The 57,671-nt window shown below is 72.0% G+C and carries 51 protein-coding genes, 2 pseudogenes and 1 riboswitch (2 of these 54 only partly in view); of the genes and pseudogenes, 6 read left to right on the top strand and 47 right to left on the bottom strand.

The window, feature by feature from the left end; genetic code table 11:
- The 7 genes and pseudogenes from mraY to mraZ form a co-directional block, all read right to left on the bottom strand.
- Positions 1 to 789: the 5' portion of a phospho-N-acetylmuramoyl-pentapeptide-transferase gene (gene mraY / locus BLS95_RS10210; RefSeq protein WP_090930671.1), read on the bottom strand. The gene continues 267 nt to the left of window position 1, outside the view; the window shows 789 of its 1,056 coding nt (coding positions 1-789); the start codon lies at positions 787 to 789; the stop codon falls past the left edge of the window.
- Positions 790 to 1,487: 698 nt separating this feature from the next.
- Positions 1,488 to 2,702: pseudogene (locus BLS95_RS10205) on the bottom strand (UDP-N-acetylmuramoyl-tripeptide--D-alanyl-D-alanine ligase); the annotation flags it as partial.
- A complete protein-coding gene (locus tag BLS95_RS10200) occupies positions 2,702 to 4,231 on the bottom strand; it encodes a UDP-N-acetylmuramoyl-L-alanyl-D-glutamate--2,6-diaminopimelate ligase (RefSeq protein WP_090930670.1) in 1,530 nt (509 codons plus the stop codon). The gene BLS95_RS10200 and the pseudogene BLS95_RS10205, both read right to left, overlap by 1 nt.
- Positions 4,232 to 4,271: 40 nt before the next feature.
- Positions 4,272 to 6,002, bottom strand: a complete 1,731-nt coding sequence (locus BLS95_RS10195; RefSeq protein WP_483869875.1) for a peptidoglycan D,D-transpeptidase FtsI family protein — start codon at positions 6,000 to 6,002, stop codon at positions 4,272 to 4,274.
- A 911-nt stretch (positions 6,003 to 6,913) separates the two neighbouring features.
- The gene (locus tag BLS95_RS10190; protein WP_143043650.1) at positions 6,914 to 7,630 is read right to left on the bottom strand and encodes a hypothetical protein; all 717 of its coding nucleotides are present in this window, start codon (positions 7,628 to 7,630) and stop codon (positions 6,914 to 6,916) included.
- Entirely contained in the window at positions 7,620 to 8,600 is a 981-nt protein-coding gene (rsmH, locus tag BLS95_RS10185; RefSeq protein ID WP_090931005.1) for a 16S rRNA (cytosine(1402)-N(4))-methyltransferase RsmH, read from the bottom strand. Before rsmH ends, BLS95_RS10190 begins: the two co-directional genes overlap by 11 nt.
- Before the next feature lie 216 nt (positions 8,601 to 8,816).
- Positions 8,817 to 9,248, bottom strand: coding sequence for a division/cell wall cluster transcriptional repressor MraZ (gene mraZ / locus BLS95_RS10180; RefSeq protein WP_090930667.1), 432 nt, complete (start codon positions 9,246 to 9,248; stop codon positions 8,817 to 8,819).
- A gap of 397 nt (positions 9,249 to 9,645) precedes the next feature.
- Between mraZ and BLS95_RS10175 the strand changes: the two genes are divergently transcribed.
- The 3 genes from BLS95_RS10175 to BLS95_RS10165 are packed head-to-tail and all read left to right on the top strand — an operon-like array spanning position 9,646 to position 14,409.
- Entirely contained in the window at positions 9,646 to 10,695 is a 1,050-nt protein-coding gene (locus BLS95_RS10175; RefSeq protein ID WP_425434712.1) for an AAA family ATPase, read from the top strand.
- 43 nt (positions 10,696 to 10,738) lie between these two features.
- A complete protein-coding gene (locus BLS95_RS10170) occupies positions 10,739 to 11,989 on the top strand; it encodes a DUF58 domain-containing protein (RefSeq protein WP_245764963.1) in 1,251 nt (416 codons plus the stop codon).
- Positions 11,986 to 14,409, top strand: coding sequence for a transglutaminase TgpA family protein (locus BLS95_RS10165; protein WP_090930664.1), 2,424 nt, complete (start codon positions 11,986 to 11,988; stop codon positions 14,407 to 14,409). The genes BLS95_RS10170 and BLS95_RS10165 overlap by 4 nt, the downstream gene beginning before the upstream one ends.
- A 100-nt stretch (positions 14,410 to 14,509) precedes the next feature.
- On the opposite strand, the gene BLS95_RS10160 is transcribed toward BLS95_RS10165, so the two are convergent.
- From BLS95_RS10160 to BLS95_RS10125, 9 genes and pseudogenes are all read right to left on the bottom strand, one after another.
- Positions 14,510 to 14,914 carry a DUF3040 domain-containing protein gene (locus tag BLS95_RS10160; protein WP_090931004.1) on the bottom strand — a complete coding sequence of 135 codons (405 nt, stop codon included), beginning with the start codon at positions 14,912 to 14,914 and terminating at the stop codon, positions 14,510 to 14,512.
- 228 nt (positions 14,915 to 15,142) lie between these two features.
- Positions 15,143 to 16,384: a DNA polymerase IV gene (dinB, locus tag BLS95_RS10155; protein WP_090930663.1), complete on the bottom strand. Its 1,242-nt coding sequence runs from the start codon at positions 16,382 to 16,384 to the stop codon at positions 15,143 to 15,145.
- 54 nt (positions 16,385 to 16,438) lie between these two features.
- A complete protein-coding gene (locus BLS95_RS10150) occupies positions 16,439 to 17,191 on the bottom strand; it encodes a methyltransferase domain-containing protein (RefSeq protein WP_245764962.1) in 753 nt (250 codons plus the stop codon).
- A 226-nt stretch (positions 17,192 to 17,417) separates the two neighbouring features.
- On the bottom strand, positions 17,418 to 17,774 hold the full coding sequence (locus BLS95_RS10145) for an MmcQ/YjbR family DNA-binding protein (RefSeq protein ID WP_090930661.1): 357 nt from the start codon (positions 17,772 to 17,774) through the stop codon (positions 17,418 to 17,420).
- Between the two features lie 223 nt (positions 17,775 to 17,997).
- On the bottom strand, positions 17,998 to 18,408 hold the full coding sequence (gene nusB, locus BLS95_RS10140; RefSeq protein ID WP_090930660.1) for a transcription antitermination factor NusB: 411 nt from the start codon (positions 18,406 to 18,408) through the stop codon (positions 17,998 to 18,000).
- A 1-nt stretch (position 18,409) separates the two neighbouring features.
- Complete coding sequence (gene efp / locus BLS95_RS10135) at positions 18,410 to 18,970, bottom strand: elongation factor P (protein WP_090930659.1); 561 nt, start codon at positions 18,968 to 18,970, stop codon at positions 18,410 to 18,412.
- Between the two features lie 147 nt (positions 18,971 to 19,117).
- Positions 19,118 to 19,162 (bottom strand): annotated as a pseudogene (locus BLS95_RS59510) (hypothetical protein); the annotation flags it as partial.
- Between the two features lie 88 nt (positions 19,163 to 19,250).
- A complete protein-coding gene (locus tag BLS95_RS10130; protein WP_090930658.1) occupies positions 19,251 to 20,942 on the bottom strand; it encodes a serine/threonine-protein kinase in 1,692 nt (563 codons plus the stop codon).
- 96 nt (positions 20,943 to 21,038) lie between these two features.
- Positions 21,039 to 22,079: an LLM class F420-dependent oxidoreductase gene (locus tag BLS95_RS10125; RefSeq protein WP_090930657.1), complete on the bottom strand. Its 1,041-nt coding sequence runs from the start codon at positions 22,077 to 22,079 to the stop codon at positions 21,039 to 21,041.
- 93 nt (positions 22,080 to 22,172) lie between these two features.
- Here BLS95_RS10125 and BLS95_RS10120 point away from each other — a divergent pair, with 93 nt between their 5' ends.
- Complete coding sequence (locus tag BLS95_RS10120) at positions 22,173 to 23,060, top strand: endonuclease/exonuclease/phosphatase family protein (RefSeq protein WP_090930656.1); 888 nt, start codon at positions 22,173 to 22,175, stop codon at positions 23,058 to 23,060.
- Here BLS95_RS10120 and BLS95_RS10115 read toward each other — a convergent pair.
- The 4 genes from BLS95_RS10115 to BLS95_RS10100 are packed head-to-tail and all read right to left on the bottom strand — an operon-like array spanning position 23,049 to position 26,715.
- A complete protein-coding gene (locus tag BLS95_RS10115; protein ID WP_090930655.1) occupies positions 23,049 to 23,612 on the bottom strand; it encodes a nucleotidyltransferase family protein in 564 nt (187 codons plus the stop codon). The two genes, BLS95_RS10120 and BLS95_RS10115, sit on opposite strands and share 12 nt — an antisense overlap.
- Complete coding sequence (locus BLS95_RS10110) at positions 23,609 to 24,700, bottom strand: XdhC family protein (RefSeq protein WP_090930654.1); 1,092 nt, start codon at positions 24,698 to 24,700, stop codon at positions 23,609 to 23,611. The genes BLS95_RS10115 and BLS95_RS10110 overlap by 4 nt, the downstream gene beginning before the upstream one ends.
- A complete protein-coding gene (locus BLS95_RS10105; RefSeq protein ID WP_090930653.1) occupies positions 24,693 to 25,832 on the bottom strand; it encodes a vWA domain-containing protein in 1,140 nt (379 codons plus the stop codon). Before BLS95_RS10105 ends, BLS95_RS10110 begins: the two co-directional genes overlap by 8 nt.
- Positions 25,825 to 26,715 (bottom strand): AAA family ATPase, encoded by an 891-nt coding sequence (locus BLS95_RS10100; protein WP_425434711.1) that lies wholly within the window; start codon positions 26,713 to 26,715, stop codon positions 25,825 to 25,827. Before BLS95_RS10100 ends, BLS95_RS10105 begins: the two co-directional genes overlap by 8 nt.
- A 100-nt stretch (positions 26,716 to 26,815) precedes the next feature.
- Between BLS95_RS10100 and BLS95_RS10095 the strand changes: the two genes are divergently transcribed.
- Both BLS95_RS10095 and BLS95_RS10090 read left to right on the top strand, forming a co-directional pair.
- A complete protein-coding gene (locus BLS95_RS10095) occupies positions 26,816 to 27,733 on the top strand; it encodes a hypothetical protein (protein WP_090930651.1) in 918 nt (305 codons plus the stop codon).
- Between the two features lie 48 nt (positions 27,734 to 27,781).
- On the top strand, positions 27,782 to 28,078 hold the full coding sequence (locus tag BLS95_RS10090; RefSeq protein WP_090930650.1) for a hypothetical protein: 297 nt from the start codon (positions 27,782 to 27,784) through the stop codon (positions 28,076 to 28,078).
- Positions 28,079 to 28,095: 17 nt separating this feature from the next.
- Here the strand turns inward: BLS95_RS10090 and BLS95_RS10085 are convergent, their stop codons facing one another.
- From BLS95_RS10085 to BLS95_RS09945, 27 genes are all read right to left on the bottom strand, one after another.
- Positions 28,096 to 28,551, bottom strand: coding sequence for a PH domain-containing protein (locus BLS95_RS10085; protein WP_090930649.1), 456 nt, complete (start codon positions 28,549 to 28,551; stop codon positions 28,096 to 28,098).
- Between the two features lie 19 nt (positions 28,552 to 28,570).
- Positions 28,571 to 29,038 (bottom strand): 6,7-dimethyl-8-ribityllumazine synthase, encoded by a 468-nt coding sequence (gene ribH, locus BLS95_RS10080; protein WP_090930648.1) that lies wholly within the window; start codon positions 29,036 to 29,038, stop codon positions 28,571 to 28,573.
- Between the two features lie 58 nt (positions 29,039 to 29,096).
- Positions 29,097 to 30,314 (bottom strand): bifunctional 3,4-dihydroxy-2-butanone-4-phosphate synthase/GTP cyclohydrolase II, encoded by a 1,218-nt coding sequence (locus BLS95_RS10075; RefSeq protein WP_090930647.1) that lies wholly within the window; start codon positions 30,312 to 30,314, stop codon positions 29,097 to 29,099.
- On the bottom strand, positions 30,311 to 30,970 hold the full coding sequence (locus BLS95_RS10070) for a nicotinamide mononucleotide transporter family protein (RefSeq protein ID WP_090930646.1): 660 nt from the start codon (positions 30,968 to 30,970) through the stop codon (positions 30,311 to 30,313). The genes BLS95_RS10075 and BLS95_RS10070 overlap by 4 nt, the downstream gene beginning before the upstream one ends.
- On the bottom strand, positions 30,967 to 31,557 hold the full coding sequence (locus BLS95_RS10065) for a riboflavin synthase (RefSeq protein WP_090930645.1): 591 nt from the start codon (positions 31,555 to 31,557) through the stop codon (positions 30,967 to 30,969). Before BLS95_RS10065 ends, BLS95_RS10070 begins: the two co-directional genes overlap by 4 nt.
- Positions 31,538 to 32,890 (bottom strand): bifunctional diaminohydroxyphosphoribosylaminopyrimidine deaminase/5-amino-6-(5-phosphoribosylamino)uracil reductase RibD, encoded by a 1,353-nt coding sequence (gene ribD / locus BLS95_RS10060; RefSeq protein ID WP_245764961.1) that lies wholly within the window; start codon positions 32,888 to 32,890, stop codon positions 31,538 to 31,540. Before ribD ends, BLS95_RS10065 begins: the two co-directional genes overlap by 20 nt.
- Positions 32,891 to 32,995: 105 nt before the next feature.
- A riboswitch (FMN riboswitch) is annotated at positions 32,996 to 33,126 on the bottom strand.
- Between the two features lie 79 nt (positions 33,127 to 33,205).
- Positions 33,206 to 34,015, bottom strand: coding sequence for an oxygenase MpaB family protein (locus tag BLS95_RS10055; protein WP_090930644.1), 810 nt, complete (start codon positions 34,013 to 34,015; stop codon positions 33,206 to 33,208).
- Between the two features lie 30 nt (positions 34,016 to 34,045).
- Positions 34,046 to 34,708: a ribulose-phosphate 3-epimerase gene (rpe, locus tag BLS95_RS10050; protein WP_090930643.1), complete on the bottom strand. Its 663-nt coding sequence runs from the start codon at positions 34,706 to 34,708 to the stop codon at positions 34,046 to 34,048.
- Positions 34,709 to 35,047: 339 nt separating this feature from the next.
- The gene (locus tag BLS95_RS10045) at positions 35,048 to 36,496 is read right to left on the bottom strand and encodes an RsmB/NOP family class I SAM-dependent RNA methyltransferase (protein ID WP_090930642.1); all 1,449 of its coding nucleotides are present in this window, start codon (positions 36,494 to 36,496) and stop codon (positions 35,048 to 35,050) included.
- A 91-nt stretch (positions 36,497 to 36,587) separates the two neighbouring features.
- Positions 36,588 to 37,523, bottom strand: coding sequence for a methionyl-tRNA formyltransferase (fmt, locus tag BLS95_RS10040; RefSeq protein ID WP_090930641.1), 936 nt, complete (start codon positions 37,521 to 37,523; stop codon positions 36,588 to 36,590).
- 4 nt (positions 37,524 to 37,527) lie between these two features.
- A complete protein-coding gene (gene def, locus BLS95_RS10035; protein WP_090930640.1) occupies positions 37,528 to 38,076 on the bottom strand; it encodes a peptide deformylase in 549 nt (182 codons plus the stop codon).
- Between the two features lie 28 nt (positions 38,077 to 38,104).
- Positions 38,105 to 39,439, bottom strand: coding sequence for a hypothetical protein (locus BLS95_RS10030; protein ID WP_090930639.1), 1,335 nt, complete (start codon positions 39,437 to 39,439; stop codon positions 38,105 to 38,107).
- 37 nt (positions 39,440 to 39,476) lie between these two features.
- Positions 39,477 to 40,949 (bottom strand): hypothetical protein, encoded by a 1,473-nt coding sequence (locus BLS95_RS10025; protein WP_090930638.1) that lies wholly within the window; start codon positions 40,947 to 40,949, stop codon positions 39,477 to 39,479.
- A gap of 49 nt (positions 40,950 to 40,998) precedes the next feature.
- Entirely contained in the window at positions 40,999 to 43,092 is a 2,094-nt protein-coding gene (locus BLS95_RS10020) for a primosomal protein N' (protein ID WP_090930637.1), read from the bottom strand.
- A 648-nt stretch (positions 43,093 to 43,740) separates the two neighbouring features.
- A complete protein-coding gene (gene metK / locus BLS95_RS10015; protein ID WP_090930636.1) occupies positions 43,741 to 44,928 on the bottom strand; it encodes a methionine adenosyltransferase in 1,188 nt (395 codons plus the stop codon).
- Between the two features lie 129 nt (positions 44,929 to 45,057).
- The gene (locus BLS95_RS10010; RefSeq protein WP_176993112.1) at positions 45,058 to 45,420 is read right to left on the bottom strand and encodes a hypothetical protein; all 363 of its coding nucleotides are present in this window, start codon (positions 45,418 to 45,420) and stop codon (positions 45,058 to 45,060) included.
- 148 nt (positions 45,421 to 45,568) lie between these two features.
- Positions 45,569 to 46,930, bottom strand: coding sequence for a bifunctional phosphopantothenoylcysteine decarboxylase/phosphopantothenate--cysteine ligase CoaBC (coaBC, locus tag BLS95_RS10000; protein WP_245764960.1), 1,362 nt, complete (start codon positions 46,928 to 46,930; stop codon positions 45,569 to 45,571).
- A gap of 8 nt (positions 46,931 to 46,938) precedes the next feature.
- On the bottom strand, positions 46,939 to 47,208 hold the full coding sequence (gene rpoZ / locus BLS95_RS09995; RefSeq protein WP_090930634.1) for a DNA-directed RNA polymerase subunit omega: 270 nt from the start codon (positions 47,206 to 47,208) through the stop codon (positions 46,939 to 46,941).
- A 5-nt stretch (positions 47,209 to 47,213) separates the two neighbouring features.
- Positions 47,214 to 47,816, bottom strand: coding sequence for a guanylate kinase (gmk, locus tag BLS95_RS09990; protein WP_218135680.1), 603 nt, complete (start codon positions 47,814 to 47,816; stop codon positions 47,214 to 47,216).
- Between the two features lie 106 nt (positions 47,817 to 47,922).
- A complete protein-coding gene (gene mihF / locus BLS95_RS09985) occupies positions 47,923 to 48,246 on the bottom strand; it encodes an integration host factor, actinobacterial type (RefSeq protein ID WP_020541698.1) in 324 nt (107 codons plus the stop codon).
- A 675-nt stretch (positions 48,247 to 48,921) separates the two neighbouring features.
- Complete coding sequence (pyrF, locus tag BLS95_RS09975; protein WP_090930631.1) at positions 48,922 to 49,620, bottom strand: orotidine-5'-phosphate decarboxylase; 699 nt, start codon at positions 49,618 to 49,620, stop codon at positions 48,922 to 48,924.
- A gap of 67 nt (positions 49,621 to 49,687) precedes the next feature.
- On the bottom strand, positions 49,688 to 50,665 hold the full coding sequence (locus BLS95_RS09970) for a dihydroorotate dehydrogenase (RefSeq protein ID WP_090931002.1): 978 nt from the start codon (positions 50,663 to 50,665) through the stop codon (positions 49,688 to 49,690).
- Entirely contained in the window at positions 50,655 to 51,506 is an 852-nt protein-coding gene (locus tag BLS95_RS09965) for a dihydroorotate dehydrogenase electron transfer subunit (RefSeq protein WP_176993111.1), read from the bottom strand. The genes BLS95_RS09970 and BLS95_RS09965 overlap by 11 nt, the downstream gene beginning before the upstream one ends.
- A gap of 38 nt (positions 51,507 to 51,544) precedes the next feature.
- Complete coding sequence (gene carB, locus BLS95_RS09960; protein ID WP_090930629.1) at positions 51,545 to 54,832, bottom strand: carbamoyl-phosphate synthase large subunit; 3,288 nt, start codon at positions 54,830 to 54,832, stop codon at positions 51,545 to 51,547.
- A complete protein-coding gene (gene carA, locus BLS95_RS09955) occupies positions 54,819 to 55,925 on the bottom strand; it encodes a glutamine-hydrolyzing carbamoyl-phosphate synthase small subunit (RefSeq protein ID WP_090930628.1) in 1,107 nt (368 codons plus the stop codon). Before carA ends, carB begins: the two co-directional genes overlap by 14 nt.
- Positions 55,922 to 57,226: a dihydroorotase gene (locus BLS95_RS09950; protein WP_090930627.1), complete on the bottom strand. Its 1,305-nt coding sequence runs from the start codon at positions 57,224 to 57,226 to the stop codon at positions 55,922 to 55,924. The genes carA and BLS95_RS09950 overlap by 4 nt, the downstream gene beginning before the upstream one ends.
- Positions 57,227 to 57,293: 67 nt before the next feature.
- A protein-coding gene (locus tag BLS95_RS09945) for an aspartate carbamoyltransferase catalytic subunit (protein WP_090930626.1) crosses the window boundary here: on the bottom strand, positions 57,294 to 57,671 show its 3' portion. Its footprint extends 540 nt past the window's final position; 378 of the gene's 918 nt are visible here — the last part of the coding sequence; the start codon falls outside the window, past its right edge — the gene reads right to left on this strand; its stop codon occupies positions 57,294 to 57,296.

Here is a 57,671-nt window from a genome sequence, read left to right as displayed (position 1 = left end):
CACGCCGCCCAGGGCCAGCGAGCCGGTGTCGCCCATGAAGATCCGGGCGGGCGGGGCGTTCCACCACAGGAACCCGATCAGCGCCCCGAGCACGGCGGCGGCCACCACCGCCAGGTCGAGCGGATCTCGCACCCAGTAGCAGTTGGGGCCGAGCTGGTCGATGCAGTTGTTGCGGAGCTGCCAGTTGCCGATCAGCACGTACGCGGCCAGCACCACGCCGGTCGCGCCGCTGGCCAGGCCGTCGAGGCCGTCGGTGAGGTTCACCGCGTTGGAGAACCCGACGATCATGAACAGCACCCAGATGGTGAACCCGACGATGCCGATCGACGGGCCGATGTCCCGCAGGAACGACACCCGGGTCTCGGCGGGGGTGATGCCGTAGACGTTCGGCGAGCGGGTCACCAGGAAGGCGAACACCGCGCCGACGATGAGCTGGCCGAGTGCCTTGGCGCCGCTGCGCAGGCCCAGGCTGCGCTGCTTGTAGATCTTGATGAAGTCGTCGAGGAAGCCGACCGCGCCGAGCCCGGTCATCAGGAACAGCACCAGCATGCCCGACACCGTCGGGGGGTCGAGGAGTGCCAGGTGGGAGGCCCCGTAGGCGAGCAGCGAGGCCAGCACGAACACGATGCCGCCCATGGTGGGGGTGCCCCGCTTGCCATGGTGGCCGGACGGGCCCTCCTCACGGATCTCCTGGCCGTAACCGCGCCGCGAGAGCAGCCGGATCGCCAGTGGGGTGCCCAGCATCGAGAGGATCAGGCCCACCGCACCGGCGATGATGATGTTGGTCACTGGGGGGCACCTCCGAGCACCAGCTCGGCCGTCCGCTCAAGCCCCATGGCCCGCGGCCCCTTCACGAGCACGGCGTCGCCGGGCCGCAGCCATTGAGCGAGCTCGGCCGCCGCGGCCTCGGCGTCGGGCACGTGCACGATCCGCATTCCCTGCGGAGGATACGCGGTCAGCACCCCGTGCGGGCCGACCACCGGTCCGCTCTGCGCGGGCACGCCCACGGGAGCAGCCTGCCCGGGTGCCTGCCACGCCTGGGGCGGGCCGCCGACGTCCGGCCCCTGCCATCCGGCCGGCCCGGCCGGGTGCTGGCCGGAGGCGTACGGTCCGGCGCCATACGGCGCCTGAGGGCCGGGACCCTGGGGACCGGCACCCTGGGGACCGGCGGCATGGGGACCCACACCCTGGGGACCCGCGCCCTGGGGACCGGGCGCGTGGATGCCCGGAGCGTGAGGACCGGGCACCGGGGCGCCGGGAGCGTGAGGACCGGGCGCCGGGGCGCCGGGAGCGTGAGGACCGCTCGCCTGGGGGCCTGAAGCCTGGGGGCCTGGATTGTGCGGGCCGGGCGCCTGGAAGGCCGGGGCCTGAGGGCCGGGCGCCGACGGGCCGTGAACGGGCGGGGCGCCGGCCGTGACGCCCTCGGCGGCGCCGTGAGCGGTCGGCTGGACCGACGATTGGGCCGACGACTGGGCGGCCGTGCGGGCGCCCTCCAGCACCGGCGACGCGTCCGGCCCCGCCACGATCAGCCCGGCCAGCCCCGCGCCGCCCGCCAGCCGTCCCAGCTCGGCGTTGAGCTCGGGCCCGTCCTCCCCCAGCTCCCGCAGCGCCGCGATGACGGCGAAGCGCCGCCGGCCCTTGCCGACGACCGCGAACGCCTCGAAGGCCGCCCGCATCGAGTCCGGATTGGCGTTGTAGGCGTCGTTGACGACCGTCACCCCGTCGGCCCGGTCCTGCACCTCCATCCGCCACCGGCTGCGCGGCGTCGCCTCCGACAGCTCCGCGGCGATGGTGGCCACCGGCAGCCCGAGCTCGTATCCGGCCGCGGCGGCGGCGAGCGCGTTCTCGACCGCGTGCTCCCCGTACAGCTTGAGCGACACGTGCGCGTCTCCCGAGGGGGTGCGCAGCGTGAAGGAGGCGCGCCCGCGCGCGTCCACCACGACGTCCACGGCCCGGATCGCCGCGGACTCCGCCCGCCCGAAGTAGGTGACCCGCGCGTCGGTGCGCGCGGCCATCGCCCGCACCAGGGGATCGTCGGCGTTGAGCACCGCCACGCCGGTCCGCGGCAGCGCCTCCACCAGCTCGCCCTTGGCCTTGGCGATCGCCTCCTTGCCGCCGAACACGCCCAGGTGCGCGGTGCCGACGTTGAGCACCACGCCGATCTGCGGCGGCGCGATGCGGGCGAGGTCCTTGATGTGGCCGGCGCTGCGGGCGGCCAGCTCCAGCACCATGAACCGGGTGTCGGCGTCGGCCCGCAGCACGGTCAGCGGGTGGCCGAGCTCGTTGTTGAAGCTGCCGACGGGCGCGATGGTCGGCCCCACCCGCGCGGTGATCCTGGCCAGCAGGTCCTTGGTGGTGGTCTTGCCGGCCGACCCTGTCACGCCGATCACGGTGACCCGGGGCAGCGCGCCGATCTGCGCGGAGGCCAGCGCGGCCAGCGCGGCGGCGGCGTCGGGGACGATCACCGCCGGCCCCTCGACCGGCCGGGTGGCCAGCACGGCGACGGCTCCTGCCCGGATGGCCTGGGCGGCGTAGTCGTGACCGTCGACCCGCGCGCCCCGGAAGGCGACGAACAGGGATCCCGGCTCCACAAGCCGCGAGTCGATCACGACGGGCCCGCGTACCACCGCGCGGGGATCGGCCATGCCCGACAGGGCGCCCGAGGTTATCTCGGCGATCCTGGCCAGAGGCAACGGGATCATTAGTGCTTCCTGCTTTCCTTGCGTGCGTCGATCGCTTCGGCGACCACTTCGCGGTCGTCGAAGGGGATCACCTCGCCTGAAACGTACTGGCCCTGCTCGTGACCCTTGCCGGCCACGACGATCATGTCGCCGTGCCCGGCCCTGGCGACTGCCAGGCCGATGGCGGCCGCTCGATCGGGCTCAATGATCACATGAGCGCGGTCATGCTGCGGAACGCGAAGCGCTCCTTCCATCATCGCCGCGAGGATGGCCAGCGGATCCTCCGAACGAGGATTGTCGCTCGTGAAAATGGCCACATCTGCCAGCCTCGCAGCGCATTCGCCCATGATGGGCCTCTTGCCGCTGTCGCGGTCGCCGCCGCAGCCGAGCACGATCGTCAGGGTGCCCGCGGTGACGGCCCGCAGCGAGCGCAGCACCGACTCGACCGCGCCGGGCTTGTGGGAGTAGTCCACGACCGCCTGGAACTCGTCGTCGGCGCCCGTGATGCGCTGCATGCGCCCGGGGACCCCGGTGAGGGAGCCCACGCCGTGCACGGCGGTCTGCAGCGGCACCCCGGACTCCACGAGGGTGACGACGGCGCCGAGCGCGTTGGCGACGTTGAACGGGCCCGGCAGCGAGATCTGCACGTCCGCCTCGACCCCGCCGGGGCCGACGACCCGGAACGCGCTCCCGTCGGCGCCCAGCCTGACGTCCAGCGCCCGCCACTGCGCCTCGGGGTCGCCGAGCGCGGAGAACGTGGTCATCGGCACCTTGGCCAGGCCCAGCAGCTCGCGGCCGTAGCGGTCGTCGATGTTGGTCACGCCGACGCGGCTAAGCTCCGGCTGGAACAGCCGCGCCTTGGTCGCGAAGTAGTCCTCGAAGTCCTTGTGGAAGTCGAGGTGGTCTTGGGAGAGGTTGGTGAACAGGGCGACGTCGTAGAAGACGCCGTCGACCCTGCCAAGGGCGAGCGCGTGGCTGGAGACCTCCATGACGGCCGCGCTCACGCCCACCTCGCGCATGAGGGCGAACAGGCCGTGCAACTCCGGGGCCTCCGGCGTGGTGAGCCTGGGCTCGAAGCGCAGGTCGCCCGCGTGGATCTCGACGCCGCCCACCAGGCCCGCCGAGTGCCCGGCGGCACGCAGGCCGGCCTCGATCATGAACGTGGAGGTGGACTTGCCGCTGGTGCCGGTGACGCCGAGGATCTGGATGTCGTGGGCGGGCTGCCCGTACACCCAGGAGGCGATCTGCCCGAGCAGGGCGCGCGGGTCGGGCACGATCAGCACCGGCAGTCCGGTCGCGACGGCCTCGTCGCGGCCTTCCCGGTCGGTGAGGACTGCCACGGCACCGCTCGCCATCGCCTCAGCGGAGTAGGCGGCGCCGTGGGCCCGGCTGCCGGGCAGGGCGACGTAGAGATCTCCCCGCTGGACGTCGCGGGAGTTGATGGCGACGCCGCTGATGGCGGCGTGGGGCGACCGAGAGGTGCCGGAATCGGCGTCGAGCATGGTCGCGAGCCCGGTCAGCGGACGGGGCGGACTGCTCGTGGGGCGCATAGACGACGGGGGACGCACGGCGAGAGCGTACCTTCCCTGGTCACTGTCCCGCGCGCATCCGCACCGGCGGCGCGACGGAGCCTGTGGGAGGAATCTTCTTGCTCTTGATGGCGAACGTCATCACATCCTTGAACACGGGGGCCGCGAGCTGCCCGCCGAAGTGGCCGTTCCGCGGGTTCTGCAGGACCGACAGCACCACCAGCCGGGGCTTGTCGGCGGGCGCGAACCCCACGAAGGACGCAGTGTAGCCCTCGTAGCGGCCCAGTTTGGCATCGTAGCGGTTGGCCGTGCCGGTCTTGCCCGCCACCCGGTAACCGTCGATGGCGGCGGCCTGGCCGGTGCCCTCGGCTCCCACCGCGCTTTCCAGCATGGTCGTGATCTCCTTGGCCGTCGTCGTGCTCACCACCCTGGTCTGCTTACCGGCGGGAGCGGGAACGAACCTGCCCGAGCCGTCCGTGGTGCCCGCGATGATCTGCGGCTCGATCTTGACACCGCCGTTGGCGATGGTCTGGTAGACGCTGGCCATCTGCAGCGCGGTCACCGACACGCCCTGCCCGTAGGAGACGGTGCAGCTCTGGCTGCCCGACCAGTTCTTGTAGTTGGGCAGCAGGCCCGCCTCGGCGCCCGGCACGCCGCCGCCCGGCTTGGAGCCGAACCCGAACGCCTTCAGCATCTCGTACAGCCGCTCGCTGCCGATCTTGCGCGCCGCCATGATCGTGCCGACGTTGCTGGACTGGGCCATGGCCTGGCGGAACGTCATGGTCTCCGCCTTGTGCGCGTGGGCGTCCCGCAGCACCCGGTCGGCGCACCTGATGTTGTCGGGCACCTGGAACACCGTGTCGGGGGTCACCTCCCGCGCCTCCAGGGCGGCGGCCGCGGTGATGACCTTGTTCGTGCTGCCGGGCTCGAAGACGTCGGCCGCCGCCTTGTTGACGTAGGCGGTCGCGGGGGCCTTGCGCCAGTTGTTCAGGTCGAGTTCGGGGCCGTTGGCCATGGCGATGATCTGGGCGGTCTGCACGTCCATGACGATCACCGTGCCGCTGTCGGCGCCCGACTTCCGTACCTGCTCGGTGACCGACTTCTGGGCGGCCCACTGGATGTCGCGGTCGATGGTCAGCCGGATGTCCTGGCCGTTGACCGGGGCGGTGCGCTGGCTGCTGGTCATGGGGATGCGCTGGCCGTCGCGGCCCGTCTCGACGCGTTGCTCGCCGTCGTGGCCGGCCAGCAGTTTGTTCTTGGCCTGTTCGATGCCGCCCAGGCCGTCGCCGTCGTCGCCGACGAACCCGATGAGGGTGCCCGCCAGGTCGCCCGCCGGGTAGAGCCTGCGGTAGGTCTTCTTGGCCGACAGCGCGGGCACGCGGGCCTGGAGCAGGCGGGTGGCCACGACGGGATCGACGTCCCTGGCCAGGAGCTGGTAGCGGGTGTCCGTCCTGGCCAGTTTCGCGGCGATCTCCTGCTCGCTCTTGCCGAGCTGGGCGGCCAGGATCGCGGCCGCCTTGGCGCGTACGGGGGGCGGCACCTTGGTCGGGTCGACCGACACCTCGCGGGCCTCGACGGTCACGGCCAGCTCGTGGCCCTTGGCGTCGGTGATCGAGCCGCGCTTGGCGGGGATCTCCTCGGTGTGCTGGCGCTGGTCGGCGGCCGCGGCCTCGTAGACCTTGGAGTCGAGGCCCTGCATCTGGATCAGCCGCCCGGCGAAGATCGACAGGATGAACGTCATGCCGATCAGGCCGATGTTGATCCGCCGGCGCGGGCTGCCCAGCCGCAGCACCAGCGGCGGGCGTGGCGGCGCGGGCGGGCGGCGCGGCCCCCTCGGCGGCGGCCCGTCACCGCCCCGTCCCTTGGGCGGCCCGTCCCCGCCGCGGCTCCTGCTCGTCGGCCCGGCGCCGGCCCGGGCCCCGGCCGACGGCCCCTCACCGTCGCGGCCCCGGGGGGGCGGTGCGTCTCCGCGGCGTGCCCCCACCCGCTCACCGCCGCCTGCCGTGCCCGGCCGGGAACCGCCGGCCTGCGGACGCCGCAACGGTCCGTCCTGCCGGCCGTCCCGGCGCCGCGGGTCGTCGGCCCGGGACCGTTCCTCGTCACGGTGTGGCCGCCCGCCGCGCGCCGTCGGGCCGGGCCCCTCGGCCCGGCCGCCCTGGCCGCGCGATCGCTCGTCGCGTCCCCTGGCTCCGTCGTCACGCCCCTGGGCGGCGGAGCGCCCCCGGGGACGGTCACCGTCGTCGCGGGGACGCCTGCGGCCGCCGTCGCCGCCGTCCCCGGGCATACGGGAACGGAACCCCTCATCCCTGGACGACCGCCCACGAGACCCGTCGTCCCCGGACGACCGCCTGCGAGATCCCTCGTCTCCGGACGACCGCCCACGCGAGCCCTCGTCGCGGGAGCGGTCGGGGTCGTCCTGGCGGGGGCGGCCGCGACCGGCGGGGTCCTGCGGCGGGCGGCCGCGGAAGGCCTCGTCACGGCCGAACGGCAGATCGAGGGGGTCGTCGTCGGGGCGCTTGCGCGGCGGGTCGTCCGGCGAGGCCGGGCGGCCCGCCCCCTCTGAACGGGCAGAGCCCCCTTGGCGCCCTGCCCGTCCCGGGCCGCCGGGACCTCCCGGCGTACGACGAGCGGCGCCTGGCCCTCCTTGAGAGCCGGCGCCGCCAGCGCCGCGGCCGGGTCCCTGCCCCCTGCCGCCTGAGTCCCTCACCGTTCCGTGTCCACCCGGCTGGCCTGGTCTCCTGCGCTGCTCCAGCCGTTGACCTTGTCCCAGTCGGGATGCTGGCCCTGCTTCTCCGCCAGCTCGGCGAGGATGCCGGGCTGCGTGTTGCGCTGGTATTGCTGCTCGATCTGCTCGTTCTCCTGGCGGGCCACCGCGATCTCCTCGCGCAGGCTCGCGTCGGTGATGGCGTCCTGGGCCAGCATGGTGTTGAGCAGCAGCAGGCTCACCAGGCCGCCGCAGAGCAGGCCCACGACGAGCAGCACGAACGGCGCCCGCTGCCGTCGCGCCGGCAGCCGCCGCGGCACCGGGCGCGAGGCCCCGGCCTCGGCGCGGGACCGATCACCGGCGTTGGCGACCCGCTTGCCGTCGGTACGCGGCCGCTCGGCGACGGACCGCCGGCCACCGAGCCCGGCCCGCCCGCGCTCCGCCACCGGCCGCTTGGCGTCTACACCGGCCTGCCCACGCTCCGCGGCGAACTGCCCGCCGTCGGCCTCGGCCCGCCCGCGCTCGCCCGCGGGCCGCTTGCCACCGGCCTCCAGGCGTGCGCGTTCGGCCGCCGACCACTTGCTCTCGGCGTCGGGGCGGGTGTCAGGACGGGGACGCGGCTTGGACTGATGCGACGCCCCGGACCGACGCGTGCCCGTCTTGGGCACGGCACGGCGGACGGGCGCACCCCGGCCGGTCTCCTGCTCAGTCGTCAACACGGATCCTCTCTGCCGCCCGTAGCCGGGCCGAGGCCGCCCGCGGGTTGCGGGCGAGCTCTTCTTCGCTCGGGAGCTCTGCTCCCCTCGTCAGAAGGCGGAACCTGGGCTGGTGAGCCTCCAGTGGAACGGGCAGCCCGGGCGGGCTGGTGTCCCTGGTTCGCGCCGTGAGGGCCTGCTTGGTGAGCCGGTCCTCCAGTGAGTGGTAGGAGAGCACGACGACTCGCCCACCCAGCGCCAGCGCGTCGAGCGCCGCCGGAAGCGCCACCTCAAGGGCGGACAGCTCCGCGTTCACCTCGATGCGCAACGCCTGGAAAGTCCTCTTGGCGGGATTACCGCCGGTGCGCCGCGTCGCGGCGGGAATCGCCTCGCGCACGATCTCCGCGAGTCGCTTAGTCGAGGTTATTGCCTCTTTGGCCCGTTCTTTGATGATCAGGCTCGCGACACGCGGGGCGAATCGTTCCTCGCCGTATTCGCGCAGGATGCGGGTCAGCTCCGCCGCGGAATAGGTGTTGACCACCTTCTCCGCCGTCAGCTCCTGCTCGGTGTCCATCCGCATGTCGAGCGGCGCGTCATAAGAGTAGGCGAAACCCCGCTCCGCCTCGTCGAGCTGGGGTGAGGACACCCCGAGATCGAACAGCACTCCGTCGACCGTGGTGCGCCCCGCGCGGGCGAGCACGTCGGCCAGGTCGGCGGAGGAGGCGTGGACCAGGGTGATCCTGTCCGCATAGGGGCTCAGCCTGCGGGCGGAGAACTCGATCGCGAAGGGGTCGCGGTCGATCCCGATCAGGTGCAGTGAAGGGTGGGCGGCGAGCAGGGCCTCCGAGTGGCCGCCGAGGCCGAGGTTGGCGTCGACGACGACCGGCTCTCCCCCCGCCTGCGACGGGCGGGTCAACGCCGGGCCGAGCAGCTCCAGAACGCGCTCAAGCAGCACCGGAACGTGACCGCCCGGGCCTGTGGTGTCGTCCATCTCCAACCCCCCTCTCGCGTCTGCTCGCGGTTGACGCGTATCGATCGATCACCGGCCATTCCGGTCCCCATCCCGGTGCCGCCCGGCCAGGTCCCCATCCGCACCCTCTTCGTGGACGCCTGCCATCTGACACCGGGGAAGGTGCATCAGCTGGCAGACAGTGGTTGCGGGTGGAGACCTCGCCGAACGACATCACCGACGGATCGACCGTGGTCACTACAAGATCCCTGGCAGCACCTCCTCCGACAGATCGGCGAACGCCTGCTCCTGCGCGCTGAGATAGGTGTCCCAAGCCTGCGCGTCCCAGATCTCCAGTCGGGTGTTGGCCCCGATGACGACGCAGTCACGTTCCAGACCCGCGTATTGACGCAGGCTCTGCGGGATCGTGATGCGTCCTTGCTTGTCCGGTTTCTCGTCGGACGCGCTGGCGAAGAAGACGCGGCTGTAGTCACGCACCGCCTTGGCGGTGACCGGGGCGGTGCTGAGAGCCTCGGTAATGCGCTGGAACTCCTCCACGGGAAAGACGTAGAGGCATCGCTCCTGGCCTTTGGTGATCACAAGACCCTCCGCCAGCTCCTCACGGTACTTAGCCGGCAGGAACAGCCGTCCCTTGTCGTCCAGACGCGGTTGATGGGTGCCGAGGAACATCGGCCCCACCTCCCGTGCCTCGTGAAGCGCTCAGCGCTGGTGCACCGGGCTCTCCACTGCGCACCACCATACTCCACTTCTCCCCACCGTCAACTGATTCGAACCGTCTTCATCATCGGTTTCCGTTGCGTTACCGCAGGTCAGAGCGATGGAGCGGGGTGGAGGGGGGTGACGGCCCGGTCAACCCTCATGGGCGTGTCGAGGGTTCAAAACGCCGTGGAAATAGGGGCTCCGGCGCTTCGCCAACCTCCCGGTGGAGGAAAGTGGTGCGCTCCGCGTGGTCGGTGTGTCACAAGATTCGCACCGCTATGCGACTAGAACCGGAACATCAGCGGGGTTCCCTGAATATCCACAAATGTCGCTCTCGAACCCGCAGCGTCGTAGGGTCGTACAGACAATGGAAAAGGAATGGCATGGCTCCCGCAATGGCATCGTCCGGGACAGCCGTCGCACTTCTCATGGAGGCCTGGTGGCAGTAACCCATGACGTCCCTCCCCAGCTCGATGAGCTGGTCTCCACCGCTCACCGGATCCGGCAGGCCATCGAGTCGGTGATCGAGGGGAAGAGTGACGCCGTCCGCCTCACGCTGACCGTTCTGCTGGCCGAGGGGCATCTGCTGATCGAGGACGTGCCCGGAGTCGGCAAGACGATGCTGGCCAAGGCACTCGCAAGATCCATCGACTGTCCCGTCCGCCGGGTGCAGTTCACCCCCGACCTGCTGCCCAGTGACATCACCGGGGTGAGCGCGTACAACCAGCAGACCCGAGAGTTCGAGTTCAAGCCGGGCCCGGTGTTCGCGAACATCGTGGTGGGCGACGAGATCAACCGTGCCTCTCCCAAGACGCAGTCCGCGCTGCTGGAGTGCATGGAGGAGCAGCAGGTGACCGTGGACGGGGTCACCTACCCGCTCGACACGCCCTTCATGGTGATCGCCACCCAGAACCCGATCGAGATGGAGGGCACCTACCCCCTGCCCGAGGCGCAGCGCGACCGCTTCACCGCCCGGGTCGCGATGGGCTATCCCGAGCCGACGGCCGAGCTGGAGATGCTCGACGTGCACGGCGGCACCTCGCCGCTGGACAAGCTGGAGCCGGTGGCCACCACGGCCGAGGTACAGGCGCTGATCGCCGCCGTACGCGGCGTCTACGTCTCGCAGCCGGTCAAGAAGTACGCCATCGATCTGGTGGTCGCCACCCGCCACTCCCCCGACCTGCGGCTGGGCGCCTCCCCCCGGTCCACGCTGCAACTGGTACGGGCGGCCAGGGCGCACGCCGCGCTGGCGGGCCGCGACTACGTCATCCCCGACGACCTGCAGGACCTGGCCGTCCCCGTCCTCGCGCACCGGCTGCTGCCCAGCGTCGAGGCCCAGGGGCAGCGCCGCCTGCCCGAGCAGGTGGTGACCGAACTGCTCAGGCGCGTGCCGGTGCCGGAGACGCGGGGCCGCTGATGGATCCGCGGCGCGGCGAGAGTGAAACACAGTGAGAGCCGGAATGCGGGCGCTGACCTCCAGAGGCAGGTCGTTCCTGGCCTCCGGGATCGCGGCGCTGGTGATGGCCGTCATCCTGGGAGAGAACGACCTGTTCAGGATCGGGGTGCTGGTGACGGCGCTGCCGCTGCTGGCCGCGATGGTGGTGGCGCGCACCCGCTACCGGCTGAGCTGCGCCAGGCGCCTCGACCCGCCCAGGGCCGAGGTGGGCGGCGAGGCCACCGTGACCCTGCGGCTGGAGAACATCACCAGGCTGCCGACCGGCCTGCTGCTCATCGAGGACACGGTCCCGTACGCGCTGGGCGTGCGGCCCAGGTTCGTCCTGGACCGGATCGAGTCGCGGGGCGTGCGGGAGATCGACTACCGGGTGCGCTCGGACCTGCGCGGCCGTTACACGATCGGCCCGCTGTCGATCCGCATCGCCGACCCGTTCGGGCTGGTCGAGCTGACCCGCTCGTTCACGATCAGCGACACGCTGGTGGTGACGCCGCACGTGGCGGCGCTGCCCCACGTACGGCTGTCGGGCGAGTGGACGGGCGGCGGCGACAGCCGTACGAGGAGTGTGGCGGCGGCCGGCGACGACGACGTGGCACCACGTGAATACCGGCAGGGCGACGACCTGCGGCGGGTGCACTGGCGTTCGACGGCCCGCCGCGGCGAGCTGATGGTGCGCCGCGAGGAGCAGCAGTGGCAGAGCCGCGGCGCGCTCCTGCTGGACACCCGCAGGCACGCCCACCGCGGCGAGGGCCCGCGCTCCTCCTTCGAGGTGGCGGTCTCCGCCGCGGCCTCGATCGGCGTGCACCTCGCCCACGAGGGTCTCGGCCTGCGGCTGGTGACCGACCAGGGCGCCGAGCACCTGACGGACACGGGCCTGAGCTGGTCGCTGCTCGACACCCTGGCCATGGTCCGGCACAGCCCCGCCCGCTCGCTGGAGATGGGCGTCTCGGCCCTGCGCCAGGGCGGCGGCGACGGGCTGATCGTGGCCGTGCTCGGCTCGCTCGATCCGGAGGAGGCACGCGAACTGGCCAGGCTCAGGCACAGCGGCATCACCGGAGTGGCGGTCCTGCTCGACGTGAGCACCTGGGAGGACGGCGACCGGCAGGCCGCCGAGGACCACGAGGCCGTGCAGACCGTCCTGGCCGGGTACGGCTGGCGCATCGTCCGGCTGCCCGCGGGCACCTCGATCGCCTCCGTCTGGCAGGACGCCGCCAACCGCGGCCGGTACGTGCTCAATCCGACGGGAGGAGCGGCATGAGGTTGACCTTCGCCTCGGGGGCGGCCGCGTTCGCCGCGGCGTTCATGCTCTCCCCCCTCTTCGATGGCGGCACCTGGTTCTGGACGTCGCTCGGCGCGGTGCTCGCCGTGGTGGCCGCGGGCCTGCTGTCCAGCCGCCTGGCGTTACCCGCGTGGGCGGCGCCGCTGCTCTCCGTGGCCGCGGCGTGGATCTACCTGACCGCGGCCTTCGCCTCCGACAAGGCGTGGGCGCTGCTGGTGCCGACGAAGGAGTCGGTGGCGGAGCTGGCCCGGCTGCTCGGCGTCGGCTGGGACGACATCCAGCGCTTCGCCGCTCCGGTGCCGACGACCGAGGGCATCACGCTGCTGACCGCCGGCGGCGTGGCGCTCATCGCCATCGCCGTGGACGTGCTGGCCGCGCGGCTGCGGCGGGCGGCGCTGGCCGGGCTGCCACTGCTGGCGCTGGCCACGGTGCCGGCCACGATCCTGTCCGACCCGATCAGCTGGCCCGCGTTCATCGTCGCCGCGCTCGGGTTCGTCGGCCTGCTGATCGCCGACGGGCGCGAGCGGGTGGGCCGCTGGGGCCGGGCGGTGCTGGTGCGGCGCACCACCCGCGCGGCCACTCCCCAGTCCGGCTCGCGCACTCCCGCCGACACGAGCGGGCTGCGGCTGTCGGGCAAGCGCATCGGGTTCGCCGCGATCGTGCTGGCCGTGCTGGTGCCGGCCCTGCTGCCGACGATGGAGCCGGTGTCGTTCTTCACGTTCGGCGTGGGCGGCAGCGGCTCGGGCCGGGGCAACTCGATCAGCATCCCCAACCCGATCGCGAACCTGAAGGGCCAGCTCGAACTGCCCGAGCCGCGGGAGGTCCTCACCTACACCAACAACGACGACCAGGCGCGGTATCTGCGGATCTACGCGCTCGACGCGTTCGACGGCAACCAGTTCGGCATGACGGAGCCGAAGGGGTCGCCGGCGAACCGGACGGAGAACGGCCCGCTGCCGCCGCCGATCGGGCTGGGCCGGGACCCGAAGATCAACAACGTGGTCACGAACGTCCACATCAGCGACCAGATCGCGCGCCTGTCGTTCCTGCCGCTGCCCTACCCGGCCCGGCAGATCCAGGTGGACGGCGACTGGCGGGCGGACGTCGACACGCTGATGGTCTTCTCCACCCGCGACGAGGCCGCGGGCCTGGAGTACGAGGTGCAGACGAGCGAGCCGGCGCCGGACGCGGACCTGCTGGACAAACTCGACACCCTCCAGCCTGCCGTGGACCCCCGCTATCTGGACCTGCCGCGGAACCTGCCCGAGGACATCCGGGACCTGGCCTTCAGGGAGACCAACGACGGCACGACCAAATACCAGAAGGCGGTGCTGCTGCAGAAGTTCTTCACGGGTGGCTCCTTCACCTACGACCTGCGCACGCAGGGGCACAGCAACTCCGCGCTGAGAGACTTCCTGCTGTATGACCGGGTGGGCTACTGCGAGCAGTTCGCCGCGTCGATGGCGGTGCTGGCCAGGCTGGTGGGCATTCCGTCGCGGGTGGCGATCGGCTACACCGGCGGCACGAAGGTCGGCGACCACTGGACGGTCGGCACGAACGACTCCCACTCCTGGCCCGAGCTGTACTTCGAGGGCGTGGGCTGGCTGCCGTTCGAGCCCACGCCGTCGGGGACGATGGGGCAGGGCAGCGCGCGGGTGCCTCCGTACTCGCTGCCCAGGCCGGAGCCCACGGGCACGTCGGCGACGCCGACGCCGGGGGCGAGCAGTTCCGCCGCCGACGAGTCGGCCGACCCGGGGGCCCGGCAGAACCCCCGCGCGCTGGACCGCGAGGGCCTGATCCCGACCGGCACGGTGCCGGTGGACGAGTCGATGCCGCTGATCGGCAAGATCGGCATCGGTGCGGGAGCTCTCGTGCTGCTGCTGCTGATCCCGGCCGGCGTGCGGCTGATCACCAGGAACCGGCGCGTACGCGCGCTCGGCTGGAAGGTGACGGAACCCGCCGACGAGCTGACGGCGAGAATGGTGTCGGACAGGGTCAACTCGTCGGTCGCGGCCGCCTGGGCGGAACTGGACGACGCACTGTACGACTACGGCATGGCCCGCCAGCCCAGCGAGACCCCGCGGGCACTGGCGCGACGGCTGACCCAGCAGTACGAGTTCGACTCCGACTCGGCGGCGGCCATCGCGGCCATCGCCTCGGCGGTGGAGCGGGCGCTGTTCGCCAGGAATCCCGGGCCTGTGGGACCCATGAGCAAGGACCTGCGCAAGGTGCGGCAGGCTCTGGCGGCCACGGTCTCGCGGGGCAGGCGGCTGCGCGCGGTGTTGCTGCCGCCCTCGACGCTGCGGCGGCTGCGGGGCCTCGGGGAGCGCCTGCTCGACGGGTTCGATCTGCTGGAGAACATCCGGCTGCGGCGGACGGCGGCCCAGAAGGGCACCTGAGGGAGAACGATCGAGCGTGCGGCCGATCCCCCGTCAGGGGAACGGCCGCACGCTCAGTCATCTGTCGGGTCTTCGGGCCCTGGGCCGGCCCGAAGACGGCTCAGCGCTCGTCGTGGCGACGGCGCCAGCGCTCTTCCATCCGCTCCATGAAGCTGCCCCGGTTGCGGCGGGCCTGCTTGCCCTGCGGGGAGGGAGCACCGGGGGCCGGTGGGGAGTCACCGAACCCATTCATACGTTTCCAGCTGGACAGGCCCCACAGACACGCGGCGAGCATGACCACGAAACCGCCGACGCCGAGGGGGATCAGGGCAGCGCCACTCAACACCACGCCGACCATCATGATGACGACGCCGAGAGCAAAGCCGATGGTGGCCTTGATCAGGCGACGCTTGTAATGGCTGCGCGGGTCACTGATCCTTACGGTGTTGGCCCACTTCGGGTCCTCGGCGTAGAGGGCCTGCTCGATCTGGTCGAGCAAGCGCTGCTCGTGCTCAGAGAGCGGCACGGCGCCTCCCAAGGACGGCCCCAGGACGGGGAAGACGGCAACGGACGACACGGGGTGTCCGAACCTCGCGGTCGGTTATCCCCAGAATACGAGGCTGTAGACGTAGGCGAAAGCAAACGTCCAACGCAGACCAAACCGGAGGTGACGTCATGGCTCCATTGTGGCCCATCTCGCCCCCCTTCCCCCAAAATCGTGACACTGATGCACCACAAAATCCGGACATCTACGTCATGTATCTATGCCATCAAGCTTGCCACGTACAAGCGAAGCTGGGAGCACCGCATCCGGCCCAAACCGTAGGATCGCTTTGTCCATCGCTTGCTCGGCCTCACGCCAGCCGGTTTCCCGCTCCCCCAGACCGAGCTGCCGGGTGGCCTCCTGCGCGGGCCGCAGGTTTTCCATCCGCACGCCGACCAGGCGCAACCGCACCCGCTCCAGCCCGGCCGCCTGGAACAACTCGCACGCGGTGGCGTAGATCACCTGAGCAACGTCGGTAGGCTCACGCAGGGTCCGGGAACGATTGATCGTGGTGAAATCGGCTCGGCGTAGCTTCACACTTACAGTCCTTCCCACGTGTCCGGCCTTACGCATCCGGGCCGCCACCCGCTCCGACAACCGCAGCAGCTCTCTCCTGATCACCTCGGGGTCGTCCACGTCGGCCGCGAAGGTCTCCTCGTTGCCGATGCTCTTGTCCGGCACGTGGGCGCTCACGGCCCGGTCGTCACGCCCCCAGGCCAGCTCCGCCAGGTGGCCGCCGACGGCCTGACCGAGCTCGCGCTGCAGGGTGGCGGGCGGCACCCTGGCCAGGTCGCCGACGGTGCGGATGCCGAGGCGCACCAGGGCCTGCTCGGTGCGCTCGCCCACGCCCCACAGCGCCGACACGGGCAGCGGATGCAGGAAGTCCACGACCTGGCCGGCGGGCACCACCAGCAACCCGTCGGGCTTGCACTGCTTCGAGGCGAGCTTCGCGACGAACTTGCTGCCGGCCACGCCGACCGAGCAGGTGATGCCGTAGCGGTCGAGGACCTGCTCCCTGATCATCGCGGCGATGGCGGCCGGCGGGCCGAGCCGCCGCCGGGCGCCGCCGACGTCGAGGAACGCCTCGTCGGAGGCGATGGGCTCGACCAGCGGGGTGATCGTGTGGAAGATCTCCATGACGCCCCGGGAGACCTCGGCGTATTTGCCATGGCTGGGCGGGATGATCGTGGCCTGCGGGCAGAGGCGGCGCGCCCTGCTCATCGGCATCGCCGAGTGCACGCCGTGGGCCCTGGCCTCGTAGGTGGCGCTGAGCACGACGCCGCGCCCGGCCGGTGAGCCCACGATCACCGGGCGGCCGTGCAGCTCCGGGCGGTCGAGCAGCTCGACGCTGGCGTAGAAGGCGTCCATGTCGACGTGCAGAATCGGGCAGCCGCTGTCATCGACCCCGGTCCGCGGAGCGGGGCCGATGCCGGTGATCTGCTTGCGAGACACGCCGCCTATTCTATCCGAACACTCGTTCTACATCGAGGGTCGCCATCGGGCGCCTCAGGTCCGGTGTCCGAGAGCGTGCAGTTGCGTGGCGATGTCCCGGAGCACGGGGTGGGTGGCGGCGGCCTGCTCCAGGGCCACCAGGGCCTCGGCGGAGCCGGGCTCCCCGTCGACGAGCCGGCTCGGCACCAGGTCGGCGAAGACCCGCACGCCGTGGATGGCGCCGACGGCGAACCCGGTCGCGGTCAGCAGCTCGGTGAGCGTGTCGGCGGCGAAGCGCCGCGGGGTGGGGTCGCGATCGCCCCAGCTCCCCCGCGGGTCGTCCAGTACGGCCCGCGCCTCGTCGAACTGGCCCGCGAGCGCCCGGTGGATGGCGCTGGCGACCGGGTTGGCGGCCAGCACGCTCACCGCGCCGCCCCGGCGCAGCACGCCCGCGACGGCGGTCAGCGCGCTGATCGGGTCTTCGACGTATTCCAGCACGCTGTGGCAGAGCACCAGGTCGGCGCTGTCGCGGCTGAGCAGCTCGCCGAGGTCGGCGGCGTCGCCCTGCAGGGACCGCACGCCCACGCCGCGCTCCTTGGCGCGGCGCTCCAGCGCGGCCAGCGAGTCGGGGCTGGGGTCGACGACGGTGACGGTGTGGCCGAGCGCGGCCAGCGGGACGGCGAACCCGCCGGTCCCGCCGCCGGCGTCGACGATGTCGAGCGCCTCGCGGCGGGTGGCCGCCGTCCGCTCGGCCAGCACGGACCGCAACGCGTCCCAGACGACGGCGGTGCGCACCGCCGGGGTCCTCGTGACGCCTTCACCACGCAACGTGGGCTCCTCTTTCTGCCGATCGGGCCGAGTCCGCCGCGCCTCGCACCCTCCGCCGCCTGCACGGCTCCCGGTGCCCGGCCGGCTCCCTCGCCCTGGCGAGCTGCTTCTCCGCGGACGGGCCCAGCCTACGCCGTGCGCACGATCGCTCGCTCGCCCCCGACCACACTGCCACCACCCGCACGGGATCGGTGGCACCCGCCCGCCTGGGCGGCCCGCGCCCGCTTCAGCCGATGGGGTCGTGGGCGGCGTCGAAGGCGGCGGCCGGCCGCCGGGGGGCGCGCAGCCGCCACGCCTCGGTCAGCAGCTCGCCCAGCTCCTCGGCGTCCACCGCGCCGAACCGCACCAGCACGATGGCATGGCCGTCATAGTGCGGCGTGGTGCAGAATTTGGCGGGCTCGGCCGCGATGAGCGCCGCCTTCTCCTCCTCGGTGCCCACCGGCAGCGCCAGGAGGTCGCCCTCGTCCCTGATCCGGGCGAACCACTTGCCCCGCACATAGAAGGCGGGGGTGCCGTACATGGTCTTCTCCATGGTCTCCGGCAGCGCGAGCGCGATTCGGCGGACGTCGTCCTCGGTCACCATGAGGACACGGTAGCCGGAGACGGAAAAGGGCGCGTCGCGGCTGGTGACGCGCCACTTCTCCTGCGGCTTCGGACCCCGGCCACACGGTCAGGCTTTGCCCTGCAAGGGCGGTGCGAGACCTGACCGCGCGACGCTGTGCTCCCTCGCCTCCGCGAGCCGTGTAAGGCCGGCGTGGTTGGAACGTACCCCTAAAGCGCGACTTTGACTGCGCATAACGGGGTGTCTAAAGGGTGAGGCTTGGCTTGAGTTGCTTGAACCGGGCCAGCAGCCCGTTGACGAACTGAGGGGACTCGTCGGTCGAGAGCTCCCCCGCCAGGTGCACCCACTCGCTGATGACCACGCCCTCGGGCACGCCGGGCATCCACAGCAACTCGTACGTGCCACCGCGCAGCAGGTTACGGTCGACGGCGGGCATGCGGTCGAGCGTCCACCCCTCGGAGTAGGTGGTGATCAGCTCGTCGATGCGCGCGCGCTGCTTGCCGACGCCCTCGACGATGGCCGAGGTGTACTCGTTCACCGGGGGGTCCTGCCGCTCCACGCGCTCGGCGAGGACCGTGAGCGGATCCTCGCCGCGCAGCTCCGCTTCGAAGAGGATGTCGAGTGCCCGTCTGCGTGCCTTGCCGCGTGCCGACACCTCAGGCCCGGCCGAGGTATTCGCCGGTCCGGGTGTCGACCTTGACCTTCTCGCCGGTGGTGATGAACAGCGGAACCTTGATCTCGGCGCCGGTCTCCAGCGTGGCGGGCTTGGTGCCGCCGGTGGAGCGGTCTCCCTGAAGGCCGGGCTCGGTGCTGGCGATCGTCAGCTCGGCGGCGGCGGGCAGGTCCACGTAGAGCGCGGAGCCCTCGTTGAACGCCACCGTGGCCAGGGTGTTCTCCAGCATGTAGTTGGCGGCGGTGCCGACGGTGAGGCTGGGCACGTTGACCATGTCGTAGGTCTCGGTGTCCATGAACACGAAGTCGTCGCCATCCTTGTACGAGAACTGCATCTCGCGCTTGTCGACGTTGGCCACGTCGACCTTGACGCCGGCGTTGAAGGTCTTGTCGACGACCTTTCCGGAGAGCACGTTCTTGAGCTTGGTGCGCACGAACGCGCCGCCCTTGCCCGGCTTGACATGCTGGAACTCCACAACGGCCCAGAGCTCACCGCCATCGAGCTTCAGCACCATGCCGTTCTTGAGGTCGTTGGTCGTCGCCACTCGTTCTTCTCCCGCGTGCGGCCGCTCTAAAGGACGAGCAGCTCCTTGATCGTCTGGTGAAAGTTCCGGCCCGCCCACACGTGCCTCGAGGGTGCCCTCGATGCGAACCCCGCCCCGACCCGGGAGGTAGACCCCGGGCTCGACGGTGATCGGAACTCGATCCTTTAGTCTACCGGTCCGCGCGGGGCCCAGGAACGGCTCCTCGGGGATCTCCAGGCCGGCGCCGGGACCGGGACCGTTCCCGAGGGCCCGCGGTCTCGATGGCGGCGGCGCCCGGCCATCAGTTCTGCGGCAGGCGCCACTTGCGTACGAAGTCCGGCAGCGGCCCGCTCGACGCCAGCTCGCCCTCCCGCTGGGCCTTGCCGAGGTCCTTGTACATGGCCCTGATCTCGTCGAGCGCCGGCCCGACGCGCCCCTCCTCGAACCGCCTGCCGGCCTTTCTGAGCTTGTCCCGCGCCTTGGCCGCGGCCCGCGGGCTGATCCCGTTCAGGGCCTGCTGGCTCATCAGCGACTCGTCGAACGCCTCCACCCACCTGCCCCACCCGCCGGGCGGGACCGCGCTGCCGAGGGAGTCACTGGCCGGCTCGGTGCCGCGCAGGACGTCGCCCGGCCCGAGGGTGCTCACGGGCCCTGGGGGCTGCTCGGTGGGGGTCGGCCGGCTGGAGGGCTCCGTGGGGGTCGGGCTGGGCGTCAGGGTCTCGGGCAGGGTCGCCGGGGCGAAGGTCGGGGTCGGGGTGGCCACCGGCTCCTGACGGGCCCCGGCCCATACGACCATGCCCACGCTCACCGCCACGATGATCGCCACGGCGGCGCCGAGCTGCAGGAACAGCTTGCGGTTCGGGGAGGGCTCGGGCGGCAGGTCGCCGGCCTGGTAGATGGCGGTGTCACCGGCGCGCGTCCCGGCGAGGCCGTACGCGCCGGTGCCGCCCGGATGACCGGGCTCGCGGGGGCCGCCCAGGTGACCGGCCTCGCGCGGGCCGCCCAGGTGACCGGCTTCGCGCGGGGCGCCTGGGTGACCGGGCTCGCGCTGGTGCGTGCCGGTGACGGGCGGGGCCGCCTCGCGGAGGGAGACGCCGGTGACGGGCGCGGCGGCCGGGTTGGGGCGCGGTCTGGCGATGGCGGCCAGCGCCCGCCGGATGGACTCCCCGCTGCCCGGCCGCTGGGCGGGCGCCGCGGCGAGCATGGCCAGCACCAGCCGGTCGAGCTCGGCGGGCACCTCGGCCCTGATCGCACTGGGCGGCAAGGGCTCGATGGGCTTCTCAGCTCTGATCGCACCGGGCGGCAAGGGCTCGGTGGGCTTCTCAGTCCTGATCGCACCCGGCGGTACGGGCTCGCCCGCCGGGTTCGGCGGCTGCTCGCCGGGCGTGTCCCCGAACGGCGGGCGCCCGGTGAGCAGTTCGTAGCAGACGCATCCGAGCGCGTACAGGTCGCCGGAGGGCTGAGCGGGCTGCCCGGCGGCCCGCTCGGGCGCGAGGTAGCCGCTCGGCCCCGGCTCGCGGTCGTCCATCCCGAACCCGACGACCTTGAGCACGCCGCTCCCGGCACGCCGGAAGCTGTCGGGATTGACCTGCCCGTGCACGACCCCGGCGCGGTGGGCGGCGTCGAGCCCGGCCGCCGCCTGCCCGATCAGGTCGCACACGTCCACGATGCGCAGGGGTCCGCCGGCGGCCAGTTCCTCACCGAGACTGAGCCCGGTGAGGAACTCCATCACCAGGAACGGCGCCCCGTCCCGGTCCCCGACGTCCAGCACCATGGCCACGTTGGGGTGGATCACCTTGGCCACGGCCTGGGCGTGCTGCCGCAGCACCTCCCGGGTCGCCGCCCCGGCCACGCGCGCCCCGAGCACCTTGACCGCGACCACCCAGTCGGCCCGCGTGTCGTAGCCCCGCCACACCTCGCCCATCGGCCCGCTGTCGATGCGCTCGTCGAGCCGGTACCGGTCAGCGACCAAGGACGGCGTCGCGTCGGACATATCCCCGCCAAATCTCGAATATCAGGATGTCCGACCCACCCTAGGCCCCCGCGGCCTCCGACGCCCCACCTATCGGCAGTCCCGGGCCCGGACCGGCTATGCGGCGATCTCCTTGATCTTCTCGATCAGCCGTACCCGCTCCTCGTGCGTCCTGCCGAGCGGCGTCACGTTGAGCGTGGTCACCCCCGATTCCCTCATCGCCTGCACCCGCTCGCGCACGAACCCCTCGCTGCCGACCAGCGACATCTTCTCCAGCAGGTCGGCCGGGACCAGCGCCGCCGCCTCGTCCTTCTGGCCCTGGAGGTAGAGGTCCTGAATCCGCTCGGCCTCCTTCTCGTAGCCGTAGCGCCTGGCCAGGTCGTTGTAGAAGTTCCGACCCTTGGCGCCCATGCCGCCGATGTACAGGGCCGCCATCGGCCGACCGAACTCCAGCAGCCCGGCCACGTCGTCGCCGATCGCCAGCGACGCCTGCGCGATCACGTCCAGCCCGCCCAGCTCGGGGTCGCGCGCGGCCTTGCCCGCGGCCAGGGACGGGCCCCAGACCTCGGCGGCCTTCTCCGGCACGTAGAAGATCGGCTCCCAGCCCTCGGCCACCTCGGCGGCCAGCTCCACGTTCTTCGGGCCGATGGCGGCGATCACCACGGGGATGCGCGGGCGTACCGGGTGGTTGATGAGCTTGAGCGGCTTGCCCAGGCCCGTGCCCTGGCCGGGCGGGAGCGGCAGGGTGTAGTGGCGGCCGTCGTACTGCAGGCGCTCGCGCCGCCACACCTGGCGGCAGATCTCGACGACCTCCCTGGTACGCCCCAGCGGCGCGGTGTACGGCACCCCGTGGAACCCCTCGATCACCTGCGGCCCCGAGGCCCCGAGCCCCAGCGTGAAGCGCCCGCCGGAGACGTAGTCCAGCCCCGCCGCCGTCATGGCCAGCAACGCCGGCGTGCGGGTGTAGATCGGCAGGATGCCCGAGGCGATCTCCAGCCGCTCGGTCCTGGCCGCGATGTAGCCGAGCTGGCTGACGGCGTCGAACGAGTAGGCCTCGGCCACGAAGACGATGTCCAGTCCCGCCCGCTCGTAGTCGGCCAGCTCCGCCACGGTCTCCTTGAACCCGCCCGAGTAGTTGAGTGCCATACCGATGCGCATGCGCGGCTCCCACCGAACCGAATGATATTCCGTTTAGATGGGAACAGGCTATCGTGTCGGCGTGTCGGGCAGGGAGCGACTAGCCTGGTTCGGATGCTGAGCCGGGTTGTCGTCGTCGTGTCCGCTGTGCTGGCCGTGGCCCTGGCGGGGCATCAGCTCATCCCGGCGCTGGGCGGATTCACCCCGGTGATGGAGAGCCTGTTGCCGTGGCTGGGCTGGATCGTCCCGCTGCTGCTCGCCGTGGCCCTCGTGGCACGTTCCAGGGCGGCCGCCCTGACGGCGTTGGTGCCGGGCGTGGTGTGGGCGGCGATGTTCGGCTCCACGCTGTTCCGCAGCCCGCCGGGCGGCCCGCACGACCTGGCCGTCGGCACGGTCAACGTGGGCGTGCGCAACAGCGCCTCCGGCGAGGCGGTGCGGGCCATCGCCAAGGAGCTCGACCTGCTGGCCGCCCAGGAGCTGACCAGCGGCGGGCCCGCGGCCAAGCAGCTCAACAAGATGTTCCGCTACCGCTACCCGGTCAGCACGGTCGGCCTGTGGAGCCGCTACCCGATCAGCGACACCAAGCCGCTCGACCTCGGCATGGGCTGGCCGCGGGGGCTGCGCGCGGTGGTCAGCACGCCCAAGGGCAAGGTGACCGTCTACGTGATGCACCTGGCCTCCGCCCGGCCCGGCGCCACCACCTCGCGCGACGCCTCGCTCGCGCAGGCGCGCAAGCTCATCGACGCCGACCCCAGCAAGCGGATCCTGCTGCTCGGCGACCTCAACACCGCCACCACCGACCGGGGCATGCGGGGGCTGACGCCGCCGCTGACCGACGCGCAGAGCACGGCGGGCAAGGGGTTCGGGTTCACCTGGCCGTCGGAGTTCCCGGTCACCCGGCCCGACCACATCCTGTTCAGGGGGATGACGGCCACCGAGGCAGGCGTGGCGCCGGCGACCGGCAGCGACCACCGGGCGGCCGTGGCCTCCCTACGTCTCTAGCAGGCGCAGGTCCTCGGGGGTGTCGATGTCGGCCGGGTCGCCGTGCGCGTCGCACGGCACCTCGGTGACCAGCTCCGGATGAGCCTTCATGTACGGCCTGGCCCCGACGTCGCCCACGGCCAGCTCCGCCACCCCGGCGAAGTGCTCCCAGGCGATCAGCACGGGGTTCCTGCGCCGCCCGCCATAGGTGGCGACTGCCAGCCCGGCGCCCGAGTCGATCAGCGCGCGCACCGCGCCCGACCTGATCAGCGGCTGGTCGACCAGCGCGACCACCACGGCCTCGGCCTGCTCGGGCAGCGCGGCCAGGCCCACCCGCAGGGAGGAGCCCATGCCGGTGGCCCAGGCGGGATTGCGCACGACGACGGCGCCGCGCACCTGCACGGTGGCCGCGCCGAGCACGACCACGACGGGGTGGCAGCCGCCGTCGGCGAGCAGCCGCACGCCCCGGTCCACCAGCCGCTCGCCCTCATACTCGACCAGCGCCTTGGGCGTGCCCAGCCGGGCGCCCCGGCCGGCCGCCAGCAGCAGCCCCGCGACCCTGCTCGCTTTCATGACACCTCGTGGTGGATACGGCCCTCTGTGCTGGACAGCGGGCGGCCCGAGCCGCCCCAGCGGAGCTGGATCAGCTCGGCGGCGATCGACACGGCCGTCTCCTCGGGGGTGCGCGCACCGAGGTCGAGGCCGATCGGCGATCTCAGCCTGGCCAGCTCGGTCTCGGTGAGCCCGGCCTCGCGCAACCGCGCGAGCCGATCCTCGTGGGTGCGGCGCGAGCCCATCGCGCCCACGTATCCGGCCTCGGTACGCAACGCCACCTCCAGCAGCGGCACGTCGAACTTGGGGTCATGGGTGAGCACGCAGATCACCGTACGCTCGTCCACCTTCACGGAGGTCAGGTAGTCGTGCGGCCACTTGACCACCACTTCGTCGGCGTCGGGGAACCGCTTCGGGGTGGCGAAGATCGGCCGGGCGTCGCAGACCGTGACATGGTAGCCGAGGAACTTGCCGACCTTGGCCACGGCGGCGGCGAAGTCGATCGCCCCGAAGACCAGCATGCGCGGCGGCGGCGCGAACGAGTGCACGAACACCGCCAGGTCGTCCAGCCGCCGCTCCCCCTGGCTGCCGTAGCGCCGCAGGCCGGTCAGGCCCTGGGCGAGCATGCCGCGGGCGTCGTCGTCCACGGCCTCGTCGAGCCGGGCCAGGCCGAGGGTGCCCGACGAGCGGTCCGGCCAGATGATCCGGCGGGCGCCGACCCGGCCGGGACCGGAGACGATGGTGGCCACGGTGACCGGCTCGTGCGCCTCCACCGAGGCCGCGACGTCGCCCAGTTCGGGGAACGTCTCGATCGAGACGGGCTCCACCAGGATGTCGATGATGCCGCCGCAGGTGAGCCCGACGGCGAACGCGTCGTCGTCGCTCACGCCGTACCGCTGCAGGATCGGGGATTCGATCTCGGCGGCCAGCTCGAACACGGCGCCCTCGACGCACCCGCCGGACACGCTGCCGACCACCTCGTCGCCGCGCACCGCCATGGCGGCACCCGGCGGCCTGGGCGCGCTGCTCCAGGTGCCCACCACCGTGGCCAGCCCGAACCGGAGCCCGGATCGCCACCACCGTATGATCTCCGGTAGCACGTCACGCATGGGCGAGCCTTTCGCTGAGTCGTTCGTAAGCGGCCAGGCTATGTCCCGCGACCAGATCGTCAAGATACGGGAGCGCGGCCCGCATGCCGCCGGTGAGCGGCTGGTAGTCCTCATACCCCTTGTGCGGGTTGACCCATATCACCCGGTGCGCCTGCCGGGCCAGTCTGGCCATCTGCGTGCCCAGCAGCTCCGGGTCACCGCGTTCCCAGCCGTCCGACGCGATCACGGCGACGGCCCCCCTGGCGCTGAACCGGGTGAGGTATTCCCTGAGCTCCTCGCCCAGCCGCGTGCCGCCGCTCCAGTCGGGGATGGCCTTGGACACCTCGTTCAGTGCGGTGTCCGGGTCGCGGTGCCGCAGCTCGGCGGTGATCGGGGTGAGCCGGGTGCCGACCGAGTAGACCCTGGTGGCCCTGGGCTCGCTCCTGACCAGCGCGTGGGCGAAGCGCAGCAGCGTCTCGGCGTAGGGCGCCATCGAGCCGCTGACGTCCACGAACAGCACGACCCTGCGCGGCCTGGTGGTGTGCCGGCGGTGCCGCAGCCGGGCCACCTCGCCCTTTTTGAGCGCGTCGCGGATGGTGCGGCGCTGGTCCAGCATGCCGCGGTGCGCCCCCTCGAACCGGCGCGAGCGACGCCGGGCCCGCCCCTCCTTCAGCATGGCGAGCATCCGGTGCACCTCGGCCCGCTCGGCCTCGCTCAGCCGGGCCACGTCGCGGTGCCGCAGCACCTCGATCCGGCTCGCCGTGGCGGTCGCCGCCGTCCCGTCGTCGTCCGCCCGCTCGCCCTCACCCTGCTCGGCCAGGTGCCGGGTGACGCTCGTGCTGCTCGTACGGGTCACGGCGGCCTTCCGCCCGCCGAAGTACGCGGCGAAGCAGCGGTCGTAGCGGGCCAGGTCGTCGGGCCCGGCGCACAGGGTGAGCCGCCCGGCCCAGTAGACCTCGGCGGGGTCGCTCACGTCGAGGTGGTCGAGCGCCCGCAGCATGTTCCGCGTCCGCTCGTGGTCGGCCGCCACTCCGGCCGCCCGCAGTGTCCTGGCGAACCCGGTGATGGTGGCGGCGAACCCGCCCAGGGAGGAGGACGAGGCCGAGCCGGCGTCCCCGGCCGCGGCCGGGATGCTGGTGGCCGGATCAGCCATGGGCGAGCAACCCGTTCCCGAGCACGGTGGCGACGTCCTCGCGGTATTTCAGCGCCGCCCCCAGCGTGGCCGCGGCCAGCCCGGGATCGAGCTCCTTCGCGCCCAGCGTGAGCAGCGCCTCGGTCCAGTCGAGCGTCTCGGCGACACCGGGCGGCTTGACCAGGTCGGCCTGCCGCAGCCGCGCGGCCGCCCCGGCCACCTGCCCGGCCAGCGTCTCGGTGCACTCGGGCAGGCGGCGCAGCAGGATGGCGACCTCGCGGTCGAAGCTGGGATGCTCCAGCCAGTGGTAGAGGCAGCGCCGCTTGAGCGCGTCGTGCACCTCGCGCGTCCGGTTGGAGGTCACCACGACCACCGGCGGTGTCCTGGCCTTGACCGTGCCGAGCTCGGGGATCGAGATCGTGAAGTCGGAGAGCACTTCGAGCAGGAACGCCTCGAACTCGTCGTCGGCCCGGTCGATCTCGTCCACCAGCAGCACGCTGGGCTGCGTCTCGATGGCCTTCAGCAGCGGCCTGGAGATCAGGAAGCGGCGGTCGTAGATCTCCCCTTCCAGCCTGCCCACGTCGGTGATCCCGGCGGCCTCGGCGGCTTTGAGGTGGAGAAGCTGGCGGGCGAAGTCCCAGTCGTACAGGGCCTGGGCCGCGTCCAGCCCCTCGTAGCACTGCAGCCGGATGAGCGGCGCCTGGAGCAGCGTCGCGAGCGTCTTGGCCAGCTCGGTCTTCCCGACCCCGGCCTCTCCTTCGAGGAAGAGCGGCCGCCCCATCCTCAGCGCGAGGAAGGCGGCCGTGGCGAGCCCTTCGTCGGCCAGGTAGGCGTGCCGGTCGAGCAGCTCGATGAGCTTGTCCGGCGACTCGATGTCCATCGTCGTGATTGTCCGCCGCAACACGCTTTCAGGCTACGTCTGACACCCGCCTCGGCGATATTCACCTCCGTACTTGATCGCTCACAGTAAGCTGCCGATCACCGTAAGAAAGGATCCTTCAGGCATGCCCCCCAGCCTTGACCACGAGATACCGCTGGAGATGCTCCGCCGCCGCCCCGACCTCGGCCTGGAGCTCCTGATCCGCGCCCTGGACGCGCACGGCGACGGCTACAGCGACGCCCGCGAGGAATCGGCGGGCGGGAGCCACCCGGTCCACGGCCCGATCATCTCCGTGAAAGGGCCGGACGGGGAAAGACGCCAGCTGATCATCGAGATCCGGCGCCGCTACGAACCCGAGCGGCTGTGGGCCTGGATCGGTCACGTCGGCGCTCTCATGGCGAGGGAGCGGTGCGGGGTCATCCTGCTGGTGGTCTGCCCGGACGAGGCCTCGGCCGCCGAATACCGCAAAGGCATCCAGCCGGCGGACTCCTACCTGCCCTTCGCCCCGCTGGTCCTCGGCCCCGAGCGCATGCCCCGCATCCAGGACCCGGAGGAGATCCGCGCCTTCCCCGAACTCGCGACCCTGTGCGCGGCCGCCCACGCCGACGACCTCGACACCGTACGCGCCGTCGCGAAGGCCCTGATCGCCGGCGACGAGGACTACGGCCTCTTCTACTACGACTACCTGCGCACGCAGCTCAGCGACGAGATCCGGACCAAAGTGGAGGACGCCATGATCGACCTCAACCAGCGCCTGCCCGACCGCTTCACCAAGCCCCTCGAAGACGCCGCCGAGGCACGCGGTGAAGCCCGCGGGGAGAAGCGCGGAAGGTCGCACGGAATGGCGCAGGGAATGGTGATCGGCGAAGTTCAGGGGCAGATCCGGTCGTTGCTCTCCGTGCTGGAGGCCCGCGGGCTCAAGGTCGACGAGAAGCACCGCGACGTCATCGACACCTGCGCGGACAGACACCGGCTCACCGCCTGGATCTTCGAGGCCGCCACCGCGGAGACGGCCGACGAGATCTTCGAGGCCGCCACCTGACGGCGTCCCCGGCGCAAGCGAAGGTTCCACGCCCCACTGGAGGACATCATGTACGACGTCACCCAACGCCTTCCCCACCACTTCACCAAGTCCCTCGAAGACGCCGCCGAGGCACGCGGCCAGGCGCGTGGAGAGCTGCGCGGAAGGGCGCAGGGGATGATGATCGGCGAGATCGAAGGCCGGGTCCGCGCGCTGCTCGTGGTGCTGGAAGCCCGCGGCCTGCAGATCAGCGAGGACTACCGCATCAAGATCGAGAGCTGCGTGGACAACTACCAGCTCACCGCCTGGATCGTGCACGCCATCACCGCGGAGACGGCCGACGAGGTCTTCGGCGAGGTGATCTGACGGTCTCCCGGAGCGGGCTAGCTCACCTCGCGGGCCTCCCCGCGCTCCCGGATCAGGGCCTCGAGTTCGGCCGTGGCCCGGCGGGCGCGGGGCTTTTCCGAGCCCTGGATGCCCATCGCCCCGATGGTGCGCCCGTCCGAGAAGTCGATCCTCGGCCACGGGTCGCCCACCAGGAGGGTGATGTCCAGGATCTCGGGCCAGGTGTAGCGGTGGGTGCGTACGGCGTTGACGATCGTGACACCCTGGTCGTCGGCCTCCACCCGCACCCGCCCCAGCAGGTGCAGCACGAACGCCACCGCGCACCCGAACGCCACGATCGCCAACCGGTCGGCCAGCGTGAACGGCTCGGCGATGAAGGCGGCCATGACCACCGCCCCCACCACGATCAGCACGGCGAAGCCGTAGGCGACGAACCTCCCCCGGCGCGGACGCCAGGTGACGGGCAGAGAGGGCGGGGACACGGACGTTGACACGAGGGAAACCTATCGCAGGTCAGTGCAGATTCCGCAGCAGAAGCGCGGTCTCCAGCGCGGCGATGGCCGACTCGTAACCTTTGTCCTCCTTACTCCCAGGTAGACCTGAACGGTCCAGGGCCTGGTCCAGCGTCTCGCAGGTCAGTACGCCGTTGCCGACCGGTGTCTCCTCGTCCAGCGAGATCCGGGTCAGACCCGAGGTCACCGAGTCGCAGACGTAGTCGAAATGGGCGGTCTCGCCCTTGATGACCGCGCCCAGGGCCACCACCGCGTCGCAGCGGCGGGCCAGCGCCTGGGCGACCACCGGGATCTCCAGCGACCCCGGCACCCGCACCACGGTCGCCGTGGCGCCGCTGTCGTCGCAGGCCTGCACGGCCCTGGCCACCAGCTGGTCGGTTATCTTGGCGTGCCAGCTGGCCGCCACCACCCCGACCGTCAGCCCCGCCGCGTCCGGCGCGACAGCCCCTGGCCGCCCTTCCCCGCTCATACGTCCTCCTCCGTCGGCCCCATGAGCGGGCCGAGGCCGTGTCCTGCTGATCGCCGGCTCATGAGGCCTCCGAGATGTCATGGCCGAGGCGGTCGCGCTTGGCCTTGAGGTATCGCTCGTTGTAGGGGTTCATGGCCACGGGCATGGGCTCGCGGCCGAGGACCTTGATGCCGTACCCGTCCATCCCCTTGAGCTTGGCCGGGTTATTGGTGAGCAGCCGCACCGACTTGACCCCGAGGTCGGCCAGGATCTGCCCGGCGTTGGAGAACTCCCGGGCGTCCACCGGCAGCCCCAGCTCCACGTTGGCGTCCACGGTGTCGTGGCCGTTGTCCTGCAGGTTGTACGCCTTGAGCTTGGCCAGCAGGCCGATCCCCCGGCCCTCGTGGCCCCGCAGATAGACGATCACCCCGCGGCCCTCGTGGGCGATGGCCGCCATGGCGTTGTCGAGCTGCACCCCGCAGTCACAGCGCAGCGAGCCGAACACGTCGCCGGTCAGGCATTCGGAGTGCGCCCTGACCAGGACGTTCTCGCCGCCCTCCAGGTCGCCGAAGACCAGGGCCACGTGCTCGCCGCCGTCCAGCGCGCTGGCGTAGCCGTAGACCCGCCACATGCCGTACACGTTGGGCAGCCGCGTCTCCGCGACCCTGGTGACCATGCTCTCGACCCGGCGCCGGTAGTCGACGAGCTGCTCGATCGACACGAGCGCCAGGTCGTGCTCGTCGGCGAAACGCCGCAACTGGGGCAGCCTGGCCATGGTGCCGTCGTCGTTGACCACCTCGGCCAGCGCGCCCGCCGGCGACAACCCGGCCAGCCTGGCCAGGTCCACCGCCGCCTCGGTGTGACCGCGCCGGGCCAGCACCCCGCCCTCCTGATAGCGCAGCGGAAAGATGTGGCCGGGGCGCACCAGCTCGTTGGGCTCGGTGGCAGAGTCGGCGAGGGTGCGGATGGTCCGCGCCCGGTCGGCGGCGGAGATGCCGGTGGAGACGCCGTCCCGGGCGTCCACGGTGATCGTGTACGCCGTGCGCATGCGTTCCTTGTTGTGGAAGACCATGAGCGGCAGGCCGAGCCGGTCGAGCTCCTTGCCGTCCATGGCCACGCAGATCATGCCGCTGGTGTGCCTGATCGTGAACGTGCACAGCTCGGGCGTGGCCTTCGCGGCGGCGAAGATGAGGTCGCCCTCGTTCTCCCGGTTCTCGTCGTCGACGACCACGACGGGCTTGCCGGCGCGGATGTCCTCGATGGCCCGCTCGATCGGGTCGAGCACGATGCCGGTCATGACGCCACCGCCACGGACAGCGGCGTGGAGCGGTATTCGCGCAGCCACTTGACGAACCCGATGAGGACCAGCACGAAGAACAGCCCGTAGACGGCCCCGGAGACCACCAGACCCGAACGGAACGCCAGCGGCACCCCGACCAGGTCCACCGCGACCCACACGATCCAGAAGTCCACCAGGGCCCTGCCCTGCGCCCAGGTGGCCATCGCGCTGCCGACGAAGATGTAGGCGTCCGCGGCCACCAGGAACGCGCCCTCCGGCAGCGGCACCTCGGCACCCCACGACAGGCCGGTGACGAAGAACAACCATCCGACCACGGCCGTGCCCACCACGACGCCGCCGATCAGCGTGGCCCGCTCCCACCCGTGGGCCGGGCGGACGGCCAGTTGCCTGCCGTCATGCGTGCCCCGCCGCCACGCCCACCAGCCGTAGACCGCCAGGATCGCGAACATGGCCTGCTTGAGCGCGTTTCCGGTGATGTGCGCGTTGATGGAGGCCACGAACAACAGCACCGAGCCGGTGAACTGCACCGGCCACGTCCACATCGACTTGCGGATGGCCAGCAGGACCGTCGACAGGGCGGCGATGTTGCCCACGAGGTCGGTCCACAACACATGCGTGCCGAATATGTCGAATCCGGCGTTGGCCCAGTTCACTGCCTGACCACCAGCCTCTCCACGTATTTCGCTATCACGTCGACCTCGATGTTCACGACGTCGCCGACCTGGCGCTCGCCCATCGTGGTCAGCTTCAGCGTGGTCGGGATGAGACTCACACCGAAGCTGTCGTCGTCAACCGTGGTGACCGTCAAGCTGATTCCGTCGATGGCGATCGAGCCCTTCTCCGCGACGTACGGGCTGATCGGTCCGGGGAGCGTGAAACGCAGGTCGTCCCAGTTTTCGCCGGGGTCTCTCGACAGCAGTACGGCGGTGCCGTCGACGTGGCCCTGCACGATGTGGCCGCCGAGGCGCTGGTCGGCGCGTACGGCCCGCTCCAGGTTCACCGACGACCCCTGGTCGAGCCCGCCCAGGGAGCTGCGGTCGAGCGACTCCCTGATCACGTCCACGGTGAAGACGTCGTCCTTGACCTCCACGACCGTGAGGCACACGCCGTTGACGGCGATCGAGTCGCCGTGCTTGGCGTCGGAGGTGACGACCGGGCCGCGCACCGACAGCAGGGCTCCGCCGCCCGCCTGGTCGATGGCCACCACTTCGCCTTTTTCCTCAATGATTCCGGTGAACATCACTGCTCCCTGCCTGGTTGGTGGGCCGGGCAATTAGCCGTACATCCGGCCCGATGGGGGAAATTTCGTCAAAAGTCAGTCGGTGGAGCTCGCCGATCGTGCTCACCCCGGCCGGGCCGAGCGCGGCCCGCCCGGAGCCGAGCAGCGCCGGTGCCAGGTACGCGACCACGCGGTCCACCAGCCCCTGCGCGACGAACGCGCCGGCCAGCGTCGGCCCGCCCTCCACGAACACGCTCACCACGTCGCGCGCCGCCAGCTCCCGCAGCAGGGCGTGCAGATCGAGGCCGGCGGCGTGCCGGGGCAGGCGGAGGAGGTCGGCCTTGAGCTCGGTCGCGGCGTCGTCGGCGACGGCGACGAGGGTGGGCGCCTGGTCGTCGAGCACCCTGGCGGACTGCGGCGTCCGGCCCTCGGTGTCGACCACGACCCGCAACGGCACCCGCCCACCCCGGCCCGCCCTCTCCCGCCCGCCCTCCGCCGCCGACCCCGAGCGGCCACGACCCGGACCCTCGACGGACCGCGCGGGGGTGTCGCCGAGCGGGGTGGAGAGATCGCTGATCGACGCGCCGGCGTCGGTTCCTGCGGTGGAGGCGCCGGTGAATGTGGTGCGGGGGTCAGGGGGCGGCGCGGTGGAGGCGCCCGCCGGTGCGTTGCCGGCGTCAGCGGGCGCGGTGCGGGCGTCGGCGGGTGGATTCGGGGTGGGGCGGGCGGTGAGGCGGGGGTCGTCGGCGAGCACCGTGCCGATGCCCGCCACGATCGCGTCCGCCGCGGCCCGCATCCGGTGCACGTCGGCCCGGGACTCGGCCGAGGTGATCCACTGGCTGGTGCCGTCGGCGGCGGCCGACCGGCCGTCCAGCGTGGCGGCGAACTTCCACGTCACATGTGAGCGCCCGAGCCGCGCGTAGGTGAGCCACTCCTCGTTGACCCGCTCCGCCGCGCCGGCCAGCACCCCCGAGATCACTTCCACCCCGTGCGCACGCAACCGCGCCACCCCGCCGGCGGCCTTCGGGGTGGGGTCCGCCACCGCGATGACCACGCGTGCGATCCCCGCGTCCAGCAGCGCCCGGCTGCACGGCCCCGTCCTGCCGGTGTGGTCGCAGGGCTCAAGTGTCACGTAGGCGGTGCCGCCCCGGGCCCGCTCCCCCGCCTCGGCCAGCGCGACGATCTCGGCGTGCGGCCCGCCCGCGTACGCGTGGAACCCCTCGCCCACGACCGATCCCGCGGCGTCGAGCACGACGCAGCCCACCACGGGGTTGGGGCTGGTGCTGCCGTGTCCGCGCCCGGCCAGCTCGACGGCACGGGCCATGTGCGCGGCGTCTCGCGCGGGTATCTCCACCCCGGGTCTCCTACCTGCCAGTAGCTTTCAAGCCACGGCGGGCCCCGGGGGATCCATGATGCGCATGAGCACCACGGCAGGCGTCCGGCTGGGACACCGGACACCTCGCGCGCTACCTCCCATCCGGACTTTAACCGTCGGTCCCGGAATTTCACCGGGTCAACCGGCCGATGGCATCGGCCGGGTCGCGGACTGTCACCGCCGGTTCGGAATTTCACCGACCCCGGAGCACGCTAGCTCTTCTTTCACTACCAGTTTGCCATGCCGCGGCACCCTATGGGCGACCGCCCCACCCCTAACAACCAAGCGCTCGCTTTAAGCGGCCATCAGGCGGCGGGCGCGACGGGCCGCCGGGGCGTACCGGACGTTGGCCGGGACCAGCCCGATCCCGGTGTGCAGGGTACGTAGCGTCGCGGTCGCCCACAGGTCGCCGACCGGCGTGGCGGGCAGCCCGTAGAGCCGGCGCGCCCAGCGCGGCAGCGTGGCGAACGCGAGCAGCGTCAGCGCCGGCAGCGCGGGCTTGAGCGGCGTCAGCATGCGCGGCAGCGGGGCGTTGACCGACAGGCGCAGCGGATGGGCCGCCTCGGGGACGAAGCGCAGACCTGGGCGTTCGGCGTGGATGTAGTCGCGCAGTTCGGCCACCGAGCCGGGAACGTCCTGCGGCTCCAGCCCCACCACCTCGGCCGCCCGCCGCCACTCCGCCACGAACCTGTCCGCCTCGTCGTCCGACAACCGCACCCCCGCCCGCCGGGCGACCGTCAGGTAGGAGTCCACCTCGCCGACGTGCACCCAGCGCAGGGCCGCGGGGTCGTCGAGGCGGAAGGTGACGCCGGTGTCGGGATCGTACGCGGTCAGCGTGGCGTGGATCTTACGCACCCGGCGGCCGGCCTGTTCGACCTCGGCGCAGGTGCCGTAGGTGCGCACGCCTACGAACTCGCTGGTCCGTACGAACCGGGACCACGCCTCGCTGGGATCCATGAACGCGGAGTTCTGCAGCACCCCGCGCATCGCCCGGGGATGCAGGCCCTGCATCAACAGCGCGCGGAACCCGCCCACGAGCTGGATCGGCTCGCCCATCACCCGCCACGTCACCGAGCGGGGCCCGAAGATCCCATGGTCGGTCATAAGCGAATGTTTACCCAGGTAACAGGAGGTTCAAGCACTTTGCCGGATGGCGGCGGCCCGCAGGTTGTCGATGGCGGCCACCGGGTCGGAGGCGCCGTAGACGGCGCTGCCCGCCACGAACACGTCGGCGCCCGCCTCGGCGCAGCGCCCGATGGTCTCGGCGTCCACCCCGCCGTCCACCTGCAACCAGATCCGGCCGCCGTGCCGCTCGATGAGCGCCCGCGCCCGCCGCACCTTGGGCAGCACCATGTCGAGGAACTTCTGCCCACCGAACCCCGGCTCCACGGTCATCAGCAGCAGCATGTCGACCTCGCTCAGCAGGTCTTCGTACGGCTCGACGGCGGTGGCCGGGTTGAGCGCGAGGCCCGCCCTGGCGCCGAGCGAGCGGATCTCGCGCAACGTCCTGACGGGAGCCTTGGACGCCTCCGCGTGGATGGTCACGCTGCCCGCCCCCGCCTCCGCGTAGGACGGCGCCCAGCGATCAGGCTCCGCGATCATGAGGTGGCAGTCGAGCGGCGTAGCGGTCGCCTTGCGCAACGCCTCGACCACCGGCAACCCGAGGGTGAGGTTGGGCACGAAGTGGTAGTCCATGACGTCGACGTGCAGCCAGTCGGCGTTCGGCACGGCGGCGGCCTCGTCGGCGAGCCTGGCGAAGTCGGCGGCGAGAATGCTGGGCGAGATCTGTACGGCCATGATGCGGCCAGTCTAGTGAACAGCGCGCGCCCACCTCGCCCGACACATCCCCCCGAGCCCACCGAACGCCCACCGACCACCCAGGACGGCGAAGAACATCGTCCCCGCGCCCCCGGCCCCCACGTGCCCCGGCCCTGCCCGCCGCCCGCCCTGCACACGGCCCAACCCGCACACCGCCCGCCCTGCACACGGCCCAACCTGCACGCCGCCCGCCCTACGCGCGACCCGCCCTGCACGCCGCCCGCCCTACACATGGCCCAACCCGCACGCCGCCCGACCTGTGCAGCGCCCGGTCGGCAGCCCGAAGGACCCGCGCTGCCGACGCGGGGCGAGGCGCGGTCAGCGGCGCTTGCGGAGCAGGGCCAGGAACATGGCGTCGGTGCCGTGCCGGTGCGGCCAGAACTGAGCGTGCGGGCCGACACCCAGGCCATCGACCTCCGGCAGGAAGGCGCGGGCGTCGAGCTGCTCGACGTCGTCCCTGCGCCGGACGACGTCCTCGACCACGACGCGGGTCTCGGCCAGATGCGGCGAGCAGGTGACGTAGGCCACGACGCCGCCCGGCCGCACGGCGTCCAGCGCGGTGCCGAGCAGCCGCCGCTGCAGCTTGCCCAGGTCGGCGATCCCGGCCGGATCGCGCCGCCACCGCGCCTCAGGCCGCCGCCGCAACGCGCCGAGCCCGGTGCAGGGGGCGTCGAGCATGACCCGGTCGAACACGCCCTCCCGCCAGGCGGGCACGGTGCCGTCGGCAGTGACCACCACCGCGTCCCTGGTCGTCTGCCACACCAGCCGCGCCCGGTGGTCCTGCACATCAGCGGCCACCAACCGCGCCCGACGCGCGGAGGCCGCCACGCCGGCGGGCCGCCGAGCCTCACCCGCCGGTCCAGCCGAGTCGCCGTAGGTGGCGATGGCGTCCAGCAGGCCGGCCTTGCCGCCTGGCCCGGCGCACATGTCCAGCCACCGCTCCTCCCCGTCCCCCTCGACGGGCACCCGGGTCAGGGCGAGAGCGACGAGCTGGCTGGCCTCGTCCTGCACCGCCGCCCGGGTCTCGGCCACGGCCGCGATCTGCCCGGGGTCCCCCTCGCGCAGGTAGGCGGCGTACGGGGAGTAGCGGCCTGGGTCGGCGCCCGCCTCCTCCAGCTCCGCCACCGAGCTGCGCCCGGGCCGCGCCACCAGCGTCACCAGCGGCCGGGCGTTGTCGGCGGCGAGCAGGTCGGCGAGCTCGTCCGGCCCGCCGAGGGCGTCCTGGAAGGCCGAGACGATCCACCGGGGATGCCCGTGAGCGATGGAGAGGTGGCCGACCGGGTCGTCGGCCGGGTCGGGCGCGACGATGGGCAGCCATTCGTCGAGCGTCCTGGAGCCGATCTTGCGCAGCACCGCGTTGGCGAACTTGGCGGCGCCCGGGCCGACGCGCAGGCGTACCAGATCGACGGTGGTGCCGACGGCGGCGTGCGGCGGCACGCGCATGCGCAGCAGCTGGTGGGCGCCGAGCCGCAGCGCGTCGCGCACGTCGGGGTCGGGCGCGCGGTCGCTGCACATCTCGATCACGGCGTCGTAGGTGCCGAGCCCGCGCAACGTCCCGTACGCGAGCTCGGTGGCCAGCGCCGCGTCACGACCCTTGATGCCCCGCTCGCGCAGCAGGCGCGGCAGCAGCAGGTTGGCGTACGCGTCCCGCTCGTCCACGGCGCGCATCACGTCGAAGGCCGCGTTACGTGCCTGATCGCGCACCGGTCTGCGCGGCCGACCGGCGCCGCTCCTGCCGCCGGCCCCGGGACCCCCCCTGGTCTTCATCCCTCAGACTTTCCTCATGGCTCGGGTGCCGGGCGTCCGGCCCGGTGGCTCCTTCACGTCGCGCGTCGCCCCCGCCCGGGGGCCGGCGCGGTCAGCCACCGAAGCTTTCCTTGCTTTCCGGGCGCACGCCACGGGCCCACTCCTCGGCGCCCATCACCCGCTTGCCCTGCGGCTGCACCTCGCTCAGCTGCACAACGTCGGTCGCCGTGCCGACCAGCACCCTCGCCTTCGTGGCGGCGATCTCCCCGGGCGCCAGCCGCTCCTCGGCGTCGGTCACCACGCGCACCGGCCCCAGCTTCAGCCGCTGCCCGCGGAACTCGCTCCACGCCCCCGGGTTGGGGGTGCAGGCCCGGATCAGCCGGTCGACGTGCATGGCGGGCTTGGCCCAGTCGACCTGGGCGTCGGCGACGGAGATCTTGGGGGCGAGGCTCACCCCGTCGGCCGGTTGCGGCCGGGCCTCCAGGGTGCCGTCCGCGACGCCGTCGAGGGTGGCGGCCAGCAGCCCCGCTCCTGAAACGGCCAGCCGCTCCAGCAGCGCCCCGCTGGTGTCGGAGGGGCGGATCTCCTCGGTGACCACGCCGTAGACGGGCCCCGCGTCGAGCTCCTTGACGATCTGGAACGTGCTGGCCCCGGTGATCTCGTCGCCGTGCAGGATCGCGTGCTGGACGGGAGCGGCCCCGCGCCAGGCGGGCAGGATCGAGAAGTGCAGATTGATCCACCCGTGCCGGGGTACGTCCAGCGCCGACTGCGGCAGCAGGGCGCCGTAGGCGACCACCGGGCAGCAGTCGACCTCCAGGGCGCGCAGCCGGTCGAGGAACTCCGGGGCGCCGGCCTTCTCCGGCCGGAGGATCTCGATGCCCGCCTCCTCCGCGAGCTCGGCCACCGGCGACGGATGGACCTTGCGCCCGCGGCCCGACTGCGCGTCGGGACGGGTGACGACCGCCACCACGTCGTGCCGCGGCGAGTCGATCAGCGTGCGCAGCGACGGCAACGCCGTCTCCGGGGTGCCCGCGAACACCAGACGCATGCTCTCAGAGCGCCTTTCCGCCGGTGACGTGGGGCGAGACCTTGACCACGGGAGCGGCCAGCCCGCTCCACTCGGCCTCACGCACGGCCTTCATGGCCAGCTTGCGCTGCTTGGGGTCCATCCGGTCGATGAACAGGACGCCGTCGAGGTGGTCGGTCTCGTGCTGGAAGCAGCGGGCCATCAGGTCGGTGCCCTCCAGCACGATCGGCTCGCCATGCATGTCGAAGCCCTTGGCCACGGCGCGGACGGCCCGCGGCGTCGGGAACGACAGCCCGGGGAAGGACAGGCAGCCCTCCTCGCCCTCCTCGTCGAGCTCCGGCGACAGGTCGAGGTCGGGGTTGATCAGGTGGCCGAGCTGCTCGTCCACGTAGTAGGTGAACACCCGCAGCCCGACGCCGATCTGCGGGGCCGCCAGGCCCGCGCCCGGCGCGTCCATCATCGTGTCGGTGAGGTCTTTGACCAGCTTGCGGAGCTCCTTGTCGAAATCGACCACCGGGGCTGCCGGGGTGCGCAGCACCGGATCTCCGAACAGCCGGATCGCCTGGATCGCCAAGGGGTCACTCCGTTTTCTCGAGCGTCGATCAGGCCAGTTTAGTGTGTTCCAGGGTGCGGGCCTTCATCGCGGCCTTGCGCGCCGCCTTGACCACGGCCTGGTCGTCGTGGGCGGTGGCGAGCATGTCGAGCACCGCGATCGTGTCGGGATGCCCGACCGCGGACATCTCGTCGACCAGCTTGATCAGGTCTTCTCCCGGCTCCGGCGGGTCGAGCCGGCCCGCCGCGGAGCCGGACAGGTGCAGCAGGGCCGCCAGGGAGTCGACGGCGATCCAGGTGTGGTCCTCGGGGCTGAGCGGCGGCGCGTCGAGGTCGCGGATGTGCAGCCAGGAGGCGGCGTAGCGGCGCATCAGCGGGTCGTCGAGCGCCTGCCTGACGGGGGCCTCGGCCTCCGGGCCGAGCTCCTCCAGGATGGCCCCGACCGTGCCGCGCTGGCCCGCGGTGCCGGACGCGGCGATCTCGATCAGGTCGCGGGCGGCCGACTCGGGGGAACGGCGCTCCAGCCAGCCGGCCACGGCGCTCTGCGTGGCCACGCCCTTGACCAGCTGCTCGACCAGCTCGGCCGCCGACAGGTCGGCGAACACCTCCACCTCGGCCGTGGTCGGCGCGTCGTGCCCCTCGCGCAGCAGGTCGCGCCGGACGGCCCAGACCCCGAGCGGGGTCAGCACCGTACGGCCGGCGGCGGTCTGCTCGACCAGGCCGCAGTAGGTCAGCAGCGACAGCGCTTCGAGCAGCTCGGCGGGCAGCGCGGCGGCCAGTTTGCGCATCTCGGTCTGGCCGGGGGCGCAGGCGACCTCGTGGGACTGGAGGATGCCGCGGGCGAGGTTGACGGTGGCGACGCCGGAACGCACGGAGTAGATCGTGGCGAGCATCTCGGCCAGGTGCCCGTCGACCACGGCGGAGCCGGTGAGGCCCTCGTCGGCGCGGTCGAGCACGTCCATGACCACGCCGTCCCAGAACTCCAGCGTGGCCTCGACGGTGAGCTGCATCGACAGCGGCCCCCTGGAGGCGCGCCCGCCGAGGATCTGCAGCAGCCCGGTGTTGACGGCGACGATCCAGAGCAGCCGCAGCCGGGCGGCGGGCAGGCCCAGCTCGGCGGCGGCGGCCGCGGCGTCGGCGGCGCTCAGGTGACCGCCGGGGGCGACCTCGCGGGTGCCCGTCCAGGTGGTGAGCCGGATGGCGTCGGCCACGAGGGGGACCGCGGGCACCGCGGCGGCCAGCTCCGCGTCTGGCGCGAGCAGCACCGGCGGGAAGGTCAGCGCCTCGTGCTCCAAGGCGGTCTCCTCAAGAGGCCGTACGGGCACGGCGGCCTGCTCATCGATCAGCTTGCGCAGCTCGGCGAGGTCGAAGACGTTGTTGGCCACCCACGAAACTTACTGCACACAGGTCACATCGGCGTACTCAACGGATGGCACGGGAGCGGGCTTTGAACGCGGCCTTGCGTGCCGCCTTGGCCACCGTGCCGTCCGGTATGGAACGTCCGAGCAGTTCGAGAACCTCGACCACGTCGGGATGGTCGACCCGCCACATCTCCTCGATCATGTGGGCGGGCGGGCCGGAGGCGGCCATGTTCTCGGCGAAGATCTCGGGGTCCTCCTCGGCCGCGGGCATCGCCAGGGCGAGCATGTCGACGCTGACCCAGAGCGCCTCCTCGTGGGTGAGCGGCGGCGCGGGCAACCCCCTGGCGGTCAGCCAGTGGATGACGTGCGGCCGCAGCTCCTGGTCGTCGAGGTGGTCGCGCACCTGCGGCTCCGCCTGGAGGTCCAGCCGGTCGACGATGGTGATCGCGATGCCGCGGGCCACGGCGGGCGCGCCCGAGGCGGCGGTCAGCAGCTCGGCCGCGGCCTCGCCGGGTGCCCGGCCGGCCAGCCAGCTGCTGATGTCGCGCTCGGCGAGCTCGGTCGGCACGCCTTCGAGCAGCCCCTGGATGAGGCCGAGCGCGTCGGCCTCGGCCAGGTCAGGGGCCTGCGGGGCGTCGAGCCCGAGCGAGAGGTAGTGCTCGCGCAGCCCCCAGACGGCCAGCGGCGTGAGCTCCGCGGTGTCGCCGGTGAGCTTGATCATGCCGTGCCAGGCCAGCCGGTCGAGCACCGTGGCCAGGTCGATCTCGCCCTCGTCGGCGAGCTCCAGGAGGTAGTCGCCGATGACGCCGACCGGCACCCCCACCTGCAGCCGGTAGAGCATGTCGAACAGGTCGTAGAGCCCCTCGTCGAGCTCGGCCGCCCCGGTGACGTCGCCGCCCGCGCCGGGGTCGAGCAGGTGGGCGACGTCCGCCGCCCACACCCGCAGCGGCGCGGCGGAGCCGGGCGGCGGCGGGCGCTCGGCCAGCCTCGGCACGCCCGCCAGCGCGGCGACCAGCTCCTCCTCCGAGGGCAGCCGCACGGCGGGCAGCGGCGTGCACCCGGGGCAGTCGCAGGGCGCCTCGCCCAGGTCGGGCACCTCACCGGAGGGGATGGCGACCGACTGCTCAAGCGACTCGGGCCCGATGGAGCTGAACAGGCTCTTGGCCATGCCGAAGTTCGCCGGGTCGGCGAGGGCCGCCCCCATGCGCGGGGCGATGTCGTCGAGCCTGTCACGCATCGACGACGCCGCCGTCTCGCTCACGGCGCCTGCCTGGCTGAGGTAGTCGACCAGCGTACGGGCGGCGGCGACGGTCTCCGGCGCGCTCTCCGGGGGCGCGATGACCTTGCGCGGGTAGATGGACAGCAACAGCTCGTCGAAGGTCTCGGGAGCGAAGTCACCAAGTTCGTTGACGTTGAGGTAGTCGCTGGCGTAGTCGCAGAGCAGGCGGACCTCGTCCGCGTCCACTTCGACTTCCCGCGCGCGCCCCCAGGCGCGCAGGTCGTCGATGGCCTGGTTCACCCATTCGATCGACACAGGGGCACGCTAACGGCTGGTCTCCAGATGAGCGAATCGGGGAAACGGTCTAAATCAGGTCGAGCGGGTCGACACTCACCCTCACGACATCTGGCGTCTTACGCGCCGCGCGTACCCCACTGGCCCCTTTCAGCGCGGCGGACAGGGCCGCGCCGGCGCCGCGGCGTACCCGGATCATGGCGCGTTCCTGGCCGGACTCGTCCACCGGCACGGGGCCGAGCACCTGGGCCTCGGGCGGGAGGCGCAGCTCGTCGAGCATCTGCCTGACCGCGCTCGCCACCCCCGTCAGCGTCGCCATCCGCACCGCGGGAGGGAACCCCAGCTCGGCGCGGTCGCCCAGCTCACGCTCGGCGTGCGTGACGGGATCCCAGCGCAGCAGGGCCTGTACGGAGGGCAGCCCGGCGTCGGCGAGCACCACCAGCTCGGCGGCGGGGCGGAGCAGGGCGGCGGCGTTCATCCAGCGGCGCACGGCCTCCTCCGCGGCCCGCAGGTCGGCCCGGCCGAGCAGCGCCCACGCGTCCAGCAGCACGGCCGCCGCGTAGCCGCCCTCGGCCACGGGTTCGGCGCCCGGGGTGGCCACCACGAGCGCGCGGGCGGCCGGTACGACGGCCAGCACGCCATCACGGCCCGACGTGCGCACCGGCACCGAGGGGAAGGCCCGGCCGAGCTCCTCCGCCGTGCGCCTGGCACCGGTGACGACCGCGCGCAGCCGGGGACTACCGCAGGACGGGCAGCGCCAGGCGGCGTCCACCCGGCCGCACCAGCGGCAGTAGGGGGCCGCGTGGCCGCTCCGCAGGGCGAGCGGGCCGTGGCAGGAGGCCCTGTGCCCGCCCGGCGAGTCCTCCTGCTCCGTGTCCAGCGCGAGCGTGGCCGTGCGGGTCGGGGGCAGAACGCAGCGGGCGGGGGCGCGGCAGTGCCGGCAGGCCAGCGCGGGCAGGTAGCCGCGCCTGGGCACCTGCACCAGCACGGGCCCGCTCTCCAGGCCGTGGCGCAGTGCCCGCCAGGCGATGCTGGGCAGCCGGGCCTGGCGGGCCGCCTGGTCCTTGGCCAGCTCCGCGTCCTCGCCCGCGGGGCGGACCCGGGGGGCCAGGCTCCTGATCGTCGTACGGGCGGCCACGATCGGCCTGGCCCAGCGGCCGGCGACGAGCTGGGTGGCCTCGGCGGTGCGCGCGTAGCCGCCGATCAGCATGGCGGCACCGGTCCGAAGGGCCCGCAGGCCCAGCACCTCGCGGGCGTGCGGGTAGGGGGCCAGGCGCTCGGCGTGCAGGTCGTCACCGTCGTCCCAGACGGCCACCAGGCCGAGGTCCGCTACGGGGGCGAACATGGCGGCCCTGGTGCCGACGACGGCGCGTACCTGGCCTCTGAGCACCTTCAGCCAGCGCCGGTAGCGCTCGGCGGGGCCGAGGTCCGCGGTGAGCGCCACGTGGCCGCCGGGGCCGAGCACCCGCTCGAACTCGCCGTCGGCCAGCGCCACGTCCTTGCCGTCCGGGACCACGACGAGCGCGCCCCTGCCGCCGTCCAGCGTCGCCCGTACGGCCTCGGCCATCGCCCGCGCCCATCCCCCGGCGCCGGGCAGGGCCGACCACACGGCGCGGGGCGCGCGGCCACTCCGCAGGGCGTCCAGGAACGAGGGCCCGGTCGGGTACGCCTCCCAGGCCGACTCCCCCGGCACCGGCACGGGGGGCTGCGGTTCGGCGGCTTCGGAGGGCTCCGACTCGGCCTTGGCGTGCCGGGGCGGGACGGCCAGGCGCAGAACGTCGGCCAGCGTGCCCGCGTACCGGTCGGCGACCGCCCTGGCCAGCCCCGCGATCTCCGGCGTGAGCACCCGTTCCGCGGACACCACCCGTTCGAGCGGCATCAGCCTGCCCTCGTGCTCGCTCTCGCCGACCCGCTCCAGCAGGAACCCGTCGGTCAGCTTGCCCGCGAACCGCACACGTACGCGCACCCCTGGCTCGGCCGTCTCGTGCATCGAGGCGGGCACCAGGTAGTCGAAGGGGCGGTCGAGGTGTGGCAGCGGGTTGTCCACCGCGACCCTGGCCACCGGCCGCTCTGGGGCGGGCACGGGGGCGCCCTTGGTGTCCTTCGACGACGCTGGGGGCCGCACGGCGTCGAGCGGCAGCAGCGCGTCGTCGGAGTCGGTCACGCATAACGTCTACCAGAACCCGCCGCCCGGAAAGGCCCACCTCTCACCCGGCGCAAACGACGATCTCCGCAGCGTGTCCCGCCAGGCAAGCACGCCGAACACCCGCCCGGCCCCCAGGCAAGCCAACGTCCACCCGCCCCCGGACCACAGGCACCAGGCAATTGACGTCCGCCCCGCCCGGCCCCAGGCGTCAGATCGCTCAACGCCCGCCCGGCCCCAGGCGAATCAACGTCCGCCCGGCCCCGCCCACACAGGCACCAGGCAACTCGACGTCCGCCCCGCCCACAGGCATCAGGCGGCTCGACGTCAGCCCGATCGGAGGAGCAGGCACCCTGAGCACGCGCGGCCGGACGCGACCGGCGAGCCGGAGCGGAGGTCGCCGGGCACGCGGCGTCGAGGCTCCGGCGAGCGCTCGCGCCACCGGCACCGCCCCGATGGCGGCAGGCAACCCGGATGGCAGCAGGCGACGGCCCGCCGGACGGCACCCACCAGACGGCGGGCGTCACCAGCGGGCCGGTGTCGTCATCAGCGGCCATGCCAGGGGCCGCCGGTTGCCGGGCAGGACCGCGACCCGCCTGCCCGCACCGCCACCGGCCTGCCCGCACCGCAACGGCACCCTAAGGCCGGCGGCCGTGCGCAGGGAATCGGCTACAGGCCGGCGGCCGTACGCAGGGACTCGGCGCGGTCGGTGGACTCCCAGGAGAAGCCCTCGCGGCCGAAGTGACCGTAGGCGGCGGTCTCCGAGTAGATCGGGCGCAGCAGGTCGAGGTCGCGGATGATGGCGGCGGGCCGCAGGTCGAACACCTGGAGCACGGCGCTCTGGATCTGCTCCACCGGCAGCTTCTCCGTACCGAAGCACTCCACGAACAGCCCCACCGGCTGAGCCTTGCCGATCGCATAGGCCACCTGCACCTCGCACCGGTCGGCGAGCCCGGCGGCCACGACGTTCTTGGCGACCCAGCGCATGGCGTAGGCGGCCGAGCGGTCGACCTTGGAAGGGTCCTTGCCGGAGAAGGCGCCGCCACCGTGGCGGGCCATGCCGCCGTAGGTGTCGATGATGATCTTGCGGCCGGTGAGCCCGGCGTCGCCCATCGGACCGCCGATCTCGAAACGCCCGGTCGGGTTGACCAGCAGGCGGTAGCCGTCGGTCGCGATGTCGAGGCCCGCGAGCACGGGGTCGACCACGTGCTCCTTGATGTCGGGCGCCAGCATCTCCTTGAGGTCGATCTCGGCCGCGTGCTGCGTGGAGACGACCACGGTGTCGAGGCGGATCGGCGTGTCGCCGTCGTATTCGATGGTGACCTGGGTCTTGCCGTCGGGGCGCAGGTAGGGCACCGTGCCGCTCTTACGCACCTCGGACAGGCGCTGCGCCAGCCGGTGGGCCAGCGTGATCGGCAGCGGCATCAGCTCGGGGGTCTCGCGGCAGGCGAAGCCGAACATGAGGCCCTGGTCTCCGGCGCCCTGCCGGTCGAGCTCGTCGACGTCGCCGTCGACCCGGTGCTCGTAGGCGTCGTCGACGCCCTGGGCGATGTCGGGCGACTGCGCGCCGATGGACACCGACACGCCGCAGGAGGCGCCGTCGAAGCCCTTGTGCGAGGCGTCGTAGCCGATCTCCAGGATCTTCTCCCGGATGACGCCGGGGATGTCGACGTAGGTCTCGGTCGTGACCTCGCCTGCGACGTGAACCTGGCCGGTAGTGATCATCGTCTCGACGGCGACCCGGCTCCTCGGGTCGTCCTTGAGCATGGCGTCGAGAATCGCGTCACTGATCTGGTCGGCGATCTTGTCCGGGTGGCCCTCTGTGACCGACTCGGAGGTGAACAGGCGACGTGACAACTCAGTGGCTCCTCATGCAGCGGCTGCTGACGAATCTGGGGCCCGGCACGTCTGGGCATGCCTGGGCTTCGCCGAAGTCTAGCCCCACCCGGTGCCGAGTCGCGAAACCGCACAGCGCGTCGGCTCCCATCACAGGTCGGGCAACGGGTCGGGTGGCAGGGTCTCCGGCGCGAAGATCTCCGCGTCGGCGGCCGCGACCACCGCGACGTACTCCTCATCGAACTCGTACGTCATCAAGCCCAGCTCGATGACCGGCCCGGGCAGGATGGGGCCGAGCCTGGTGTGCCTCGGGAACTCGGCGAACACCGAAACCGGCCGATCGCTCCTGAGGGTCCTGGTGGCCAGCACGGAGATGGCCGAGCCGGTGACGACGATGAGGAAGTTCCCCGTCCCCACCGATCCCGCGGACAAGGCGGGAAAGACGTAGTGGATCTCACCTTGGTCGCCGAGCAACGTCCTGCAACGATCCCTGACAGCGGAACCCACGGGCATTCCATCCCCCCTCGGCGTTAAGTATCCGCAGGCGCCGGGGGGTGTCGCAATATGTGATCGAGTAATTGGTCTTGCACAATTTGTACGTTGTGCGGCGATTCGTACGATCTTGACCACGGAGAGCCGTACGGGCCCTCACACAGAGGCGTCAGGACAGGCGCGCGGCGACGAGATCCCACACGGTGTCGGCCAGATCCTCCTTGGGCCCGAGCGGCACCTCGACCGGATCGCCCCCCGCCACGAGCACGGTGGCGGCGTTGTCGGGGGTGCCGAAGGCCAGCCCCTCCCCCACCTTGTTGACGACCAGCAGGTCGCAGCCCTTGCGCTCCAGCTTGGCCCGCCCGTTGGCGAGCACGTCGTGCGTCTCGGCCGCGAACCCGACGATCACCCGCGGCCCCACCCGGCCCCCAACGCCTCCGCTGCCTGGAACCTCGCCCGCCAGAACCCCGTCGCCCGGAATCCCGCCCGTCAGAGCCCCGTCACCCGGCCCGAGCTCCGCCCCGGAGCCCGGCCCGGCCCCACGAGAGGCCCCATCACCCGAGCCGACGACCGAGTGCCCCGCCACAGCCGCGGCCTGGCGGCGGCGTTCGCCGAGCTCCGCGAGGATGTCCGGATTTTTCGTGACATAGATGGGGTCCGGCTCCCCGTCCGTCTTCTTGATCTTCTCGTCGCGCCGCGTCGCCGGCCGGAAGTCCGCCACGGCCGCGGCCATCACCACCACGTCGGCGCTCCCGGCGGCCTCCAACACGGCCGCACGCAACTCCGCCGTCGACTCCACCCGCACGACCCGCGCCCCGGCGGGGTCGGGCAACGCGACGTTCGCGGCGACCAGGGTCACCTCGGCGCCCCTGGCGACGGCGGTGCGGGCCAGGGCATAGCCCTGCAACCCGGTCGAACGGTTGCCGATGTAGCGGACCGGGTCGATCGCCTCGCGGGTGCCGCCCGCGGACACCACGACCTTCCGCCCGGCCAGGTCGCGCGGCCGCCCGCGCAGCACCCGCAGACAGACCTCGAAGATCTCGGCGGGGTCGGGCAGGCGCCCGGGGCCGGTGTCGGCGCCGGTGAGCCGCCCCACGGCCGGGTCGATCACGACGGATCCGCGCGAGCGCAGCGTCGCGACGTTGGCGCGGGTGGCCGGGTGCTGCCACATCTCGGTGTGCATGGCCGGCGCGAACACGACCGGACATCGGGCGGTCAGCAGCGTGTTGGTGAGCAGGTCGCCCGCCAGCCCGTGCGCGGCCCTGGCCAGCACGTCGGCGGTCGCGGGCGCCACCACGACGAGATCGGCCGCCTTGCCGATGCGCACGTGGGGCACCTCGTGAACGTCCTCCCACACCTCGGCCGACACGGGATGCCCCGACAGGGCGGCCCAGGTGGGCTCGCCCACGAACTTCAGTGCCTCGCGGGTCGGCACGACCCGCACGTCGTGCCCGGACTCGGTGAACAGCCGCAGCAACTCACAGGCCTTGTATGCGGCGATGCCACCGCTGACGCCCAGGACGACCTTCATCGAAGGGGTCAGACCGCGCCTTCGATGGGCTCGGCGTTGAGCAGGCCCTCGGAGACCTCGCGCAGCGCGATGGACAGCGGCTTCTCCTGGGCGTGCGTCTCGACCAGGGGCCCGACGTATTCCAGCAGGCCCTCGCCGAGCTGGGAGTAGTAGGCGTTGATCTGGCGAGCGCGCTTGGCGCCCATGATCACCAGGGAGTATTTGCTGTCGACGATGTCGAGCAGCGCGTCGATCGGCGGGTTGGTGATGCCCTCCGCGGCCGGGGTGCTACCTGCCACGATTGTCAGACCTCTCGGTTGGTGGTTGTCGTGACCCCCTGAGGGTCAGTCATCAAGGCTATCAGCCGATGGCACACGTGTTGGACACTCGTGTTCACCAGCGTGAGGTCGAATTCCTTCTCGGCGGCCATCTCGATCCGCCCGGCCCGCAGCCGGCGGGCGATGACGTCCTCCGGCTCGGTGCCGCGGCCGCGCAGCCGCTTCTCCAGCTCCTCCCACGTGGGCGGGGCCAGGAACACCAGCAGGGCCTCCGGCATGCTGCGCCGCACCTGCCTGGCGCCTTCGAGGTCGATCTCGAGCAGGGTCGGCACACCCTGGGCGAGTTTCTCCAGTACGGGCACCCGCGGCGTGCCGTAACGATTGCCCGCGAACTCCGCCCACTCCAGCAGCTCGCCGGCCTTGACCAGCCGGTCGAACTCCTCGCCGTCGACGAAGAAGTAGTGGACCCCGTTCACCTCGCCGGGCCGGGGCCGTCTGGTGGTCACCGAGACGGACAGCCACACCTCGGGATGCGCCCGCCGGAGCTCGGCGACCACCGTGGACTTACCGACGCCCGACGGTCCTGAGAGGACCGTCAGCCGCCTTTCGCTCAAGGGTGGGAAGCGCACCTCCGCTCCTGGTCCGACTGCCTCGTGGGCACTGACTTCGCCGGACCAGGACCTGTCGGTCACTTCCTACCCCCCGTTGAACCTGCGCTTTCGTGTGGAACTGAGATTAGCTCTCGTTGCCACCGAACTCGCGCTCGAGGGAAGCCCTCTGGTTCGCGCCGAGGCCCCGCACGCGGCGGGACTCGGCGATGGCAAGCCGCTCCATGAGCTGCTTGGCGCGGACCTTGCCCACGCCGGGGAGCGATTCCAACAGTGCCGAGACCTTCATCTTGCCGATGACGTCGTCGGTCTGCCCATCCTTGAGCACCTCAGCCAGAGAAACCGCGCCATGCTTGAGCCGGTTCTTGACCTCGGCACGCTCTTTACGGGCCTTGGCAGCCTTCTCCAGGGCTGCGGCGCGCTGCTCAGGGGTCAGTGGAGGAAGAGCCACGCCGGGTCACCTCGAATTTCTGTCGATGTACTCGGACGGGAAGGGAAACTAGCTGGTCATCGCCCCCTAAGCAACGTCAAGAGCGGTTTCTCCCCTCACAAAATCCACTTCATCACTGTGTGTATTCGTCAAATCACACTGCGCTGATCAAATCGCCCCCACTTCCCTCTTCGCGCGCTCCGGCACGACAGAGTCGCGGAACGCGAGGATGATCGCTTCGGCGCCGGCGACCGATGTCCGAAAACCCCGCCACACCAGGGCCGAAACCCAAATGCCGAAGGGTGTGCGAGGGCCTGCGAGGATGCATTATGATCTTGCTGGTGAGCCGGAACCGGCCGGTGACGGCGTGCCCTCGAACGCGCCCCTTCCGCCCGGGGGTGACAGCGCGGGGGTCGGCGATTCACCACGGCCGGTAAAGCCCACGTTCCGTCGATCCGGTGGGCAGGCCCGTCAAGGTCACGCATACGCCCGTGGACAGACCCGTCAAGGTCCCGCCGGCGGCCGTGCGCAGGCCTGTCAAGGCCGTGCGCAGGCCCGTCAAGGTCCCGCGGGCGGCCGTGCGCAGGCCCGTCAAGCCGTGCGCACGCCCGCCAAGATCCCGCATGCGGCCGTACACCAGCCCGTCAGGGCCCCGTACGTACGGCCGAAGGCCCCCGCGAGCGGGGGCCCGAGAGCCTATGAGACCTGGCGGCGGAGGGAGGCGGCGATGGCGGCCGCCGCCGCGCCCGGGTCGGCCGCGCCCGTGATCGGACGGCCGATGACCAGCAGGTCCGCCCCGTCCGCCAGCGCCTGCTCCGGCGTGGCCACCCGCGCCTGGTCCTGCGTGGCGGCTCCGGCCGGCCGCACGCCCGGCGTGATGAGCGTGATCCCCTTGCCCACCTCCGCCCGCACCGCCGACACCTCGTGGGGCGAGCACACCAGGGCCGTGGCCCCCGCCTCCACCGCCACGCCGGCCAGGCGGCGCACCGCGTCGTCGGCGGGCCCGAGGAGCCCCACGCGGCCCAGGTCGGCCTCGGTCAGGGAGGTCAGGATGGTCACGGCGGCGATCTGGGTGTCGTCCGCGGCCGCCTCCACGGCGGCCCTGATCATGGCGGGTCCGCCGGTGGCGTGCACCGTGAGGATCGCCGGCCGCAGCCGGGCGACGGCGCGGGAGGCGCCGGAGACCGTGTTCGGGATGTCGTGCAGCTTGAGGTCCAGGAACACCTGTACGCCGCTGGCGCCCCGCACGGAGGCGATCACGTCGGGCCCGTAGCGCAGGTAGAGCTCCAGGCCCACCTTGACCGTGCTGACGTGCGGCGTCACCAGGGACGCCCACTGGGCGGCGGTCTCCAGATCGGGTGCATCCAGGGCGACGGCGATGGGTGCGGGTGTCAAGAGGTGTTCTCCTAGGAATCGCGAGACGACGAATCGGTGGTCACGGGCACGCCGGGAGAATCGGTGGTCACGGGGTGCTCTCCTCGGAATCGACCAGCAGGTGCCGGTGCGCGCTCCCCGGCGGGCGGTGGGCCAGGCCGACGGCGTCGGCCAGCCGCTGGAAGCCGCGGGCCCGCAGCAGGTCCTCCAGTTCCCGTTCGACCCGCAGGCAGGCGTAGGGGTCGTGGAACAGCGCGGTGCCCACCCCGACCACGCAGGCGCCCGCCAGGACGAGCTGGAAGGCGTCCCTGCCGCTCATCACGCCGCCGATGCCGATCAGCGGTACGCCGGGGAGCGCTGCGTGCACCTGCCACACGCAGCGGACGGCCAGCGGCAGGATCGCGGGCCCGGACAGCCCGCCGGTGACGGCGGCGAGCGAGGGCCGCAGCGCCTCGGTGTCGATGGCCATGCCGAGGGGGTTGTTGATCATGGACAGCGCGTCGGCCCCGGAGTCGACGCAGGCCCGCGCCACGGACACGATGTCGGCGACGTCGGGGGCCAGCTTGGCCACGACCGGGACGTCGTAGCGCATGATGGAGCGCACGGAGGCGATGACCTCGGCCGCGGCGCTGCCCTCGCGGGCGAAGACGCGCCCGCGGTCCTCCATGTTCGGGCAGGAGAGGTTGACCTCCAGCGCGGTCACGCCGGGCGCGTCGGCGAGCCTGCGGGCCAGTTCGGAGTATTCGGCGACGGTGCCGCCGCCGATCGAGACGATGGTCCTGATGCCCCGCTGGGCCAGCCAGGGCAGCTCGCGCTCCAGGAACGCGTCGATGCCCGGCCCCTGCAGCCCGACGGCGTTCAGCATGCCGGAGGGCGTCTCGGCCATCCGCGGCGTGGGCCGCCCGGCCCGGGGCGCCATGGTGATCGAGCGGGTGGTCAGCGCGCCGAGCCGGTGCAGGTCGAAGAACTGGGCCAGCTCCCGCCCGGAGGAGGCGCAGCCGGCGGCGGTGGTGATCGGGTTCGCGAGCTCCACGTGCGCCAGGAACGTACGCATATCAACTGACATGTCGTACACCGCCACCGGGAGCGCCGAGCGCGTCGAACGGGATCGTTCCCACGTCCTCGAACCGCACCTGCTCTCCCCGGAACACCGACCCCTCCACGCACGCCCTGACCATCCTGGTCACCCCGTCGTCCCCGATGATGGGCAGCACGCACGTCATGCACACCCCGATGCCGCAGGCCATCGACTCCTCGACCGCCACCTGCACCGGGATGTCGAACTCCATCGCCACCGCCGTCACCGCCCGCAACGTCTCCATGGGCGCGCAGGCGTAGACGACGTCCGCCCGCGTGTCGGCGATCACCGCGGGCAGCGCGTCGGTGACCTTGCCGCGCACGCCCAGCGAGCCGTCCTCGGTCGTCAGCGTCGTGGTCTCGGCGAGCCTGCGCGCCCGCATGGCCCCGAACACGCGCTCGGCCCCGGCCGCGCCGAGCACGAAGTCCACCCGGCAACCCCGCGCCAGCAGCGCGTCGGCCAGCGGGAAGAGCACGGCGGAGCCGTATTCGGCGCCGACCAGCACGCAGTGCGCGGGGTCGCGCGGCAGCGGAAAGGGCCGTCCGAGCGGCCCGACCAGGTCGAGCGTGTCACGGGCGCGCCGCTCGGCCAGCCAGGCCGTGCCGGGACCGCCGGCGGTGAAGACCAGCTCGACCGTGCCGCCGTAGTCGGACTTGACGTCGTGGATGGAGAACGCGCGGCGCGTCACCATCGACGTGTAAGCCCCGCCGACCGCCACGGAGACGAAGTGACCGGGACGGTAGCGCTCGGCGATGCCGGGCGCCACCACCGTCAGCGCATGGTAGGCGTCGACCCGGCGCGTCGTCAGCACCGTGCCCGTCACCTGCACCGGAGTACCGGCCAGCCGTCTTCACCTCCCGCGCGGGGTCAGCCCCGAATCGCCTGTGCGTGCTCCTGGAGCGACCGTACGCCCACGTCACCGCGCACGATGGCCTGGATGCCCGCGGCCGCCGCGGCGAGTCCGGCGACCGTGGTGATGCACGGGATGCCGCGCAGCACCGCGGCGGTGCGGATCTCGTAGCCGTCGAGCCGTGGCCCCGACTGCCCCGGGCTGCCGAACGGCGTGTTGACGATCAGATCGACCTCGCCGTCGAGAATGGCCTGCACGCTCGTGGGCTCACCTCCCGGCCCGGTCCCCTCGCTCTGCTTTCGCACGATCTTGGCATGGACGCCGTTGCGGCGCAGCACCTCGGCGGTGCCCTCGGTGGCCAGGATCTCGAACCCGAGATCAGCCAGCGCCTTCACGGGGAAGATCATCGCACGCTTGTCCCGGTTGGCCACCGACACGAACGCGCGTCCGCGCGTCGGCAGCTCGCCATAGGCGCCGGCCTGGGACTTGGCGAACGCGATCCCGAAGAACTTGTCGATGCCCATGACCTCGCCCGTGGAGCGCATCTCTGGCCCCAGCACGATGTCCACGCCCCGGAACCGGTTGAACGGCAGCACGGCCTCCTTGACCGCGATCGAGGCGTCCATGGGCAGCGTGCCCCCGTCTCCGGTGGCCGGCAGCATGCCCTCCTCGCGCAGCGAGGCGATGGACGCGCCGAGCATCACCCGGGCCGCCGCCTTGGCCAGCGGCACCGCCGTGGCCTTGGACACGAACGGCACCGTACGGCTGGCGCGCGGGTTGGCCTCCAGGACGTACAGGACGCCGGCCGACATGGCGTACTGGACGTTGAGCAGCCCGCGCACGCCCACCCCGGCGGCGATGGCCTCGGTGGCGGCGCGGATGCGCTTGATGTCGTGGCTGCCGAGCGTGATGGGCGGCAGCGCGCACGCCGAGTCGCCGGAGTGGATGCCGGCCTCCTCGATGTGCTCCATGACGCCGCCGAGGTAGAGCTCCTCGCCGTCGTAGAGGGCGTCCACGTCGATCTCGATGGCCTCGTCCAGGAACTTGTCCACCAGGACGGGGTGGCCGCCCTCCTGGGCCGCCATGTACGTGGTCAGCGTCCGGTCGTCGTACACGATGGCCATGCCGGCGCCGCCCAGCACATAGGAGGGGCGTACGAGCACCGGGTAGCCGATCTCCTCGGCGATCTCCAGCGCCTCCGGCACCGTCAGCGCCGTGCCGTGCTTCGGCGCGGGCAGGCCCGCCTCGGCCAGCACCCGCCCGAACGCGCCGCGCTCCTCGGCCAGGTGGATGGACTCCGGCGAGGTGCCCACCACGGGCACCCCCGCGTCCTTGAGCGCCTGCGCCAGCCCGAGCGGCGTCTGCCCGCCGAGCTGCACGATCACGCCCACGACCGGGCCGGTCTGCTGCTCGGCGTGCACGACCTCCAGGACGTCCTCCAGGGTGAGCGGCTCGAAGTAGAGCCGGTCGGAGGTGTCGTAGTCGGTCGAGACGGTCTCAGGGTTGCAGTTGACCATGACGGTCTCGAACCCGGCCCTGGACAGCTCGAACGAGGCGTGCACGCACGCGTAGTCGAACTCGATGCCCTGCCCGATGCGGTTGGGCCCGGAGCCGAGGATGATGACCTTGCGCCGCTCGCCGGTCGGCACCTCGCTCTCCTCGTCGTAGGTCGAGTAGAGGTAGGGCGTCCTGGCGGCGAACTCGGCGGCGCAGGTGTCGACCGTGTTGTAGACCGGCCGCAGCCCCAGCGCGTGCCGCAGGTCGCGGACCCGGGCCTCGTCGATGCCGCGGATCTCGCCCACCTGCGTGTCGCTGAACCCCAGGTGCTTGGCGCGGGCGAGCACCTCGACGGTCAGCTCGGGCGCCGCGGCGACCCGCCGCGCCTCCTCGTCGAGCAGGAAGAGCTGGTCGATGAACCACGGGTCGACGTGCGTCGCGTCGTACAGCTCCGCCGCCGTGGCGCCCGCCCTGACGGCCTGCTGCATCGTCCGCAGCCGCCCGTCGTGCGGGGTGCGGCAGGCCGCCAGCAGCTCGTCCTTCTCCCCGGGCGGGCCCGCCCAGGTGAAGGAGGAGTCGCGCTTCTCCAGCGAGCGCAGCGCCTTCTGCAGCGCCTCGGGGAAGGAGCGGCCGATGGCCATGGCCTCGCCCACGGACTTCATGTGCGTGGTGAGCGTCTCGTCGGCGCCGCGGAACTTCTCGAAGGCGAACCTCGGCACCTTCACCACGATGTAGTCGAGCGTCGGCTCGAACGAGGCCGGCGTCTCCTTGGTGATGTCGTTGGGGATCTCGTCGAGGGTGTAGCCGATGGCGAGCTTGGCGGCGATCTTGGCGATCGGGAAGCCGGTGGCCTTGGAGGCCAGGGCGCTCGACCGGGACACGCGGGGGTTCATCTCGATGACGATCATGCGGCCGGTGGCCGGGTCGACCGCGAACTGGATGTTGCAGCCGCCGGTGTCGACGCCGACCTCGCGGATGACGGCGATGGCGACGTCGCGCATGTTCTGGTATTCGCGGTCGGTCAGGGTCAGCGCGGGCGCCACCGTCACGCTGTCGCCGGTGTGCACGCCCATGGGGTCGATGTTCTCGATGGAGCACACGATGACGACGTTGTCGCTCTTGTCGCGCATGACCTCCAGCTCGTATTCCTTCCAGCCGAGGATGGACTCCTCCAGGAGCACCTCGGTGGTCGGCGAGGCGTCGAGCCCGGCGCCGGCGATGCGCCGCAGGTCGTCCTCGTCGTGGGCGAAGCCGGAGCCGGCGCCGCCCATCGTGAACGACGGCCGGACCACCAGCGGGTAGCCCAGCTCGCCGGCCGCGGCCAGGCACTCCTCCATCGAGTGGCAGATGATCGACCTGGCCGACTCCGCGTTGAGCCCGCGCTCGCGGGCGACCTTGGCGACGATCTCCTTGAACCGCTCGCGGTTCTCGCCCGCCTGGATCGCGTCGAAGTCGGCCCCGATCAGCTCGACCTGGTATTTCTCCAGCACGCCCGACTCGTGCAGGGCCACCGCCGTGTTGAGCGCGGTCTGCCCGCCCAGGGTGGGCAGCAGCGCGTCGGGACGCTCCTTGGCGATGATCTTCTCGACGTATTCGGGGGTGATCGGCTCGACGTACGTGGCGTCCGCGAACTCGGGGTCGGTCATGATCGTCGCCGGGTTGCTGTTGACCAGCACGACGCGGAACCCCTCGGCCCGCAGCACCCGGCACGCCTGGGTGCCCGAGTAGTCGAACTCGCACGCCTGGCCGATCACGATCGGCCCCGACCCGATCACCAGGACGGACCTGATGTCCTCACGCTTGGGCACGGCTCATGACCTCACAGAACTCGTCGAAAAGGTAGGCGGCGTCGTGAGGCCCGGCCGCGGCCTCCGGATGGTACTGAACGCTGAAGGCCGGCCCGTCCAGCAGGCGCAGGCCCTCCACGCAGCGGTCGTTGAGGTTGACGTGGCTGACCTCGGCCCGCCCGTACGGGGTGTCGAAGGGCCCGTCCAGGGGCGCCTCGACGGCGAACCCGTGGTTGTGCGCCGAGATCTCCACCTTGCCCGTCCGCACGTCCTGGACCGGCTGGTTGACGCCCCGGTGCCCGTAACGCAGCTTGTACGTGGACAGCCCGAGGGCGCGGCCGAACAGCTGGTTGCCGAAGCAGATCCCGAAGAACGGCACCCTGGCCCCCAGGATCGAGCCCAGGGCCGTCACGTCCGCGGTGGCCGGGTCGCCGGGCCCGTTGGAGAAGAACACGCCGTCCGGCCGGACCGCCATGATCTGCTCGTAGGTGGCGTCGGCCGGGAGCACGTGCACCTCGCAGCCGCGCTCGGCCATCCGGTGCGGGGTCATGCCCTTGATGCCCAGGTCCACGGCCGCGACGGTGAACCTCTTCCGGCCGATCGCCGGCACCATGTAGGGCTCGGTGGTGGCCACCTCGGCGGCCAGGTCGGCGCCCTCCATGGCGGGCGAGCGGCGTACCCGCTCGACGAGCTCCGCCAGCGGCTCGGCGGGCGCGGTGAAGATGCCCGCGCGCATGGCGCCGCGCTCGCGCAGGTGGCGGGTGAGCGCGCGCGTGCCGGGGATGGCGATGCCGACGACGCCCTGCTCCTTGAGGTAGGCGTCGAGCGAGCGGTTCGCCCGCCAGTTGGAGACCACCCTGGACGGCTCGCGCACGACGTAGCCGGCGACCCAGACGCGGCCCGACTCCGGGTCCTCGTCGTTGACGCCGGTGTTGCCGATGTGCGGCGCCGTCATGGCGACGATCTGTCGGTGGTAGGACGGGTCCGTGAGGGTCTCCTGGTAGCCGGTCATGCCGGTGTTGAAGACCATTTCGCCGAACGTCTCGCCGTCGGCGCCGTACGGAGTTCCGTGGAAGACGCGGCCGTCCTCCAGGACGAGCACCGATGAGTTCAAACCAGCTTCCCTTCGAGTACGGTCGGCGTGCCGCGCAGGAACGTGGCCACTACCCGGCCGGGCAACGTCATCCCCTCGTAGGGGGTGTTCCTGCTCTTGGAGGCGAACGCGGAGGGGTCCACCTCGGTGCGCGCGGACGGGTCGTACAGCGTGATGTTGGCCGGCGCGCCGGCCTCCAGCGGGCGGCCCTGGCCGCTGAGGCGGCCGATGCGCGCGGGCACGACCGACATGCGCTCGGCGACGCCCGCCCAGTCGAGCAGGCCGGTCTCGACCATGGCCTCCTGGACCACGCTGAGCGCCGTCTCCAGGCCGACCATGCCCATGGCGGCGGCCGACCACTCGGTCTCCTTGTCCTCGACCGGGTGCGGCGCGTGGTCGGTGGCGACGATGTCGATCGTGCCGTCGGCCAGTGCGGCCCGCAGCGCCTCGACGTCGGCCCGGGTGCGCAGCGGCGGGTTGACCTTGTAGATCGGGTTGTACGCACCCACCGGCGACTCCTCGACGAGGTCGTCGGTGAGCAGGAGGTGGTGCGGGGTGACCTCGGCGGTGATGTTCCAGCCCTTGGACTTGGCCCAGCGCAGGATCTCCACCGAGCCCGCCGTGGAGACGTGGCAGATGTGCAGCCTGGAGCCGACGTGGGCGGCCAGCAGGCAGTCACGGGCGATGATCGCCTCCTCCGCCACCGCCGGCCAGCCGGTCAGACCGAGCCGGCCGGAGACGACGCCCTCGTTCATCTGGGCGCCGGCCGTGAGCCTGGGCTCCTGGGCGTGCTGGGCGATGACGCCGTCGAAGGCCTTGACGTATTCCAGGGCGCGGCGCATCAGCACGGCGTCGTCGACGCACCTGCCGTCGTCGGAGAAGACGCGCACGCGGGCGGCCGAGTCGGCCATCGCGCCCAGCTCGGCCAGCTGCCTGCCCTCCAGGCCGACGGTGACGGCCCCGACCGGGTGCACGTCGCAGTGCGCGAACTCGCGGCCGAGCCGCCACACCTGCTCGACCACGCCCGCGGTGTCGGCCACGGGCGAGGTGTTGGCCATGGCGTGCACGGCGGTGTATCCGCCGCGGGCCGCCGACTGCGTGCCGCTCTGCACGGTCTCGGCGTCCTCCCTGCCGGGCTCGCGCAGGTGTGTGTGCAGGTCGACCAGCCCGGGCAGCGCGATGGCGCCCTGCCCGTCGATCACCTGCTCCCCGTCGGCGCCGGCGGCGGCCTGTCCGGCGGGGGTGATCGCGGCGATCGCCCCGTCCACCACCCGGAGGTCCACCGGCTCCCCGCCGAGGATCCTGACGTTCCTGATGATCATCGGGCCTCCTTCGTCGGCACAATGATCGAGATGCTGTGCCCCTTGGTTCGTACGCTGCTGCGCAGGCTCACGCGGTCTCTCCTCCGAGCAGGAGGTACAGGACGGCCATGCGGATGGTCACGCCGTTGGCGACCTGTTCGACGATCGTGGACCGCGCGGAGTCGGCCACCTCGGCCGCGATCTCCATACCGCGGTTCATCGGCCCCGGATGCATCACGATCGCCTCTTCCGGCATCTTGGCGAAGCGTTCCCGGTCCAGCCCGTACCGGCGCGAGTATTCGCGCTCCGACGGGAAGTACGCGGCGTTCATCCGCTCCTTCTGCACCCGCAGCATCATCACCACGTCGGCCTTGGGCAGCACCGCGTCGAGGTCGTAGGAGACCTCGCACGGCCAGGTGCCGATGGACACCGGCACCAGCGTGGGCGGCGCGACCAGCGTGACCTC

The organism is Nonomuraea jiangxiensis, assembly GCF_900099965.1.
GTDB lineage: Bacteria > Actinomycetota > Actinomycetes > Streptosporangiales > Streptosporangiaceae > Nonomuraea > Nonomuraea jiangxiensis.
Note: the sequence above shows the minus strand (reverse complement) of the source record. Positions and strands in the feature narration are given on the sequence as shown.

Excerpts from the sequence above, each read along its gene's own strand:
- BLS95_RS10065 (WP_090930645.1), bottom strand. The coding sequence starts at position 31,557 with ATGTTCACCGGAATCATTGAGGAAAAAGGCGAAGTGGTGGCCATCGAC.
- BLS95_RS10125 (WP_090930657.1), bottom strand. The coding sequence starts at position 22,079 with ATGCGCATCGGTATGGCACTCAACTACTCGGGCGGGTTCAAGGAGACC.
- BLS95_RS10170 (WP_245764963.1), top strand. The coding sequence starts at position 10,739 with ATGCGGGCGCTGACCTCCAGAGGCAGGTCGTTCCTGGCCTCCGGGATC.
- BLS95_RS10165 (WP_090930664.1), top strand. The coding sequence starts at position 11,986 with ATGAGGTTGACCTTCGCCTCGGGGGCGGCCGCGTTCGCCGCGGCGTTC.
- mraZ (WP_090930667.1), bottom strand. The coding sequence starts at position 9,248 with ATGTTCCTCGGCACCCATCAACCGCGTCTGGACGACAAGGGACGGCTG.
- BLS95_RS10045 (WP_090930642.1), bottom strand. The coding sequence starts at position 36,496 with ATGAAGACCAGGGGGGGTCCCGGGGCCGGCGGCAGGAGCGGCGCCGGT.
- BLS95_RS09970 (WP_090931002.1), bottom strand. The coding sequence starts at position 50,665 with ATGTCAGTTGATATGCGTACGTTCCTGGCGCACGTGGAGCTCGCGAAC.
- BLS95_RS10010 (WP_176993112.1), bottom strand. The coding sequence starts at position 45,420 with ATGCCCGTGGGTTCCGCTGTCAGGGATCGTTGCAGGACGTTGCTCGGC.
- BLS95_RS10055 (WP_090930644.1), bottom strand. The coding sequence starts at position 34,015 with ATGACCGACCATGGGATCTTCGGGCCCCGCTCGGTGACGTGGCGGGTG.
- rpe (WP_090930643.1), bottom strand. The coding sequence starts at position 34,708 with ATGGCCGTACAGATCTCGCCCAGCATTCTCGCCGCCGACTTCGCCAGG.
- BLS95_RS10095 (WP_090930651.1), top strand. The coding sequence starts at position 26,816 with ATGCCCCCCAGCCTTGACCACGAGATACCGCTGGAGATGCTCCGCCGC.
- BLS95_RS10200 (WP_090930670.1), bottom strand. The coding sequence starts at position 4,231 with ATGCGCCCCACGAGCAGTCCGCCCCGTCCGCTGACCGGGCTCGCGACC.
- BLS95_RS10130 (WP_090930658.1), bottom strand. The coding sequence starts at position 20,942 with ATGTCCGACGCGACGCCGTCCTTGGTCGCTGACCGGTACCGGCTCGAC.
- BLS95_RS10175 (WP_425434712.1), top strand. The coding sequence starts at position 9,646 with ATGGAAAAGGAATGGCATGGCTCCCGCAATGGCATCGTCCGGGACAGC.
- BLS95_RS10075 (WP_090930647.1), bottom strand. The coding sequence starts at position 30,314 with ATGACCGGCATCGTGCTCGACCCGATCGAGCGGGCCATCGAGGACATC.
- BLS95_RS10090 (WP_090930650.1), top strand. The coding sequence starts at position 27,782 with ATGTACGACGTCACCCAACGCCTTCCCCACCACTTCACCAAGTCCCTC.
- BLS95_RS10145 (WP_090930661.1), bottom strand. The coding sequence starts at position 17,774 with ATGGTGACCGAGGACGACGTCCGCCGAATCGCGCTCGCGCTGCCGGAG.
- rsmH (WP_090931005.1), bottom strand. The coding sequence starts at position 8,600 with ATGGACGACACCACAGGCCCGGGCGGTCACGTTCCGGTGCTGCTTGAG.
- coaBC (WP_245764960.1), bottom strand. The coding sequence starts at position 46,930 with ATGAAGGTCGTCCTGGGCGTCAGCGGTGGCATCGCCGCATACAAGGCC.
- BLS95_RS10120 (WP_090930656.1), top strand. The coding sequence starts at position 22,173 with ATGCTGAGCCGGGTTGTCGTCGTCGTGTCCGCTGTGCTGGCCGTGGCC.
- BLS95_RS10110 (WP_090930654.1), bottom strand. The coding sequence starts at position 24,700 with ATGCGTGACGTGCTACCGGAGATCATACGGTGGTGGCGATCCGGGCTC.
- BLS95_RS10115 (WP_090930655.1), bottom strand. The coding sequence starts at position 23,612 with ATGAAAGCGAGCAGGGTCGCGGGGCTGCTGCTGGCGGCCGGCCGGGGC.
- BLS95_RS10105 (WP_090930653.1), bottom strand. The coding sequence starts at position 25,832 with ATGGCTGATCCGGCCACCAGCATCCCGGCCGCGGCCGGGGACGCCGGC.
- fmt (WP_090930641.1), bottom strand. The coding sequence starts at position 37,523 with ATGCGTCTGGTGTTCGCGGGCACCCCGGAGACGGCGTTGCCGTCGCTG.
- ribH (WP_090930648.1), bottom strand. The coding sequence starts at position 29,038 with ATGAGCGGGGAAGGGCGGCCAGGGGCTGTCGCGCCGGACGCGGCGGGG.
- BLS95_RS09950 (WP_090930627.1), bottom strand. The coding sequence starts at position 57,226 with ATGATCATCAGGAACGTCAGGATCCTCGGCGGGGAGCCGGTGGACCTC.